Origin of the sequence: Fibrella musci (assembly GCF_041321105.1) — a bacterium.
In the GTDB taxonomy this organism is placed as follows: Bacteria; Bacteroidota; Bacteroidia; order Cytophagales; family Spirosomataceae; genus Fibrella; species Fibrella musci.
This window is the reverse complement of the sequence record NZ_JBGGWD010000007.1, coordinates 288,358-345,824: the sequence shown is the minus strand read 5'-3', so window position 1 is coordinate 345,824 and position 57,467 is coordinate 288,358. Positions and strand designations below refer to the sequence as shown.

At 55.4% G+C, this 57,467-nt stretch carries 52 protein-coding genes, 1 other RNA gene and 1 riboswitch; of the genes, 20 read left to right on the top strand and 33 right to left on the bottom strand.

The window, feature by feature from the left end; translation table 11 throughout:
- Positions 1–32 precede the first annotated feature (32 nt).
- Positions 33–797, bottom strand: coding sequence for an NIPSNAP family protein (locus ACAW74_RS23460; protein ID WP_370700685.1), 765 nt, complete (start codon positions 795–797; stop codon positions 33–35).
- A 326-nt stretch (positions 798–1,123) separates the two neighbouring features.
- On the opposite strand from ACAW74_RS23460, the gene ACAW74_RS23455 reads away from it, so the two are divergent.
- Positions 1,124–2,092: an alpha-E domain-containing protein gene (locus ACAW74_RS23455; RefSeq protein WP_370700684.1), complete on the top strand. Its 969-nt coding sequence runs from the start codon at positions 1,124–1,126 to the stop codon at positions 2,090–2,092.
- 45 nt (positions 2,093–2,137) lie between these two features.
- Here the strand turns inward: ACAW74_RS23455 and ACAW74_RS23450 are convergent, their stop codons facing one another.
- The 6 genes from ACAW74_RS23450 to ACAW74_RS23425 form a co-directional block, all read right to left on the bottom strand.
- On the bottom strand, positions 2,138–2,857 hold the full coding sequence (locus ACAW74_RS23450; RefSeq protein WP_370700683.1) for a Dph6-related ATP pyrophosphatase: 720 nt from the start codon (positions 2,855–2,857) through the stop codon (positions 2,138–2,140).
- A gap of 38 nt (positions 2,858–2,895) precedes the next feature.
- Entirely contained in the window at positions 2,896–3,048 is a 153-nt protein-coding gene (locus tag ACAW74_RS23445) for a hotdog domain-containing protein (protein WP_370700682.1), read from the bottom strand.
- Between the two features lie 33 nt (positions 3,049–3,081).
- Positions 3,082–3,579, bottom strand: a complete 498-nt coding sequence (locus ACAW74_RS23440) for a PAS domain-containing protein (RefSeq protein ID WP_370700681.1) — start codon at positions 3,577–3,579, stop codon at positions 3,082–3,084.
- A 61-nt stretch (positions 3,580–3,640) separates the two neighbouring features.
- Positions 3,641–4,759, bottom strand: a complete 1,119-nt coding sequence (locus ACAW74_RS23435) for a DUF5074 domain-containing protein (protein ID WP_370700680.1) — start codon at positions 4,757–4,759, stop codon at positions 3,641–3,643.
- Positions 4,756–6,711, bottom strand: a complete 1,956-nt coding sequence (locus ACAW74_RS23430) for a TonB-dependent receptor plug domain-containing protein (RefSeq protein ID WP_370700679.1) — start codon at positions 6,709–6,711, stop codon at positions 4,756–4,758. Before ACAW74_RS23430 ends, ACAW74_RS23435 begins: the two co-directional genes overlap by 4 nt.
- 85 nt (positions 6,712–6,796) lie before the next feature.
- Positions 6,797–7,020, bottom strand: a riboswitch (cobalamin riboswitch).
- Positions 7,021–7,113: 93 nt separating this feature from the next.
- Positions 7,114–7,470, bottom strand: a complete 357-nt coding sequence (locus ACAW74_RS23425) for a DoxX family protein (RefSeq protein WP_370700678.1) — start codon at positions 7,468–7,470, stop codon at positions 7,114–7,116.
- A 164-nt stretch (positions 7,471–7,634) separates the two neighbouring features.
- Here ACAW74_RS23425 and ACAW74_RS23420 point away from each other — a divergent pair, with 164 nt between their 5' ends.
- The gene (locus tag ACAW74_RS23420) at positions 7,635–8,024 is read left to right on the top strand and encodes a winged helix-turn-helix transcriptional regulator (protein WP_370700677.1); all 390 of its coding nucleotides are present in this window, start codon (positions 7,635–7,637) and stop codon (positions 8,022–8,024) included.
- A 10-nt stretch (positions 8,025–8,034) separates the two neighbouring features.
- On the opposite strand, the gene ACAW74_RS23415 is transcribed toward ACAW74_RS23420, so the two are convergent.
- The 9 genes from ACAW74_RS23415 to ACAW74_RS23375 form a co-directional block, all read right to left on the bottom strand.
- A complete protein-coding gene (locus ACAW74_RS23415; RefSeq protein ID WP_370700676.1) occupies positions 8,035–8,799 on the bottom strand; it encodes an EcsC family protein in 765 nt (254 codons plus the stop codon).
- 221 nt (positions 8,800–9,020) lie between these two features.
- Positions 9,021–10,073 carry a serine hydrolase domain-containing protein gene (locus tag ACAW74_RS23410; protein ID WP_370700675.1) on the bottom strand — a complete coding sequence of 351 codons (1,053 nt, stop codon included), beginning with the start codon at positions 10,071–10,073 and terminating at the stop codon, positions 9,021–9,023.
- 210 nt (positions 10,074–10,283) lie between these two features.
- Positions 10,284–11,255, bottom strand: a complete 972-nt coding sequence (locus ACAW74_RS23405; protein WP_370700674.1) for a TssN family type VI secretion system protein — start codon at positions 11,253–11,255, stop codon at positions 10,284–10,286.
- An 85-nt stretch (positions 11,256–11,340) separates the two neighbouring features.
- Entirely contained in the window at positions 11,341–13,857 is a 2,517-nt protein-coding gene (locus ACAW74_RS23400; RefSeq protein WP_370700673.1) for an ATP-dependent Clp protease ATP-binding subunit, read from the bottom strand.
- Positions 13,858–13,913: 56 nt separating this feature from the next.
- Complete coding sequence (locus ACAW74_RS23395) at positions 13,914–16,127, bottom strand: serine/threonine-protein kinase (protein WP_370700672.1); 2,214 nt, start codon at positions 16,125–16,127, stop codon at positions 13,914–13,916.
- Positions 16,128–16,237: 110 nt separating this feature from the next.
- Positions 16,238–17,158, bottom strand: a complete 921-nt coding sequence (locus ACAW74_RS23390) for a PP2C family protein-serine/threonine phosphatase (RefSeq protein WP_370700671.1) — start codon at positions 17,156–17,158, stop codon at positions 16,238–16,240.
- A 115-nt stretch (positions 17,159–17,273) separates the two neighbouring features.
- A complete protein-coding gene (locus ACAW74_RS23385; protein ID WP_370700670.1) occupies positions 17,274–17,999 on the bottom strand; it encodes an FHA domain-containing protein in 726 nt (241 codons plus the stop codon).
- 16 nt (positions 18,000–18,015) lie between these two features.
- Positions 18,016–18,639 (bottom strand): FHA domain-containing protein, encoded by a 624-nt coding sequence (locus ACAW74_RS23380; RefSeq protein ID WP_370700669.1) that lies wholly within the window; start codon positions 18,637–18,639, stop codon positions 18,016–18,018.
- 98 nt (positions 18,640–18,737) lie between these two features.
- On the bottom strand, positions 18,738–19,577 hold the full coding sequence (locus ACAW74_RS23375) for a hypothetical protein (RefSeq protein WP_370700668.1): 840 nt from the start codon (positions 19,575–19,577) through the stop codon (positions 18,738–18,740).
- 236 nt (positions 19,578–19,813) lie between these two features.
- Here ACAW74_RS23375 and ACAW74_RS23370 point away from each other — a divergent pair, with 236 nt between their 5' ends.
- Complete coding sequence (locus tag ACAW74_RS23370; protein ID WP_370700667.1) at positions 19,814–21,076, top strand: hypothetical protein; 1,263 nt, start codon at positions 19,814–19,816, stop codon at positions 21,074–21,076.
- Positions 21,077–21,127: 51 nt separating this feature from the next.
- Positions 21,128–21,973, top strand: coding sequence for a hypothetical protein (locus ACAW74_RS23365; RefSeq protein WP_370700666.1), 846 nt, complete (start codon positions 21,128–21,130; stop codon positions 21,971–21,973).
- Between the two features lie 23 nt (positions 21,974–21,996).
- On the opposite strand, the gene ACAW74_RS23360 is transcribed toward ACAW74_RS23365, so the two are convergent.
- The 5 genes from ACAW74_RS23360 to ACAW74_RS23340 form a co-directional block, all read right to left on the bottom strand.
- Complete coding sequence (locus tag ACAW74_RS23360) at positions 21,997–23,085, bottom strand: hypothetical protein (protein WP_370700665.1); 1,089 nt, start codon at positions 23,083–23,085, stop codon at positions 21,997–21,999.
- Positions 23,082–24,986 (bottom strand): hypothetical protein, encoded by a 1,905-nt coding sequence (locus ACAW74_RS23355; RefSeq protein ID WP_370700664.1) that lies wholly within the window; start codon positions 24,984–24,986, stop codon positions 23,082–23,084. The genes ACAW74_RS23360 and ACAW74_RS23355 overlap by 4 nt, the downstream gene beginning before the upstream one ends.
- Before the next feature lie 64 nt (positions 24,987–25,050).
- The gene (locus tag ACAW74_RS23350) at positions 25,051–25,509 is read right to left on the bottom strand and encodes a GPW/gp25 family protein (RefSeq protein WP_370700663.1); all 459 of its coding nucleotides are present in this window, start codon (positions 25,507–25,509) and stop codon (positions 25,051–25,053) included.
- A gap of 134 nt (positions 25,510–25,643) precedes the next feature.
- Positions 25,644–26,705: a DNA topoisomerase IB gene (locus ACAW74_RS23345; RefSeq protein WP_370700662.1), complete on the bottom strand. Its 1,062-nt coding sequence runs from the start codon at positions 26,703–26,705 to the stop codon at positions 25,644–25,646.
- Positions 26,706–26,786: 81 nt separating this feature from the next.
- A complete protein-coding gene (locus tag ACAW74_RS23340; protein WP_370700661.1) occupies positions 26,787–27,368 on the bottom strand; it encodes a DUF6962 family protein in 582 nt (193 codons plus the stop codon).
- 94 nt (positions 27,369–27,462) lie between these two features.
- Here ACAW74_RS23340 and sucD point away from each other — a divergent pair, with 94 nt between their 5' ends.
- The 8 genes from sucD (at position 27,463) to porN (ending at position 36,676) form a co-directional block, all read left to right on the top strand.
- Positions 27,463–28,338, top strand: a complete 876-nt coding sequence (sucD, locus tag ACAW74_RS23335) for a succinate--CoA ligase subunit alpha (RefSeq protein WP_370700660.1) — start codon at positions 27,463–27,465, stop codon at positions 28,336–28,338.
- 55 nt (positions 28,339–28,393) lie between these two features.
- A complete protein-coding gene (locus ACAW74_RS23330; protein ID WP_370700659.1) occupies positions 28,394–29,593 on the top strand; it encodes a DUF4271 domain-containing protein in 1,200 nt (399 codons plus the stop codon).
- 73 nt (positions 29,594–29,666) lie between these two features.
- Positions 29,667–30,452, top strand: coding sequence for a uroporphyrinogen-III synthase (locus ACAW74_RS23325; RefSeq protein ID WP_370700658.1), 786 nt, complete (start codon positions 29,667–29,669; stop codon positions 30,450–30,452).
- 144 nt (positions 30,453–30,596) lie between these two features.
- The gene (locus ACAW74_RS23320; RefSeq protein ID WP_370700657.1) at positions 30,597–31,559 is read left to right on the top strand and encodes a PorP/SprF family type IX secretion system membrane protein; all 963 of its coding nucleotides are present in this window, start codon (positions 30,597–30,599) and stop codon (positions 31,557–31,559) included.
- A gap of 245 nt (positions 31,560–31,804) precedes the next feature.
- Entirely contained in the window at positions 31,805–32,941 is a 1,137-nt protein-coding gene (porK, locus tag ACAW74_RS23315) for a T9SS ring complex lipoprotein PorK/GldK (protein WP_370700656.1), read from the top strand.
- 46 nt (positions 32,942–32,987) lie between these two features.
- Entirely contained in the window at positions 32,988–33,806 is an 819-nt protein-coding gene (porL, locus tag ACAW74_RS23310; RefSeq protein ID WP_370700655.1) for a type IX secretion system motor protein PorL/GldL, read from the top strand.
- 142 nt (positions 33,807–33,948) lie between these two features.
- Positions 33,949–35,544 (top strand): type IX secretion system motor protein PorM/GldM, encoded by a 1,596-nt coding sequence (porM, locus tag ACAW74_RS23305; RefSeq protein WP_370700654.1) that lies wholly within the window; start codon positions 33,949–33,951, stop codon positions 35,542–35,544.
- 43 nt (positions 35,545–35,587) lie between these two features.
- Positions 35,588–36,676 carry a type IX secretion system ring subunit PorN/GldN gene (porN, locus tag ACAW74_RS23300; protein WP_370700653.1) on the top strand — a complete coding sequence of 363 codons (1,089 nt, stop codon included), beginning with the start codon at positions 35,588–35,590 and terminating at the stop codon, positions 36,674–36,676.
- Positions 36,677–36,778: 102 nt separating this feature from the next.
- Here porN and uvrC read toward each other — a convergent pair whose 3' ends face one another.
- Positions 36,779–38,587 (bottom strand): excinuclease ABC subunit UvrC, encoded by a 1,809-nt coding sequence (gene uvrC, locus ACAW74_RS23295; RefSeq protein WP_370700652.1) that lies wholly within the window; start codon positions 38,585–38,587, stop codon positions 36,779–36,781.
- A gap of 214 nt (positions 38,588–38,801) precedes the next feature.
- Positions 38,802–39,635: a fumarylacetoacetate hydrolase family protein gene (locus ACAW74_RS23290; protein WP_370700651.1), complete on the bottom strand. Its 834-nt coding sequence runs from the start codon at positions 39,633–39,635 to the stop codon at positions 38,802–38,804.
- A gap of 168 nt (positions 39,636–39,803) precedes the next feature.
- Between ACAW74_RS23290 and mnmA the strand changes: the two genes are divergently transcribed.
- Both mnmA and ACAW74_RS23280 read left to right on the top strand, forming a co-directional pair.
- Positions 39,804–40,931 (top strand): tRNA 2-thiouridine(34) synthase MnmA, encoded by a 1,128-nt coding sequence (gene mnmA, locus ACAW74_RS23285; protein WP_370700650.1) that lies wholly within the window; start codon positions 39,804–39,806, stop codon positions 40,929–40,931.
- A 53-nt stretch (positions 40,932–40,984) separates the two neighbouring features.
- On the top strand, positions 40,985–41,830 hold the full coding sequence (locus ACAW74_RS23280; RefSeq protein ID WP_370700648.1) for a hydroxymethylglutaryl-CoA lyase: 846 nt from the start codon (positions 40,985–40,987) through the stop codon (positions 41,828–41,830).
- Here the strand turns inward: ACAW74_RS23280 and ACAW74_RS23275 are convergent, their stop codons facing one another.
- Genes ACAW74_RS23275 through ACAW74_RS23265 form a run of 3 tightly spaced genes read right to left on the bottom strand, consistent with a single transcriptional unit; the run spans position 41,831 to position 43,236 of the window.
- Positions 41,831–42,256: a hypothetical protein gene (locus ACAW74_RS23275; RefSeq protein WP_370700647.1), complete on the bottom strand. Its 426-nt coding sequence runs from the start codon at positions 42,254–42,256 to the stop codon at positions 41,831–41,833.
- A gap of 5 nt (positions 42,257–42,261) precedes the next feature.
- Complete coding sequence (locus ACAW74_RS23270) at positions 42,262–42,654, bottom strand: hypothetical protein (RefSeq protein ID WP_370700646.1); 393 nt, start codon at positions 42,652–42,654, stop codon at positions 42,262–42,264.
- Positions 42,655–42,711: 57 nt separating this feature from the next.
- Positions 42,712–43,236, bottom strand: coding sequence for a DUF7935 family protein (locus tag ACAW74_RS23265; protein ID WP_370700644.1), 525 nt, complete (start codon positions 43,234–43,236; stop codon positions 42,712–42,714).
- 109 nt (positions 43,237–43,345) lie between these two features.
- Between ACAW74_RS23265 and ACAW74_RS23260 the strand changes: the two genes are divergently transcribed.
- Complete coding sequence (locus ACAW74_RS23260) at positions 43,346–43,642, top strand: HesB/IscA family protein (protein ID WP_370700643.1); 297 nt, start codon at positions 43,346–43,348, stop codon at positions 43,640–43,642.
- Between the two features lie 128 nt (positions 43,643–43,770).
- On the top strand, positions 43,771–47,538 hold the full coding sequence (locus ACAW74_RS23255; protein ID WP_370700642.1) for a sensor histidine kinase: 3,768 nt from the start codon (positions 43,771–43,773) through the stop codon (positions 47,536–47,538).
- A gap of 6 nt (positions 47,539–47,544) precedes the next feature.
- Here ACAW74_RS23255 and ACAW74_RS23250 read toward each other — a convergent pair whose 3' ends face one another.
- Positions 47,545–48,144 carry an HNH endonuclease gene (locus tag ACAW74_RS23250; protein WP_370700641.1) on the bottom strand — a complete coding sequence of 200 codons (600 nt, stop codon included), beginning with the start codon at positions 48,142–48,144 and terminating at the stop codon, positions 47,545–47,547.
- Positions 48,145–48,432: 288 nt separating this feature from the next.
- Between ACAW74_RS23250 and ACAW74_RS23245 the strand changes: the two genes are divergently transcribed.
- Positions 48,433–48,795, top strand: coding sequence for a CoA-binding protein (locus ACAW74_RS23245; RefSeq protein WP_370700640.1), 363 nt, complete (start codon positions 48,433–48,435; stop codon positions 48,793–48,795).
- 122 nt (positions 48,796–48,917) lie between these two features.
- Here ACAW74_RS23245 and ACAW74_RS23240 read toward each other — a convergent pair whose 3' ends face one another.
- The 4 genes from ACAW74_RS23240 to ACAW74_RS23225 form a co-directional block, all read right to left on the bottom strand.
- Complete coding sequence (locus tag ACAW74_RS23240) at positions 48,918–49,820, bottom strand: SAM-dependent methyltransferase (RefSeq protein WP_370700639.1); 903 nt, start codon at positions 49,818–49,820, stop codon at positions 48,918–48,920.
- A gap of 76 nt (positions 49,821–49,896) precedes the next feature.
- Positions 49,897–50,532, bottom strand: coding sequence for a ribonuclease H1 domain-containing protein (locus tag ACAW74_RS23235; RefSeq protein WP_370700638.1), 636 nt, complete (start codon positions 50,530–50,532; stop codon positions 49,897–49,899).
- A 99-nt stretch (positions 50,533–50,631) separates the two neighbouring features.
- The gene (locus tag ACAW74_RS23230; RefSeq protein ID WP_370700637.1) at positions 50,632–52,839 is read right to left on the bottom strand and encodes a xanthine dehydrogenase family protein molybdopterin-binding subunit; all 2,208 of its coding nucleotides are present in this window, start codon (positions 52,837–52,839) and stop codon (positions 50,632–50,634) included.
- Positions 52,836–53,342: a (2Fe-2S)-binding protein gene (locus ACAW74_RS23225; protein ID WP_370700636.1), complete on the bottom strand. Its 507-nt coding sequence runs from the start codon at positions 53,340–53,342 to the stop codon at positions 52,836–52,838. The genes ACAW74_RS23230 and ACAW74_RS23225 overlap by 4 nt, the downstream gene beginning before the upstream one ends.
- A 166-nt stretch (positions 53,343–53,508) precedes the next feature.
- Here ACAW74_RS23225 and ACAW74_RS23220 point away from each other — a divergent pair, with 166 nt between their 5' ends.
- The gene (locus ACAW74_RS23220) at positions 53,509–54,372 is read left to right on the top strand and encodes an SDR family oxidoreductase (protein ID WP_370700635.1); all 864 of its coding nucleotides are present in this window, start codon (positions 53,509–53,511) and stop codon (positions 54,370–54,372) included.
- Between the two features lie 199 nt (positions 54,373–54,571).
- On the top strand, positions 54,572–55,486 hold the full coding sequence (locus ACAW74_RS23215; protein ID WP_370700634.1) for a helix-turn-helix domain-containing protein: 915 nt from the start codon (positions 54,572–54,574) through the stop codon (positions 55,484–55,486).
- A 138-nt stretch (positions 55,487–55,624) separates the two neighbouring features.
- Here ACAW74_RS23215 and ACAW74_RS23210 read toward each other — a convergent pair whose 3' ends face one another.
- Positions 55,625–56,011 (bottom strand): hypothetical protein, encoded by a 387-nt coding sequence (locus ACAW74_RS23210; RefSeq protein WP_370700633.1) that lies wholly within the window; start codon positions 56,009–56,011, stop codon positions 55,625–55,627.
- A gap of 222 nt (positions 56,012–56,233) precedes the next feature.
- Positions 56,234–56,606: a transfer-messenger RNA gene (ssrA, locus tag ACAW74_RS23205) on the bottom strand.
- A gap of 208 nt (positions 56,607–56,814) precedes the next feature.
- On the opposite strand from ssrA, the gene ACAW74_RS23200 reads away from it, so the two are divergent.
- Complete coding sequence (locus ACAW74_RS23200) at positions 56,815–57,456, top strand: hypothetical protein (protein ID WP_370700632.1); 642 nt, start codon at positions 56,815–56,817, stop codon at positions 57,454–57,456.
- Positions 57,457–57,467: the final 11 nt, after the last annotated feature.

Sequence of the window (57,467 nt, the reverse complement as noted above, 5' to 3'; positions counted from 1 at the left end):
TTGTGCATTGTACATTATAAATCGTGCATTCTTTACTGTATCGGCGAGTAGTCGGTGGGTTTAAGGTAGAGCGACTCGACTTTGGTCGTCAGGGAGCCGTTCACCTCCGAGTCTGCTTTGACTTTGACCCAGCGTTTGTCTTTGCGGAATTCGTCGAAATGCTGCTTGCCCTCGGCTTCGCTGGGGTGCGCCAGAATGTACATCAGCTTGGGCTGTTCGTCGGTTTTGGTTTCGGTCAGCCAGTAGGCGATGTTTTCCATATCGTGCTTACGGAACAGCTTCCGGGTGTGGTTACGAAACCGCGCCAGCAGGTTGGGCAGTTTGTCGGGCGAGGCGGTGTAGGTACGTAGCTCGAACGTACGCGGCGTTTTGGCCTGATGCGGTTCAATCTTGGGCGACAGATCCGATTCCATCATGAAAATCGACTCTACACGCTGCACCAGATTGCCGTTTGCCTCGGTTTTGGCCACGACAGCCTTCCATTCGGGATCGCTGCCAAAGGCTTTCCACGATGAGTCGCGGGCGGCGCGGCTGGGGTAGGCCAAAATGTAAATCAACTCTTCTTTGGCGGGGTCGGTGGGCACCCAGTAGCCTATGTTCTGCATGCCGTGTTTCTCGAAAATCTTCGTGGTATACTGCCGAAACCGGTCGACGATGGCGTCGTATTTACCGGGCATCGGGTAGTAGATCCGCATTTCGTAATAGCGCGATGGGGCAGGGGCGGTTTTGGGTGGGGTAGCAAAGGCCGACAGAACGCCAGCGAACAGGCAGTACGTGAGGAGGTAAGCGGTTTTCATGGGACGATGAACGATAGTAAAGCTGATGAATTCGCCGGGGCTGGGAGACCAGCCTTAATGAGCCGGTGCCAGGGGCGAATACCAAGGAATAAAGGGAATAGTCGGTTTGTCTACCGGTTTACAGCGACGGAAAGTGATAAACTCAGATTGACCAGAACAGCCAGTAGCAACAACCTGTAGAAACCCGGATAGCCAACCGAGACGAGGCCGGGCACAAACCGTTTCTGGCATGGAAAGCGACTTACCAGACAGGGCGTTGAAAAATTGGGTATACTTGTCAGGTTAGCCACTATTTTTGACGAATACACCTGAACGACACCCACTTTATGCTGAGCCGCGTTGCCAACTCGATTTACTGGATGAATCGCTACATCGAACGGGCCGAAAATTACGCCCGATTCATGAGCGTCAATTTCAACCTCGCCCTCGACCTGCCGCCCAACGTACCGCCGCAGTGGGAGCCGCTGCTGATCGCGACGGCAGATAATTATGGGTTCTACGAGCATTACAAAGAGGCCACGCGCGAAAACGTCATCGAGTACATGACGTTCGACAAACGCAATCCGAATTCGATCGTGACGAGCCTCAATTACGCCCGCGAAAATGCCCGCACCGTGCGCGAGACGATCTCAAAGGAAATGTGGGAAAACCTGAATCAGCTTTACCATAAGGTGCAGAATTCGGCCGGTAACCATACCGACTGGAGCCTGGCACGTACCCAGTCATTTTTTACCGACATCAGCCACGGCGCGCAACTCTTCTACGGTATCATCGACGCGACCATCACCCGCAACGAGGCCTGGCATTTTGCCCGCGTGGGGCGTTTCACCGAACGCGCCGACAAGACTACCCGCTTTCTGGACGTGAAATATTTCACGCTGCTGACCCCCGCCGGGGGAGCCGCCTCGTCGACGCTCGATCTGGTGATCTGGACCGCGGTGTTGAAATCGGTGTCGGCCTACAACATGTTCCGGCAGCAGTACCGTAACCTCAGCCCGGCCAATATTGTCGAGTTCTTGATTCTCGACAAACTGTTTCCGCGTTCGGTGGCGCACTGCATTCGGCAGGCCGAGCTGTCGCTCTACGAAATATCGGGGGTGCCGGTGTCGCAGGGCTTCAGCAACGGGGCCGAGCGGGCCATCAGCAAGTTGCGCAGCGATCTGGAGTTCACGATCGTCGACGACATATTCAAAGCGGGCCTGCACCAGTTTCTCGATCATTTCCAGACCGAAACCAACGTCATCGGCGATGCGATCTACAAAACCTATTTCGACCGAAAATCCGTAGAAGCTTAACCAAAAAGGGCGATGCTGACAGGCATCGCCCTTTTTGGTTACTGGCTATCCCGCCAGGTCGCAGAAGTAGTAAGTCGTTGTTCGATTGATGCCGTCGGCGTCGGTGAAGGTGTAGGTACGTTCGATCGGCTCGCCGGGCCGGACGGCGATGGGTGAGGTGAAGTAGGGCGCGTCGAACACAAAGGTGTGAAACTCACCGTTTTCACCGCAGGGGTCGACGCCCGCTGGCAAGTCGGCCACAAACTGCCGGTCGAGCACGCGCCCGCAAAACGAGCGGTCGAGCACCTGCCCGTTGACGGCGACCACAATGGTCTGGAAACCGGCCGCCCAAAACTCGTCGAGCAGGGCCATGGAGTCGGCCTGCCAGAGCGGAAACACGCCCGACAAACCGACCGGACTCAGTTGGGTTTCGCGCCAGGTACGTAGGTCTTCCAGAAAAATATCGCCAAAGGCGGCGTGCGTGACTCCGTCGGCTACGAACGGGCGCAACGTATCGGCCATCTGCTGAGCGTAGTCCGTCATCGACGTGGTTTCGGGCAGGGCCAACGTGTGGAGGGGAAGCCCGATCCGGTCGGCCTGCGCCTGAATAAGTTCTTGCCGGACGCCATGCATCGACACGCGGCCATACGCGCCATTCATGGTGGTCAGCAAGGCCGTGACCGCATGCCGCCCCTCTTGCTGAAGGCGATGCAGCGCCAGGGCCGAGTCTTTACCTCCCGACCAGTTCAGTAAGGTTTTAAATGGGGGTTGGACGGCGGTTGTCATTGACGGCAACAAAAGTGAATGAACCATGAATAGACCGCTCACGACTGGCCTGATACATCTTCGACGAAAATAGACACGGTGATTTTTAGGCTGGTACGACCAATTTGCTCTATCCGACTGATCAGCTCGACCAGCGTACCGGCTGGTATCGGCATGGTGAAATTAAGGGAGTCGGACGAAATCGTTACCATGCGTTTCCGCCTCCTGAATGCGTTGGGCCATTGTCATGATGAAGCGGGTGAACTGATTTCATATTCGATGGCAAAAAAATGCGTGCATTGGCCCGTCGCGTTCAGCAAGGGCTGGATATCGATCTGGCACCAGTAGGTCGACCGGTTTTTGCGGTAGTTCAGCAGGCACGCCGTGACGGCTTCCGCGCGAGCCAGTTTTTCACGTACCAGTTGCCGGGTGCTTAGACTGGTTTTCGCCCCCTGCAACAACGACGCTTTCTGTCCCAGCACCTCCGCAAACGGGTAGCCCGTCAACTGGCTGAACCGATGGCTGACCCAGATAATGCGGGCCGATCGGTCGGTGACGACGAGGGTAGCGTTGTTGGTCAATAACGGATGCAGATTGGTGTTGAATTGCCAGTCATGCTGTTTTTTTAACCCTTCGAAAGCCTGTAAATCGGTGGCCATATGCTGCCGTTTTGCGAGCAGCGGATTGGCGATGTCCCAGCAGAGCAATGGGACAGGGTGCGACAGCGACGAAGAATCTTTCATGACAAGCCAGGCAGGGGTAACAAAAAGGCCATCGGCATAAAACCGATGGCCGTGAAAGCAATTACTTGACGTAAAAGGCCGTAGGGGCAATTTCAACCCGTACGGAATCGATCAACTGACCTGTTGCCTGATAGCGATATACGTACCCAGCCTGCTTGTAGCTAGGGGTGACACCCGCATAGACCACGTTTGCTTTTGTATCGAAGCCCAAGCCCGTCAGGCCTGTGAAGGTGCGGTTGACAACCGGGGTCGTCGGGGTAATAGTAGCGTCGGTGATGCTAAAGCGATAGACCTGCCCCACCGGGTTGAAGTTCGCGTCGTATGATGTGTACTTATAATACATCGACCGGCGATCAGCGCTGGCGACCAAGCCACTGGGTGAGCTGGCACTGGCGTTAGCACCGTTCGTGACCCCAACGGGAATCGTAGCTTCGATAGCTTTAGTGGCTGGGTCAATGCGTACTACGTTTTTCCCCTGCGTTCCCCACAGTTTGCCGTTGGCATCTACCACCAACGGGCTAATCGAGCCCGTCACGGCGATGCTGGTTTTTACCGCATCCGTCTGCGTGTCGATCACCTGGATGATGCGTTCGCCGCCCTGGCCTGTAACGTACGCTTCGTTGCCTACGACCGTTACGCCCTCAGCCCCTTTTTGCAGCGTAATCCGCTTCGTGACGGTGTTCGTCGTCAAATCAACAACGGCGATATAACCCGGATTGACGTAGAAAGGCGATGAGCCGGTTGTTCCCCAGCAGGTAACATACACTTTCGTGTCGCTGACCCGAGCGGCAGCGCGTGGGTTTTCGATGTCGGGTGCGGCCAGCGTTTTCACCGAACGCAACGAATCGGCCGATACGATTTCCACTTTATCCAGGCCAGCCGCCATGTTATCGACCAGAATCAGCCCCCGGTTGCCAGCTTCTACGTACCCGGAGACACCGCCTGTGAGGGGCCGGCCGTTACGTACCTGAAACAGGTTAGTCTGAGCCGTGCTGCCTGTGCGTGGTAGCCACGACAGCGTACCGTTGTTATCAGAGAAATTACCCGCGTTCAGAATAAAAACGCCATCGGTATAGAGGCTGGTGGCGGGTTGGGGGTCGGTGTTGCGGTTACAGGCCAGCAGCAGCGATGTCAGCGTGGCGGCGCTCAACAGGCGCGCCGAAAAAGAAGTCAGTTTCATTGTGTTGGGGAATTGGTGTCTACCAGCAGCACGAGCGTGAGGGCTACCGTGCGACCCGGCATGACGTTACGTTTGACATTCAGGTAAAATTCGTTGAAGAGGTTATCGACCTGTACGGTAGCCTGCCCGCGGTAATGGCCCAGGCGCACGCCCGTCTGCGCCAGAAAATTGACCAGCGTGTAAGGCGGCAGGTAGCTGCTGTTATCGAACGTGTTCGGGCGGCGATCGACGCCCTGCCAGGTCAGCGTAAACCGGTGCGGCCCACGCTGGACGAAGGCCGTTGCCGAAGCCGTATGCAGGGGCAGATAGATGAGTTGCTTGCCGATCACATCACCAGCATAGGGGTCATACACCGCCAGCTGACTCGACCGGGTATAGGCATATTGGCCGAAACCACCCAGCCGCCAGACCCCCGCCGTGGTGGCCAGTTGCAGTTGGGCTTCCAGCCCCCGCGCCAGTACTTCCTGTAGGTTCTCGACCCGGTAACCCCGGCTCGGGTTCCAGTAAGTCCAATCGTACATATGGTTACGGAAGGCGCTAAGGCTGAGCGAACTGCTGAAGCTACCGGCGGTACGGCCCAGCGTGAGGCCCACATCCTGCGTAAAACCACGTTCAGGCCGAATGTTGGGGTTGCCCAGATCGCGCCAGTATCGTTCGTTCAGCGTGGGAACACGGTAGCTACGCGCTACATTGGCTCGTCCGTCGAGTCGCCAGCCGCGCCGGTCCAGCAGCCGGTATTCCAATCCAGCCGACGGGGTAAAAGGTGGGTCGAAGCGGGTGACGAAAGCCTGTCGTAGGTTGATGGCCGTTACCAGGCGCGCCACTGGCTGATACCGGATCAGGGCATAGAGGTCAGACCGGTATTCGTGCAACGTACCCGACACGTACCCATCCACCTGCGCCTCGTACCGGACGCCTTCAGCCCCCAGCCGGATCGAAAGGTGCTGATGACCCCAGGTCTGATCGAGTTCGTGCTCGGCTCGTAGCAGCAACCGATCGGTGCGCGACCGGCTAGGATTGGTCTCGAAGGAAGCCCCCCGCCCGTAATCAAGCAGATCGCGGATGTAACCCAGCCGGAGCAGCGTGTGCCCCGACAGGAGCCGGCCTGCTTTAGCTTCCCCGAATTCGTAGTTGACCAGCGCCCGGTAGGCACCGCTTTGGGTGGTTTCGCGCCCAACCGGGTCGGCGGGTGAAACAGTTAGTTTAGTATCGGTAAACCACAGGTTCATCGACCACTGCCGGTTTCGGTTGTCGCGCAGGAAGATGTCCTGAATCAACCCCCGCTGACTCGTTTGTGACGGCTCGACTGAATAGCCGTTTCGTTCGGTATAGGCGGGTTTATAGGCCAGGAAGCCATTGTATAGGTGCGTTTTGCCGCTTAGCTGCCAGCCGTTGGCCCATCGGTTGGCGTAACGCGCCCCGGCCTGTGTCTGGTAGCTACCCCAGGCGCTTTGCCGGTGTCCCAGGCTCGCCGTCAGGCCGCGTTGCTGCCAGGCCGGCGTGGTATTTAGCAGGATACTCCCACCCACGGCATCGGATCCGACGCAGGAAGCCGCCGACCCATATTGGATGCTGAGTTGATCGAACCCCGCTACAGGGATGGTCGAAAAATCGGTTTGCCCGAGGCTGGGTACGTTAATGTTGATACCGTTCCAGAGCACTGCCGTGTGGTTGGCCGACGTACCCCGCAGTCCGACCGTGGTGAGCTGCCCCGGCCCGTAGTTCTTGAACTGCACCGGCGCTTGCAGGGCGAGCAGTTCCGCCAGCGACTGATACCGGTAGGCATCGACCAGGGCCGAATCGGCCCGCTGCACTTTCAGCCCGGCCATGAAACGCTCGGGGGCCACACCCCGCACCATCACGGGCCGAAGTTGCCGTACCGATGCCGTATCCTGAGCCGTAGCAGCCAGCGAAACGACCAACCACACCCAGGTGGTTAACCAGCGAAACATAAGCGTTACAACAGAACGGTTGGCCCCTCCAGCGAACGGAGCCAGGGTGTTCGGGCTATGGGCGGGACATCCTCCGTATCATCCCCAGAGCGGCGAATTGCAGGCAGGTCTCCTGACTTTGCTCACCGGTTCGCGCCTTCCCGATCGGGTCGATCAGTGGCGATGTAGAAAGAACCGGCTCGTTACGCGAGCAGTACAGTTGCGGGGACAGTCCCGGTTTCGGCCCGAAAAATGGGCGTCCGGTGTTCCCTATTAAGCCGTCGGGCCAGCGCTGAGGCTGGCATTGGGCACCCGAATTCGCGGGCAAAGGTAAGGGCGAATCCGGGAAATGATACTGTGTTTGTGTAAAACAGAGCCTACGGGCGAAGTCGACAACGGCTTACCAACTTCGCCCATAAGCAGTTACTCCCACGACAGAAACACCGATCGGTCGCGCAGAAACGCGCTGATCCAGATCAGAACCATGGGCATCACCGCATTGAACGGCGTGCCGTGCGACAGTTCAGTAGCAATGGCCCCGGCAAAGTAGCAGGAGAGTAGAATGAAGCCCAGCTTCATGGTTTTGGGGTATAGGAATAGCAGGGCGAAGCCGATTTCCATGCATCCCAGCAGGATGGCGTATTGCCCAACGCCCACTTTGTTGAGCGTTTCGAGCACCTGCGCCGATTGAGTCAGCTTCAAAATACCGCTCATAATCACCATACCCGCAGCCAGCACCGTAACGATGATGGTTAGAATTCGTTTGCTTTTAGCGTTCACAACTCGTTTTGTTTAGAGATCAAGTCAGAGCCAGTGCCCCAGTGGCAACCAGCCATGGCAAACGTACAGCAGTATGGTTTCTTTTTGTTAGCAGTATCCCAAAGGATACCACTATCCTTTGGGATACCGGCCTGAAACTAGCGCTTGGCTGTTATCTTTAACCTATGAGCACATCAGTCGAAGCTACCGTGGCCGGGCGGGCCATACCGCATTCTGAGCAGGCCTGTAACCAAAGTCTGCAAGCCGTACAGGATGCCCTGTATGTGCTGAATGGCAAATGGAAACTGCCGATCATTATTGCCCTGCGTTCGGGGCCCATCCGCTTTCGGGAGTTGCAGCGCGCCGTAACCGGCATTACGGCCAAAATACTCAGCAAGGAATTGAAAGAGCTGGAAATGAATGAGTTCCTGACTCGAAACGTCTATCCCACCACGCCGGTAACGATTGAATACGAGTTGACGCCCTACAGCGATTCACTCGACACGGTAATCGAAGCGTTGCGGGCCTGGGGCTTGCAGCATCGGACCCGAATCCTGAAAAAAGAGGCGCAGTAACGTACCTGACTTACTGTACGCTGGGTAGCCGGCGGGTCGTGGTGGCCAAGCCTAAACGGCGCATGCGGTAGGCCATGACCGCCGTTTGGCCCAGTTCGTCGATGAGCCGCCAGTTGGCTACGACGCCGACGACGGCTCCAATGCCGGGCACCAGTTGCAGCATTTTGGCCAAGTCGATGTAGTCGCGGTACTCCTGCTGAAAAGTGCGCCAGTCAAACTGATTGATGTCGTCGGGCAAGGTGTGGGCATGTTCGTCCCACCGTTCCATCTGGGCGAAAAGAGCCTGCCGTCGGCTTTGGCTCGAAAAGGCCAGTTGAAACACATGCAGCGCATACAGCCGTTCGCGGTAGTCTTTTACGTCGTAGCCATAGAGCGCGGCGATGTCGTACAACAACTTCATTTTCAGACTGAGTAGCAACGGGAAGTCGGCCAGCCCCACTAGCAGGCCGCCCGCTCCTGTGAGGCCACCCTCGGCGGCTCCTACTCGTTTGTACCAGGCAATGCGGTTCGCTACGTTGCTTTCCCGCTCCGGCAGCGACTGGTCAAACACCGGCGTCGGGGCGGTGTATTCCGAACCCATCAGCACGGCCCGGGTCATGTGCTTAATGGCACCGGTAATGACAGCATGGACCTTTTCGGGGATGATCCGGTTCATGCGCGTTTGCAGCGACTTCGCCAGCCGGTTCATCACCGAGGGGCGCCGACGCATTTGCTCAGCCCAGGTTTGCATTTCGCGGCGGGCGGCTTCTTCGTAAGGGGTTGTAGGTACGTTCATGGCAGGTTGTCGACGGCTGGTTTGCCCGACGTCTGTTGAGTAAACAAAACGGCCCGGCGAATTGATTGATTGACTATCTGTTTGGCTGCTGTCGGGTACGTTCTGCCAGGCCATACTTGCCTGTTGCCGTGTGTCGGGCGGGCCCAATCTGACCTATATCTGTCCAACTCAAAGCTGACTATCCGAATAGTCAGCAGCGGCCACATAATAGCCGTAACTTGTTACTTTCTGTTTGGCTTCTCAATGGCAGGGATAATATATTTCAGCAACATTTCGAAAGGAAGCTTACCGCGCCAGTTGCCATAGTTACTACCTGTGAATACCGCTGTTAAGTTGTACTCAGGAATCAATAGCATATACTGCCCGCCATTGCCGGACGCAAATAAGACTTCCGTACGGATATTTTTGTACGTTAAATTTTCTTTATACCAGAAAAAACCGTAACGCGCACTCTCGTATTTGGCATTGGGGATTCTGGAATATCGCGTAAATGAAAAATCGATAGGGATGTGGCAGTTTGTGGATGTAGTTATCCAGTTTGCACTCACAAGTTGGCGGCCTTTCCAATTACCCTTATTCCTGACTAAATCAATTATTTTGAGCATGTCAACTGGTTTCATGTAGAATGAACCCGCGGTCATGCCCTGGCCCTTCGGCGAGACCGTCCATTTGTAATCGGTAATGTCCAGGGGGGAGAATAGATTTTCTTTAGCAAATGCCATCACGGTCTTTCCACTCGCCCTGGCTATGATTTCCCCTATGAGCATGGGTTCGTTTGAATTGTAAGACCAGTTTAATCCCGGTTTTCTGATCAGGTCAACTGACAAACAGAAGGCTACCCAATCTTGAGTCTTAACCATGTCGCTTTCACATTCGGGCCCTATTTCATACACTTCCTCGCAGTTTAACCCCGACCTCATTTCTAGTAAATTCTGGACGCTGATGTTACGCTTCTCTTCGTCCTTGAGTTCAGGAAAGAAAAGGCCGAGTTTATCATCAAGCCTAATCAGCTTTTTGTCAATAGCAATTCCTGCTAAAAGGCTTGTTATCGATTTGAAAGCCGAACGCGTGTCATGCTGACTGTCTCTGGTAAAACCATTAAAATAGTTTTCTACAATGAGTTTGTCGTTGTGCTTTACCAGAATGGCGTCAATTTTAGGGTACGTTTTATTGATGATTTTTTCATTTAATTCTTTAATATGTGTTGCGTCTACTTGCTGTGCTTGGCAGTTTGTAATAAATAATAGTGATATAATAAAAAAGGTCTTCTTCATTTAGATTGTGATTTTATACTAAGCAGTACGTATGCTTCTGAACGTACCTACTCATTTACAGGAGTGCAGTCGAGGAAGTGCGATCGGTGTGATCAGCAATTAGCGTGTTGTCTGCCATCACAAACAAGAAGCCTACCGCTCTATTGAAAAAAGGGCCTGGTGATTTGATTAATCAAATCACCAGGCCCTTTTTTCATGTCTGGGTACGTTCTACCGGCCTGTGTAACCACCGCCATAAGCACCCCCACCGTTGGGTTGACCTGGGTTGCCGAGAGCGCTGGGTGCTACGCGGCGGGCAGGCTGGCGGCGCGTGGCGATGATGCGGTCACCATCGCGCAGGTGGTTTTCTTCGACGGTTTTGTAGGGATCGATAAACTTCATGGGTTTCCACCACGCACGGCGCATGTAGAAATACCACTCGTAAAATTCGGCGCGGGCATTGGCGATCTCGATCTGCCGGTTGGGGTGTTTGCGGTTGTCTTCATCGAGCGTCAGTTTGAAGCCGTCGCCCACCAGCATCACATCGGGAATCTTCGACCGCATGTCATACGGATTGGGTTCGCCAAACTTCACGTCGAGTACAAACGTCACCACTTTGGTGTTGTTGCGGTCGCGTTCGGTCAGGTTGGGGAGCCGGATCAGCGGGTTGTACCGCCACAGTTTGTAAATCTTCGGTGGAATCTGCTCGTACAGTTCAAACGCCCAGCGGATGAAGTAGGGGAGCGGAAACGCCATAATCGTGCTTGTGAGTGGGCGTACGTTGGCTTTGAACTCCTGTGCAGCCAGCGATTCGAACAACCGACCCCAACTGCCCATGAAAAACATGGTCAGCCCACCCACGATAGCCACGCCGATGGTAAAGATTGAGCCAAGCATGTAGTCGTCGCGCCGAATCCAGCTGAGGCTTCCCCGCATCACGACCACGTGCAGCATACCCAACAGGAATACGATGCCCAGCAGAATGGCGTAAGTCCACAGAACGACGTTGGCGGTGCTGGGTAACAACTCATTGATGATGATGGCATGACCCAGGAAGGCCAGCCCGCCAAACACCAGAATCGTACACAGCATGTAGAGAATAATGCCCCGTACCTCAGGTCGGCGGATAAACCGCCCCTTCGCCTGAGAGACGGTGGTGGTAACTAACGAACGGGCTTCATTGCCAAAGTTGGGGGTGTACATAGAAATGAGTTCAAGGTTCGAAGTTCAATGTCCAATGTGTCGGCAAATAAACTTTGACCACTGGACATTGGACGTAGAACGTTTACTAATTTACCACTTCCGCTTCTGATTCGACTGTCCAAGTGAGCGCCGACTGATCGTCCAGATTGATATGGAGCGTTGAACCAGGGGTTAACTCGCCGCTGATAATCATGCGCGAAATGGGCCGACGTAGCTGACTGCGAATAACGCCTTTGAGCGGCCGGGCGCCGTAACGCGGCGTGAAACCACTGAGCGCCAGTTGCTGCCGTGCCTCGGGGCTGATGGCCAGCGTAATGCCCTGCTTGCGCAGCGGCTCGGTGAGGCCGCGCAGGTGAATGTCGAAAATCTTGACCACGTTGGCTTCCGAAATAGGGGCAAACGGCACAATCTCGGTGAGACGAGCCAGGAATTCGGGCCGGAAGTGGCGGCTCATAATTTCCATCAGGTCGGCGGCGGCAGGGATGGTGCCTTCACCAAACTGTTTCACCACAAATTCGCTGCCGATGTTCGATGTAAACAAGACAACGGCGTTGCTGAAATCGCCCTCTTTACCAAGTCGGTCGTGCAGTTTGCCTTCGTCCAGAATTTGCAGGAAGATGTCGAATACTGACGGGTGAGCCTTTTCGATTTCGTCGAACAGCACCACCGAATACGGCTTCTCGCGGATTTTGTTCACCAACAAACCACCCTGCTCGTAACCAACGTACCCAGGAGGGGCCCCATACAGCAAGGCGGCCGAATGCTCTTCCTTAAACTCCGACATATCGAACCTAATCAGGAACGACTCATCGTTGAACAGGAAGTCGGCCAGGGCTTTAGCCAACTCGGTTTTGCCGGTGCCCGTAGGACCGAGCAGGAAAAAGGCCCCCGTTGGCTGCTTGCCGGTGCTGAGACCCGCCCGCGCTTCCAGAATGGCCGCGGCCAAGGTTTCGACGGCATGATCCTGCCCCACCACACGCTGCCGCAACACCTCGTCCATACGCAACAGCCGGTCGCGCTCGTTGGTTTGTAGTTTACCCATCGGGATACCCGTTTTGGCGGCTACCAGGGCAGCAACATCCTGCTTGCGTACCTGCTCGTGCGGGATACTTGTCAGGGGTAATAGTTGGGCGAGGCGGTCGCGGAGGTAATCGGCCAGCACGTCGGGTAGCTCAATCGTATCGGGCTGCGTCTCGTCAGGGAGTTGCTGTTGCAGAATAGGGCTGATCTTGTTCTGCATTTGCTGCAACAGCCAGCGGTATTCAGCCAGTTGCTCGGCGGGTTCCAGATCAGCTACGCGCTCACTCACGCTATCCAACTCGACCTGCAACGCCTTGATATCTGACTCAGCTGTTTGGCCCATCGTACGAATGGCGGCCATTGTGCGGTCGAGCAGGTCAACGGCAGCGTCGGGCAGGCGGCGATCTTTCACGTACCGCTGTGCCAGCCGAACGGCTTCTTCGGCCACGCCCGGCTCAGTGGCTAGCTGGTGGTGTTCTTCGTAGCGCGGAATCAACGTACCTACCATGCGGGCGGCCGCTACGGTCGTGGGTTCGTGCACGGGTAGCTGCTCGAACCGGCGACTGAACGCCTCGTCTTTCTCCACATACTGCCGGTATTCATCGAGCGTGGTAGCGCCCACGACGGTGAGCTCACCCCGCGCCAGTTCGGGCTTGAGCAATTGGGAAACGCCCGCGCCCACCGACCCCTGCGGGTTGAGCAGCATGTGAATTTCGTCGATAAACAGAATCGGTTTGTCGAGTTGCTTCAGCTCGCGGATGATGTTTTTGATGCGGTCTTCGACTTCGCCTTTGTAAGAGGCCCCCGCCACCAGCGAGCCCAGATCAAGCTCGTAGAGTTCAGAGGCTTTAAGCGATTCGGGCACGGTGCCCGCCACAATCGCCTGCGCGAAACCTTCCACGAGCGCCGTTTTGCCAACGCCCGGTTCGCCCAGCAACATCACGTTGGGTTTGGTGCGGCGCAGCAGAATCTCCAGCATCAGCCGCAGTTCGCGATCGCGGCCCAGAATGGGGTCTAGCTTGCCTTCGCGGGCTACGTCAGTTTTGTTCACGCAGAACCGGCTTAAGGCCGATTGGCCCGTTTGGTCGGGCTGCCCCGCTGCCCCGCCCGTCGGAGCCGTTCCATTCGCCTGACCCGGTTGCAAGCCGTTGAGCACGATACGCTCGTCCTGAATGGCGTCGAGCACTTCTTTCTGGGCCATCGGCAGCGACTTGAGCTGATCTTCCGAGAAAGCCACTTTGGGTTTGAGCAGGGCCGCCAGCACATGTACTGGCTCCACTTCCATCGTTTCAAACTGCGTGGCAATCAGATCGGCCAGTTGAAAGGCGGCCTGTGTCTGTAAATCGCTGGGTGGATTCTCGACGACTTTACCACTGCGAGGCAGCAGTTCGATGCGATAATCGGCCCAATCGCGTAAAAAATGAACGTCTTTACCCAGCGCGGCGACCCAGCTAGCCAGACCCACGTCGTTGTGGAGCAGGCCTTTCAGCAGGTGGGGCGGCGAGACGGCGGCATGCTGCGTTTCTTTAACCAGCGCTTGGGCAATCTGAACGGCTCGTTTGGTGGAAGCAGATAAGGTCATGGGTGGAAGGAGATGAACGGAGGGTGTGAGCCGACACAAGCTACACAAACCGCTCGTTATTTTTTCTGTTCATTTTCAATGAGTTGACCGGGGGCGCAGTTGGGATCGTGGGGTAGTTGCTCCCAGCCAATTTTGCTCACCAGCATGTGTTTCATTTCCTGTCGTTTAAAGCCGGTCAGGTTGGCTTCGTGTTCGGGAAACAGGCTTTGTGTGTAGTTCACCATTGCTTTGGCCCGGATCACGGCCGAATTGACCAGACTATCGTCATAGTCGGGGTTGCAATGTACAAACGACCACAGATAGGGGTTCAGCTCGCCCGTTTTTTCGTAAACGATCTGGTACTCTTTAAACAGCTTCAGCGCCTTGCGGTAGTCTTCGCTCACCACCGGCGATGTCTGGCGGGCGGGGGCGTTGTTTTCCGTTGGTCCTGACGAGTAAATCAGCACCGACGCCAGAATCAGAGCCAACCCGGCAAGGCTGATGAGTCGGGTACTGCGCTGCGTTTTTAGCCGGGTGTAAAGACCCCGCGACTGATCGCGTAAGTCGCCAACCCATTCCCGAACTGGCCAGGGTTCGCGAGGCGGAACCGGCGGTTTGACGGGCGGCGGTGGCGTTTGGAAGGCGGGATCGGCAATCCGTTCCTGCGCAGGTACGTCGTCAGCCGAAACGCCCTGTTGTACATCTACAGGCTGAGCCGTGTCCGGCTGGTCGGCCTGCGCATCGACGGCGGGCGTTTCGACCTCTTCTAACGGTTCGGTTAAAGTCTGCGGGCGCTCGTCGGCCACGATGGCTTCAGAAGCGGGCTCTTCGTCAACAAAAAAGTCGGCCGGTCGGTCGGTGGTGGGTACGTCCAGATCGGCGAAGGGCTCTTCTGGCGTAGGCGTAGCGACTTCGGCAACCACGGGCATCGCCTCGGCGGGTTGGCTGGCTTTTTTGGTGCCGTTTTTCTTAGGTTGGGTCTCCGGTTCTGGCGTTACCCGGGTAGGCTCGGGCTTGTGAAAAGCAGCCAGTGGGGACGCTGGAACTTTCTCGGCGGGGTCGGGCCAGATCGGGTCCAGTTGCTCGGTGAACTGCTGGGTACGTTGGTCGTCATCATCCGCTGGGAACGGCGGCCGGGGCTGGTTCACCGGAACAGGTTCCACAGGCGGCAACACCACCGAGTCGAGCACATCATCGTCGAAGTCGACCGGGCGGTCGGCGATGGGTACGTCGGGTTCGATGGGCTCAACGGGTTTGGCTAGAGCCAACTGCAACCGAAGCTCATTCAGTTTCTGGCTCACCGACAGCAACGTGGCCCGGCTCTCGATGGCTTCTAGCAGCTCGACGGCCTCGGCCAATTGTCCGGCTTTAATCAGCTTATCGGCTTCGATGAGCTGGGGTTGCACCGACAGCAACGTCAGAAGTTCTTCGGTCGACTGAACGCGCTCAGTGGGGTCGGCCAGGAGGCAACGGCGGATGATCTGCTGATAGGGTTCCGGAATCGTCTCCATATCGGGCGGATACCGCTGCTCATCGGCATTGCGCCAGAAGGTGTACGCTTCTTCGCGTTGCAGATCAGGGAACGACCGCCGGGCAATCATGAATTTACCGGTGATGATTTCGTATAGGATAATCCCGAACGCCCACAGATCGGCATTGTAGCTGAGACTCTGGGAGCGCAGTTGCTCGGGAGCCATGTAGGTTACCGTGCCGACGCGCATCGAGTTCTGCATCAGCGTGTGCGCTTCCGGGTTTTCGCTCAGCAATTTGCTGATTCCGAAATCGGCAATGACGGGCCGGTACGCAGCGCCATCGGCATCAATGTATTTCACCAGCAGAATATTCTCCGGCTTAATGTCGCGGTGAATGACTTGGTGGCGGTGCAGGTGGGCCAGCCCTTTCAAAAACTCTTCAGTAAAACGCCGCTGCTGGGCTTCCGTGAGCTGATGCCAGGGTAAGGCATTGTGCGTCAGGTTGCCGTCGCGGTAGAATTTCATCACCAGAAACTCAAACGTACCGAAGGGTGTGGCGTAGCGGCCATAATACACATAGCGCACCACAAACCGGTTGGGGGGCAGCGCCTGCGTGTGCGTAAACTCTTTTTCTAAGGTAATGAGATCACTGTCAGGGCTATATAGCCGTCGTTTGATGGCTACCTCTTCGTTGGTTTCCAGATCAACACCCCGATAAATTTCCCCATGCCCGCCCCGTGCCAGCGGCTGGCTGTAGTCGCAGGAGAATTGCTGGGTAAATGCCTCGTAGGTTTCAAACTGTTGCTTACGGTATTCCACAACGTAGTGTGTTAAGCTGACATTCGATGAATGAGTGCAGGTAGCCAACGTGTTGTCGTTCACGTTGGCGGTTGATTTTCAACCCCTGTTCTTTTTTACCACCAGTTAAATTACGAAAAAAGCCGTTGTAACCAACCTCTTTCGCGGGGTTGTGGGTCGTCGAGTAATAACGAGAAGTCGTTGGATGTTTCGGGGGGGGGCGCAGCGGCTGGCTCGGCCAAACGGGCCGGTTGGGGATAGTCCGGGTCGGGCAGCGGAGTCAGTGGCGCCACTTCGGCCACCCGGATCAGGTAACCCGAAAAATTGTCGCGGGAGCCGTCGGAACAGGCGCGCAGAATATGACTTACTTTCTGAGAATCGGAGAGAGTCGTTGTGCTCAGGATCCGTAGCAGGTCTTCGTTGCTCAGGCATTCCAATACACCATCGGTGCAGAGAAAGAAGTAGTCGTCGGCGGCGATGTCCTGCGTGATGTAAACCGTGATCGACGACGGACGCCCGCTCCCCTGAATAGCCCGGGTAATGACGTTGCGGCGCGGATGATTCAGGGCTTCTTCGGGGGTGATCTGCTTGGCCCGAACCAGTTCGTTCACCAGCGAATGGTCGGTGGTCTGATGCAGGATTGAGTCGCCTCGCACGTGATACACCCGACTGTCGCCCACGTGCCCGATGGTAACGCCCTGCTCGTGCAAACTCAAGAGCGTCAGGGTAGTCGACATACCCGTCAGGTTGGCTTCCGGCTCTTCGGCAATCGCCTGATCGAAGGCTTCTTCGACAGCCTGCAAAGCCGACCGCACAAAGGGAGCCGTTACGGCCGCGCCGGGGTTATTCTTGAAGTAGCGGAACATGGCCTCGCCAGCCAGCAAGCTGGCCAACTCGCCTCGCTGGGCGCCACCGACACCATCGCAGACGACAAACAGCCGGTCGTTGATAACCGCTCTGCCGGGCAGGGGCAGCACATAATCTTCGTTGTTGTCCCGACGGCCCCGTTCTGAGAAGCCAATAGGGGGGTAGATGGCCGTAACGCTATACATGGAGAAAAGGTCATTAGGCGTTGCCGTCACTCGCTTCGCTGTCAGTTTGTGGAGCAATACGCAACAGTAAACGACAGTGAATGACTATACAAGACTACTTACCGACCGCTTTGTTTTAAAAGACAGTCGTTTTGTTCGGATCATACAGGCCATCCTGGGTGTCGTTGGAACTGGACACCGAACCATCAGAGGCCTGATCGATTCCAAATCGAAGAATGGTGACACCCGCGGTGATGAAATCGTTGGGTTCGAGACAAACGCCGTCCTGCTGCTCCTTCACCTGCTTATTGGCGTATAGTTGCAACACGTGTGTTTGCTCTTCGGTCTGTCGCGTGATGCGCGTACCGTGCACACTCCCGCAGTCAGACAGAATGTAAGAGGGGCGCCGGTTGTGCACCCGGCAGTCGATTTGGAAGTGCAGACGGCTCATCTTTTTATCTTCCGACGGGATGGGGTAATCACACACGTCGAAATCCGATTTTCGGCCGTAGGTCTGGACACTGCCTTCCTCAATTGGCAGCCGATGAATACCGCCGTCGGTGCTTTGAACTTCCAGATAGGCAATCTGCCGGCCGCTGGGCTCGTCGGCAAGGGCAATGGTGGGTGTACCCGACGAAGCGGGAGGCGTTGCCCCGCTGCTCATGGCGGCAGCCCCCTGCACTGCGGCGGCGGCTACGGGCGGTGGTGCAGGTTCGGCTTCGCCGGCGCAGTAGACCAGGCATTTGGTGGGTTTGCCCGCCTGGCAGACCACCATCGCCGTCTGGTCAACGACCCACGGAAGAGCACTTTCGGTGTTGAAATGCTTTTTGCATTCCGGGCAGTTGAATCGGTAGAGTCCCATAAAGGCGTCGTCGTGGCTAGACCGTCCAAATCGCTCCGCATCCCGCCAGACAGCGGCCCTGCTTCTGATTGACTGAACGTTGAAGGAGCATCTGAAAACTCGAATCGCGGGTTAGCGGAAAGGGCGTGCCGCATTTGGGGCACGCATACAAGGTGGTCATTTTTGCGTCGATTTCAGCCAGGGTGCGGCGTTTTTGCGCCATCCGTTCGGCACCCATCAAACGCCCCAGCGCCATACCCACCACGGGTACGCCCATCAACAGATCGGCTCCCTGATCGAGCAGACTGCGGCTTTCCAGCCCTTCTTTCAGCGACTCGTACTCATTCCAGATGTGCTCCAGTTCGGCAAACTCCTTCGTATAATCGTCGGGATTGCGGGTGAAGGCTTTCGTGAGGCGGCGGTACGTAATCAACTGGTTGCCCATCCGAATCTGATCGTCGGGTTGCAGGCGACGGCGCGTGATCCGAAACTCGTTAACAAACGTGCCGTTGGAGCTGTTGTTGTCTTCCAGCCAGAACTCATCGCCCAGCCGCATCACCTGAGCATGCTGCTCTGATACCGACAGCGTCGGGATGACAATATGGTTGCTTTTGCTCCGGCCAACCGTAACAACGGGCGGCTTCACGTTTGGTGCGGTCATAGAAGGGAAGGAGGAGAGGCGTTCAATGCCCAAGGTTCAACGACGACCGGAAAGCCTGACTGCTGCCGACGTTGAACCTTGAACCTTGGACAAATTTACTACTCAGCCATGTGCAGGCCTACGTCGTGCCCGCTGATCTGGTCATGCACCTGATCGTAGTGGTCGGCAACGTCGTCGTGCCCAACAATCCGGTGGCCCATGTACTCGTCTTCCGAGTCGATATGGGGTCCCATGCCGGTATGTTCGGCGGTGGCCAGTTCGGTGTGTTCGGCAGCAACCGGGGTGATTTCGGGGTAGGCAGCGGCTGTACCAACGGCGGCCGCCATCGGAACTGATACCGGGGTGATTTCAGGTACGTCGTGCTCACTCGCCGGAGCGGGCTCAACCTCCGTATGGCTGGCCAGCATGGGTGCTGCCTGATGGTGGGCCTGTGGCTCGTGGTGCTGGGCCGGCACTGGTGTTACCTCGGGTTGAGCCCCATCGAGCGAGGCCACAAAAGCCTGCCGCTCAGCTGGCGAGAGGGCGTCCAGTTCTTCGGTATAATAGGTATTGTACGTATTGCCGTGCCAGGTAAAGTAATGTCCTGGGCCAACTAGGTGGCGGGCAGCGGCAAACGCTTTATCGAACGTGTCGAGATTGTCCAGGTCGTTCATCGACGACACGCCGCTCGTATTCGAGATCGGTACAATCAGGGGTGGCTCGGTGGGGGTAACGCTGCTATCGTAGCGGTTGGCATCCGACAGGTCCTCTTCGCTAACGCTGTTGTTGTCGCTGTCGTCGAGCATGCCTAATCCAATGGCCGAGGCAGCCAACAGGGTAGTTCCCCCAGCTGCTACAGCCACGTTTTTCTTCTGATCGGGCGAGGTCACCCGGTTTGCTTCTACATACTCGGGCTCCTGGCCGTTGGTATATTCCTGCGCGTTATCGTAAGGATTCATACGTGCTGATGTGTTTACTGAGAAGAATAAAACCGTTGAACGACTAAAGTACGTTTTGTTGAAAACTAAACCTATATATTAACGCTCCAAAGGTAGGCTTAGTCTACTTTTCGGTCAATTACGTCCCGAGCGGCCGAAGTTGCCTTACGCTTACTAAAGCGGTTTTACGTTTATATAATAAGCGCTTCTTTTGTCATACTACTAATTGGGCCATACCGTAAAAATCGTTTCCTGTTATGTTGCCAAAAGTTGAACACCTACCCGTGAACTGGGTTGACGGCATGAAAATAGCCCGCCGTCACTTCTCCGACTTTGAACACTTCGTGACGGATCACGTGCGCGATGCGTCGGCGGTAAACCTGCTGTCATCGACCTACGGGCTGCTGTTGTCCGACGCCCCGCCGTTCAACCTGCAAGTGATCATCGATCAGAACGAAAATATTCAGGTTCGGTTGAGCAACTGCCGGGCGATCACGGGCTCAGGCGGGCGGGTCGAACTGATTGACAGACCTGTTGAGCTATCGACGAGCTTGCAGGCTGTGCTCGATAAATACAACATGCCGCGCTCCGACGATCTGAAACTGCTGATCGTGCTGACCGTCGATCCTTTCCGGCGCACACCCGAGGGGCAGCCGGCCAACAACGAGCCCTTTCCGCGGCCGCCGTTCACGCTGCCGACCTACCAACTGACGATCGTGCCGAACTACCAGACCGATACCACGGCCGTTGACCCCAACGCCGTCCGGCCATCGGTTGGGTACGTCTCGCCCGATTTTGAGTCGTACCATCTGGTCGTGGGACAGCTCAACGGTAAATTCGGTGTACTGACCAACGACGAATCGTACATACCCGCCTGTTCGGCGCTGGGGGCGCACTCGGGCCTGCTGGCCTGGGCTGACCGGTCGCAGAAGCTGTTTGCCGAGGTGCAACGTGATGCGGTTCAGATTGTGGCGAAAGTGATTCGGAAACGCCGGACCGACCAGGCCTTCCGGGCGGGCGCGCTGGCCGAGATGATCCGGGTGCTGGCCGAAGAAGTGGCGCAATCGCTCGACGATGTGTTGAATCACCTGCACTTCGGCGGGCGTGAGCAGGCGCCGATCACGTACCTGCGCTACATTGTGCGGGCGACTCGTCAGCTCAAAACGACGCTCGACTGCCTCTGCGAACCCGATAAGAACTCGGCTTCGTCGGGCCGGGAACAGGTGTTGCCTTACTTCCAGAGCTGGACCAATCTGGAACCGGCGCTGGTTGAAAAGGCACTGGTCGAGGTAATCACGAAACCGTATCAGCATGCGCAGTTGCAGCCTTATACCGTGGCGATTGACCGCTGCTGGGGAATGATTCAGCAGATCTTCCGGAAAATGACCGAGCTGGAGTACATTGGTCAGGAAAACACCGACTACAATTTCGACACCCAACGCCGGTCGACGCACGTCAGCGAAGCGCCCAATCAACAACGCGTATTGGATCCGTTCAATAACGGCTACAGCTTTCAATAGACGACAGACAACCACTCATCTTTTTGATTAAACATCCCAATTACCTTACGAATGGAAGCCATAAACAGTGCAGAGCGTAGTGCCTCTATCTTCAACTTCGCTTTGGTTTATCTGCTCATCACAGCGGTGCCGGTGGGTATCACCTACATTATGACCAAAAAGGCGGGCAGCACCAGTGCCAACGCCAAAGCTGTGGTTGAGCAGCGCGATCTGGCCGAGGAAATGAAAGCCTGCCAGACGTTTGTGAAGAAAATGGAAGAAATTGACAAGACCCGTCCTGAAGAAACGGCTTCGTCGGAAACCTGGAATGCCTGGATCAACGACGCCGACCGGCAGAACAATCAGTTCAAAAACCGGGTCGATCAATTCCAGAAGAACGCCCGATTCTCGGGCGCTCGGTTGGCCATGCGCGATATGGCCTGTTCGTACCTGTACCGGGTTTTCAACGAGCGCCGGAACTACCTCGCCAAACGTACCCAGCTGCTCAATTTCAAGGATGATACGGCCGAGATTCAGGACTTGAAGGGGAAAGTGCAGGGGCTTGAAGGCGAAAAAACGAACCTGAACACGCAGAACGCTATGCTCCAGGCCCAATTAGCCCAGATGGCGGCTACCGTGGGCAAGAGTGGTGGCAGTGGCGGGAGCGGCGGCGGTGGAGGCGGGGGCGGCGAGCTCGACGCCCTCAAAGCCGAACTGGAATACTGCGAGGCGTCGAGCGCCAAAGACAAAGCTGATCTGCTCGAAAAGTATAACGACAAAACCAAGCGCCGCGAGCTCTACACCGAAGCCCGGCAGGACATGATGCGGATTCGGCAGAATCCCAAAGCCAGCTTTGCCATTCGTAAGCAGATTCGGCAGGATCTGGACGAAATCGACCGGGCGATGGCACGCTTGTAACTGAACCCAGGCCCTTAGTAGGGTCAAATATACGTGGTGCTACCCAGTACACTCAGGGTGCTATCCAGCTCGCTCTGCGGCGTTTTCACGGTGAACGTTCGTTTCACCTGCGGGTTTTTCGACAGCCGACCCGCCTGCGTTGGTACACTAAACGGCGTCGAGAGTTCGTCCCTGATTTTCAGGTTGACCACCACATCCGTCTCATACGGCATAAAGTACTCGATCAGCAGATTGACGATCTTCCGGCTATCGCCGACGAAGATGACTCTCCCGTCGAAATGAATTTCCAGAAACTCGTTCAGGCGAGTGGGATGCAACGGCCCAATGCTGATTTCGTAGGCCGGCATCGTATCCTGATAGACCCCTTCCAGCGCAAAACTGCCTAATTCTGCCTTCGATAGTTCGCTGGGGGCGGGCGTCTCGTTCTCGCTCAGGGTAATCAGGTGCAACAGGGGCGGTATAGTACGAATCGCCACTGGTACGCCCAGAATGAGCGTGAACACCTGCGATACCAGTTCGGTGTTGTGTACCAGCCGATGGGCAATAGGCAGCAGATGAAGCAGGTTGTTAAGTTGCCGCAGGTCGAGCAGATCGGGTGGCAAGCCCCAGAACTGGCGCAATACCGCTCCCTGGTCGTTTTGCCGTAGCGTTTGCTCATTAATGAGGTACTTGCGCTCCTCCAGTTCCATGGCCAGCCCCTGCAAGTAAAACTCCTGCTCGATGGGCTGGAAAAACTGCCGCATACCCCGTTGCCGCCGGGCCTGCTCGTCGATATCGTCGAAGATTTCGGCCTGATCGCGCCCCAGGTTACTCGGTTGGTGAAAGAGGCCTTCGGGCAGGTAATCGTAGATGCCATCGCGGTGCACCTCGATGTTGATGTACTGCGGCCGCGCCGGATCGATCGACGCCGGGCCGGTTCCCCACACATCAGGGTTACCTACAGCCGCCCGGCCGATGTCGTGCCGGTAGCTTCGCTCAAACAGCCCGGCCGGGTGAATGAGCAGTTCGCGCATGGGGTTGACGCCGTCGTAGAAGAGTTCGGCCAAGACGACTTCCAGCCGCACGTCGCTGCGCAGCCGCCCAATTTGTTCGGCAATGATGTCGGGCCTCATAGCGTGCGGATGGGAGCGAAGGTAGCCTGCATACGTACCCGGTAGGGCAGGTTCATGGCCGAGCGGGCAGCAAGGTGTTGCTGGCAGCGGTCGCACTCGGCGTCCCATTCGGTGGGAGTGAGGTTGGTGCGGCTCCGCGGCACAATTACGACGTCGAGACAGCGAACGTACCCAGCCCCTTCGATGAGGTTTTCGGCAAACGCTTTCTGCACCTGTACATCGACCGGAATCCCCCCCAGTCGGCCAAAGAAATAGGCCTTGCACTCGGCTTCGATATCGGCGATCGTGACAAGACGCTGCCGGGTCAATAGGGTCTGGCGCAGGTGATATTCTTTCTCATCGACAGTGGGTTTGTTTTGTCCGCCTACCGTACTGGTTACCAGAAAAAGGTCTTCGGGGCCGGTGCGGATGGAATCGTAGCCGCCGTAATAGCTCAGGTACGTTCCTGCCGGAATGTAGTTGGCCGACTTGCCGTTGGTGCTCCAGAATTCGACAAATACATTGCTGTCGTTGCGGCGCGGCTTAATGAAAATGTAAGGGTGCCCCATTTTGAACCCTTCGGTCGGCATAGCCTGCAACTGTTGCCCGAGGTCGTCCAGGTTCCGTTTCAGTTCGTCCAGCGTTTTCACGAACCAGCCCGACCCCAGCGCCCGGAAGGCCCGGTTTTCATCGAGCAAGAGTTGCTGTACCTGCTGAAGCAGATCGTGGGCGTTGCGTTCATCGAACCGGCCCACGTCGTGCGGGCGCCACATGAACGAGTCTTCCTCCAACTCGTCGAAGTCGCGTAGGGGCGACGATCGGAACAAATCTTTGCTATCGGCATCGTAGACGCGCCGGATAAACAGAAACTCGATGTCGGATTTGAGCGGATAGACGTTCAGCGCCAGCGAAAGGCGTTGCTGCATGCGGTTGAGCTGCCGGTTCATGACCGGGAAACAGTTCATCCGAACATCCATGTTGGCGATGGCGAGAGGCGGAAAATCGCGGCTGAGGCGCAGTTCGAGCCAGAGCAGGGGGCGGTTGCCAAAGAGCCGCGTCTGTTGTTCGTTGAACTGGTAGCCGGGTGGCGTGAGGCTGCGGGCCAGTCCCCATTCATCGCGCGTATGTACGTTACCGAGCGTCATGAAGCTCCGGCTGTAGAGGTTCAGTACATCCTGTTCGAGCAGGTGCAGTACGTCGAGTTGTGGGCCCAGATGCGCCGCGTGCGTATCGGGACTGATAAACCCCGGATACACGGGAATGGGTTGCCCGTTGAGGTGCCAGGTCGACTGATAGCCATCGTGCAGCTTACGGTAGTACACCGCTTTTTGCTGCGGTGATTCCGATTCCCAGTCGAAGTGCAGCGGCAGCCCACCGATCGACGGTACGTAGTCGTCGAGTTCGAGCCCGACCCAGACCGACTGGTAGGGGGTGGTGAAGGTAGGCTGCGCCTGCTTTTCCCACTGCATGCGGTCGAAACCGCGAAACTCGGTAATTCCCTGCTCGCTCACCAGAAACCGCACCTCGCCGTTGGCCAGACGACTTTTTACGACGGGCGAAAAAAAGACGTCGCGCTGAACGCCTTCCCGCACGGGCGGCCGGTGGTAAAACTGAACCGACGGATCGAGGTCGAGCAGGAAATCGTCGGGGCGGGCGTGAAAAATGGCGTGGGCAGGGCGGGGCAGGTCGATGACCTCTGGACACATCACGCTCGCCAGCCGGTTGACAATGTGGCCCCGCGTTTGCTCGATGGATTTGGCGGTATTTTCCAACTCGAACGCACAGGCCTCCATCAGGTAGCTAACCAGCGGATCGGTGGCTTCGACGTCTTTGCCGCGCATCTGCCAGATGGCCGAGGCGTAGCGAATCATGCGCTTCCGAATCTCGTCGCGCGTAAAATCTTTAGCAGTAAGTTGGTTCATAAACGAGGTGAGGATCGAGAAGTAAGGCGGCCGATACCGTTAAAACGCCGATTGGCAGGTCGCCCTACCGGACCTTTGTAGTAAACGGCGCCACAGCAATCTCGCGCTGGTATTCGAAGGGGCGGCGGTTCGACGCGGCAATTTCGGCCCGCACGCGAATGACCACCAGTTTATGGGCATCGGGCGTGCCTTCCCGGTTGATGCTGACCTCTACTTTCACGCGTTCCAAGCGGGATTCATATCGATAAATGGCCTCGCGCAACGACTTCTCGATCCGGTCGGTCCAGAGTACCGATACGGAGTCGTTGGTGGTGCTGAAATCATCGTCCCAGATGGTGCAGCCAAAACGGCCATCGTAGCGGGCTTCGTTAAACTGCGTAGTCGTGATTAAAAACAGGTTCTGCTGGATCGACGCTTCCATCGAGCAGTAAACCTGTTTATTGGAGGCAGCCGTCTGCCGGGCGCCGGGTGGCTTGATCAGCAGATCCAGACGCAACGGCAGTTTGTAATATTCGTCGGCCATGGGAAGGAAGGAAATAGTTTAGAGTTGACCGTTTAAGGTTTGGCGTTTGCTGACGCTCGAGTACGCCTGCGTTAGCCCACTCTAAACGTCAAACTCTACACCATAAACTCTTTCCCAAGATACGTGTCAAACGATTACGGTTTCACCTGTTCTTTTAGAAAGGTCAGTAACATTTTCTCGGCGCCATCCAGACCCGCCGGGCTGCTTTGTTTGAAACGGTTTCGGCGCTTGATATACGGGTTCAGGTCCTGGCATTCGTAGGCTTCCAGCAACTGCGGATGCACGTAATGTTTTCGACAAACGGTGCGGGTGTTGCCCAGTCGATGCGCCACTTCATCGAGCACGGTGTTGACGTTCTTCTTCGCTTCGTTGTCCGACGCGCACGGTTCCAGCTCAATCAGCAGGCGCAGGGCGTTGGTGGTACCCGCCCAGGTGCGGAAATCTTTGGCCGAAAACTCGTCGCCCATTGTGTCCTGTAGGTACGTGTTGACCATACCCGAGTCGATGCTGTGGCGATCGCCAGCTTCGTCGAGGTACTGAAACAGCTCTTTGCCGGGAAGTTCGCGGCATGCTTTCACCAGTCGAGTCAGGCGGCGGTCGCGCAGGGTGATGTCGTGGTAAATGCCCTTTTTGCCTTTGAAACTAAAGCGCAGTGCATCGCCCTGCGCTTTTACGTGCCGGTTTTTAAGGGTCGTCAGCCCATAGGAGCCATATTCTTTTTCATAAGCAGCGTTGCCGACCCGAATCAGGGTTTGTTCCATCACGCTCAGCGCAATAGCGATCACTTTTTCCTTGGTCAGGGCTCGCTGCTTGATGTCCTGCTGCAAGCGTTTCCGCAGCAGAGGCAGCTTTTCCCCGAAGGCGATCATCCGGTGGAACTTCGTTTCGCTCCGGGCAGCATTCCAGTTGGCATGGTAGCGGTACTGTTTCCGGCCTTTGGCGTCGATTCCGGTGGCTTGCAAATGGCCATTCGGCTTGGGGCAAATCCAGACGTGCTGATAGGCCGGTGGTAAAGCCAGTCGGCGAATTCGATCCAGCGTGGCGTCGTCGTCGATGGGCGTGCCTTTCGGATCGACATATTCATACCGATCACCTTTTTGTCGCCGTGCAATGCCCGGCATGGTATCGTTTACATAAGTCAGCTTAGCCGCTCGGGCTAGCTGTACGGCATCGGATTGGCCTGTTGAGGGGTTCATTAGGTTGTTGAGTAACTACAGTGTAGCAACAACCACCAGAGCAGGAGCGGGGTTTTGGTAAGTAACGAACCAACCGGTTTTTTATAGTTTCTTCCCCGCCTTACCAAAGCAGAGCAACGCCAGCGCGATCAGGTAATGGTACGTATCGGTGGGGTGAATGGGTAGGCTAAAACTCGTCACTTTGGTCGCCAGTGCCATCAGCATAACGGCCACAATGAGCCAGCCCATACCCGGTAGCCGCTGCCGCAGGCCAAATACCGACAGGACCATCACCAGCAGCATGCCCAACGACGAGATGACGGGCGCGAAAACGCCAAACCGGGGCGAGACCAGCAACGCGATAAAGATGGCCATTCCGATCAGAGCCGTTACGCCAGACGAGGTTGGCGAGGCGGGCCGTTTCAAGACGGCGGAGTAAACAGCCACCACCACGCATACCACGCCCATACTACCGGCCAACAGGGTCAATGATTCGTGCAAAGGTTCCAGATCGGAGAGACCGCCGAAGGTGAAAACACCCGTGAGGGCGGCTAGTGAGATGGTGGAAAAGAAGAAACCCCAAAGCAAACGGCTGTAAAAAGGAACACGTTGAAAGCAGGTAACAAAGACCCAGAAACCCACGCCAGCCAGCACCGCGTCGGAGATCATGTGCGAAAGAATCATATCGGAAGATAACGTTTTTCGGTCTACTTTTGCCCCACTTTAAGCAAAATAAGGCGTCCACGCGACGGGCATTGACCACGATTCAAAAAAAGCAATGAGCGTATTAGTCAACAAGAACTCAAAAGTTATCGTACAGGGCTTCACCGGCTCGGAAGGCAGTTTCCACGCCCAGCAGATGATTGAATACGGCACCAATGTGGTGGGCGGCGTAACGCCTGGCAAAGGCGGCCAGACGCACCTCGACAAACCCGTTTTCAACACGGTTCGCGAAGCGGTGGAAAAAGCCGGTGCCGACACGTCGATCATCTTCGTACCGCCAGCGTTTGCTGCCGATGCGATCATGGAAGCCGCTGACGCGGGTATCAAGGTCATCATCTGTATTACAGAAGGTATCCCGACCGAAGACATGGTAGCCGTAAAAGCTTACCTGCGCGACCGCGACGTACGCCTGATTGGTCCGAACTGCCCCGGCGTGATGACGGCCGACGAATGCAAAGTGGGGATTATGCCCGGCTTTATTTTCAAAAAGGGCAAAGTAGGTATCGTATCAAAGTCAGGTACGTTGACCTACGAAGCCGTTGACCAGCTGACCAAAGCCGGTCTGGGCCAAACGACGGCCATCGGTATTGGTGGTGACCCCATCATCGGCACAACTACCAAAGAAGCCGTTGAACTGCTGATGAACGATCCCGAAACTGAAGCCATCGTGATGATCGGTGAAATCGGTGGGGGTATGGAAGCCGAAGCCGCCCGCTGGATCAAAGCCGATGGTAACCGCAAACCCGTGGTTGGCTTCATTGCCGGCCAAACGGCGCCTAAGGGTCGCCGTATGGGCCACGCTGGCGCAATCGTGGGCGGTGCCGACGATACCGCGGCTGCCAAAATGGCTATCATGCGCGAGTGTGGTATTCACGTGGTGGAGTCGCCTGCGCTCATCGGTGATACCATGCTGAAAGCCCTGGGGCAATAAATAAAGCGTGACAGAAAGAGTGAAAGAGCGAATTCGGCAAATGGTCATAAGGGAAATGCATGGCCTGTTAGCAGGCAGGTACGTTCGCCTTATCGTTGCCTTACTCGTTCTTTCACTCATTCACGCATCCACGCATTCACTGCTGGCGCAGGGTCGGCAGGAGGGGATCGGGCCTAACAACGGCTTCTTTCCGGTCCATGATTTTCAGAATGACTTCGTCGTGTATGATGAAGCGTTCAAAACCTATGTGCCGTTTATCGTTGAGCAACACGCCGACGAACAGGCTGTCAGCGCGTTCGTCGATCTGGAAAGTAATCGACGCTATAAACTGCTGATCCAAAGCAAAAAAGACGGTTTTCTGTTTGTCGATGCGGCCCTGCGCCGGAAGTGCCCGGCGGGACAATGGCTGGTGCTCGACATCGACAGCCTGCACCGGCTCTACCGAAAACCGCAGGTGTTTATCACGCTTTATGGTCCGGCTGTGGTTAACAACTGGCAGTTGCTGACAGGCCACGCACGAGCCATGTCGCAGCAGACCATTCGCCTCAACGACGACCTGTTGAGTGTTCGTCCCCGCCCGTTATCAGGTTTCATTAATTTCTTCAGTGTTGGCCTGTTGTTTCTGCTGGCCAGCCACGCGTTTCTCTACACCTTTTTCCGGCGCGGTTTCCTGACGTATTACAGCCCACTGAACCTAATTAGGCTAGATCCCCCCGACGAATCGTCCCTGATTAGCAGGCCATTGAGTGGAGCGTCGATGGCGTTTACGCTGAACCTGAGTCTGGGGCTTGCCTTCCTGTTTCTGTACGTGCAGAGCCAGCATATCAGCCTGTTTGGAGCCGGGGCTTTTCTACCCCAGGGGCAAACGTTTGGTCAGTTGCTGATCAGCTATCTGGCCGTAACTGCGGTCATTTTTGGGCTGATGCTGGGCAAGTATGCCCTGATTGCCACCGTTGGCAGTCTGTATAAGTTCGATAGCATCGTCAGCCTGCATTATTTTCGGGTTGTCGAGGCATCGTTGGTCTTCACTACGACACTGCTGCTGCTGACGGCGGCCATCAGTCCATACATCAGCAACTTCGAGCCATCGCCGAGCCTGGTGGTGCTACCTTTCATCGTTTACTACTTAGGGCGTTTAGGCTGGCTTTACCTGACGCTTGTACGTCAGATGCCGGTCAAGAATCTCTATTTATTTTCGTACCTTTGCATCGTGGAATTGATACCGCTCGTCATCGGCATCCGGTTTGCCGTCTGATGGGTTTTACTTCCCCGGAAGTCAGGTTCCACACCCTGTTTGCACCGGAACGATTTTAATGAGGTAGATTCTAATGAGCCAAACCAGCACTCAGACCACAGAAGAGCGCCAGACCAAAGTCAGCCAAGTATTAGTAACCCAATCTAAGCCCGCCGACGACAAATCGCCTTATTTCGAATTAGCCTCCAAGTATAACATTACGATCGACTTTCGCCCGTTTATTCAGATTCAGGGCGTATCCTTCAAAGATTTTCGTCGGAACAAGGTCAACATTCTCGACCATACGGCGATCATCTTTACCAGCCGTAATGCCATCGATCATTTCTTTCGTATCTGCCAGGAGGGCCGTATCGAGGTGCCTGCCGATATGAAGTACTTCTGTATCTCGGAGCAGACGGCCAATTACCTCCAGAAATACATCGTCATTCGGAAACGGAAAATCTTTTCAGGCACGAAAACCGCTAAAGAACTTTTCGACCTGATTCGCAAGCACAAGACCGAGAAGTTCCTGTTCCCCTGCTCGAATATCCGTAGCAACGATATTCCTGATTTCATGGACACGAGCGGGCTGCACCTCACGGAAGCCGTGATGTATGAAACCGTGGCAACGGACCTATCGGACTTGAACATCAATCAGTATGATCTGATTGCGTTCTTCAGTCCGTCGGGGGTAGCGTCGCTGAAAAGTAACTTTCCTGATTATCAGCAGAATGGTACCCGTCTGGCGGCGTTTGGCCCAACCACGGCAAAAGCCATTGTGGAAGCTGGCCTGACGCTCGATATTGAAGCACCCCTGCCCAATGCACCCTCGATGACCGGTGCCTTGGACCTCTACATTCGAAAAGCCAACAATCCGTAACAACACCGGGTTGTTAAGAGGCCGGAACCAGTAGTTAGCCCAAATGAACTACCGGTTTCGGCCTTTTTCTTGACCAATATTTTGTGTTTACGGGCGTTAATGAATTACTTGGTCAAAACGCTATCGGTTTGGATCCCTTGCTCTATGCTTCGCAAACTCTACGTGCTTATTGGTGGGTGTTTACTGGCCGCTTCGGCCTATGGTCAGCAAGACCCGCAGTTTAGCTTATTTCCGTTTACACCTACGGTCGTAAATCCGGCAGCGGTTGGGTCAGAAGATGTGACCCGCATTCAGTTTATTCATCGTACACAGTGGGCCGGTTACCAGACGTCGTCGGGCGCCGGTGGGTCGCCTACCACGCAGTTGCTGACAGCGAGCCTACCCCTGACCCGTTTCAACAGCGGTGTGGGCATTTATGCATTTAACGATCAGTTGGGCCCGATCAGTAATCAGTCGTTTCAGTTGGCCTACGCCTATCGCCTGCCGCTGAAGTCAGGTACGTTGGCAGTAGGCGTACAGGCGGGGCTGTTCAACAAACGAATCGATTACACGGGCGTTATCGTCAACGACCCGAATGATCCACTGGTGCCGTCGGGCATTTATTCGCAAATGCAGCCTGATATCAGCGCCGGTTTGTATTACAATACTGTCGATTACTGGATCGGGGCAAGTTTGTTTCACATCAATGCACCGGCCTATAGGTTGGGCTCCGACCGGGCAATCAACCCCCTGTCACGCACCGCTTATCTGTCGGCAGGCTACCGACTGGGGCTGACTTACGAAATTGACCTGCAACCATCAATCCTGTATAAGTACAGCACCGAACCTGGTACACAGGGCTCGTCGCTCGACGCTAACCTATTGGCCACTTATAACGGCCGGTATTTTGCAGGGGTGAGCTACCGGGCGCAGGAGTCGATCACGGTCATGGCTGGCCTGAATATGCTGGCTAATAATGCTCTGCGGTTTGGGCTGGCCTATGATGCGGTGGCGTTTGGTACGCAGGCGAAGAATCCGGCTTCTTACGAGCTGATGCTGAGTTATGCGCTCCCTGCGCCAAGCACCAACAAGAAGCCCATTATCCGGACGCCGCGCTTCCGGTATTGAGTCCATGACGTACCAAAAAATCGCTTCACGCTACATCTGGATAGACAAATTGGCTTTATTCTTGTTAGGCACTTTGCATCCATCCCCTTAATTTTGACCTTCTCTCGTTTAATTCGCTGCTTTTGAAGCCTCAAATAAGCTTTTTTCGGAAAAAAAGGAGGGTATACAATAACAGAACGGATTTTCGTTCTATCGCTGAGTCTTGCACAAGTTTTATGCTTTATACAAATATGGAATCGAACCGAATGCCTGCACTAACACTCCGGGGTGCGTTGGTTGTGGCAACAGTGTTGATTTTACAGAGCTGTGGCTTTTTAAAATCAAAAATGGGAGGTGGGAAAGGTAGTGATGTTGGGGTAGCGAACGGCGAAGTCGTTGCTAAATCGCGCCCTGGTTATCGGCAGACAACCCCATACGGCATGGTGCTGGTGCCTTCAGGCTCCTTCATCATGGGTCAGGCTGATGAAGATGTAGCGGCTACGCAGATCAACATGAACCGCCGCGTAACAATCAGCTCGTTTTACATGGATGATACCGAGGTGACCAACCACGAGTATCGTCAGTATGTCAACGCCCTGTTGGCCGACTCAGTGGCGACACTGGGTGAAGAAGAAATCATGGCGCGTTTTTACCCGGATACCACTGTCTGGAAAAATGACTTTACCTACCACAACGGTGACCCCATGCTGGAATACTACTACGGGCACCCGGCATTTGATACGTACCCGGTTGTGGGTGTTAGCTGGAAAGCAGCGCAGCACTTCTGTCAGTGGCGTACCAACTTGTACAACGACTACCGCACGAAAGAAGGCATGGTTAACTCGCCCCGGTTCCGGCTACCGTCGGAAGCTGAATGGGAGTGGGCCGCTCGTGGTGGCAAGCAAGGCGCCAAATACCCGTGGGGTAACCCATACGTGGCCAATGGCAAAGGTTGCTACCTGGCCAACTTCAAGCCGCAGCGTGGTAACTTCGATGCCGACGGCTATCCCTACACCGCCCCGGCCAACTCGTACAATGCCAACGAATATGGTTTGTATAACATGGCTGGTAACGTATCGGAGTGGTGCCGCGACGCCTACGCCGACAACTCAAACGCCATCGTTTGGGATATGAACCCCGATAACCAGAATGCCGACGAACCCCGCAAGGTCATCCGTGGCGGTTCGTGGAAAGACATTGCGTATTACCTCGAATCAGGTACGCGTGCTTATGAAGACGAAAACGCGCGGCGCTCGTACATTGGCTTCCGTTGCGTGATGGATAACCTTGAAGGTCGCACGGCGGCAGCTCGTGGTGGCCGGGCTTCGGCTTCATCGAAATCGAAGTCATCGAAAAGCAGCAGCAATAGCAGCAAAGGCATGCGTAACAGCAAAAAGGCTTAATCCTTTCTAATCCACTTCTTATAATTTTCTACAGTAAAACTGACTCATGGCAGCAGGTAAAGTAAATTTCTTCTGGGATCGTCTCGTTCCTACTATCTATAGCGCTGGGGCCGCCGTTGTTATCATGGGAGCCTGGGCGAAAATCACCCACAACGAACAATTTGGCTGGATGCTGACAGCCGGTCTGCTGACCGAGGTTGTCATCTTTGCCCTGTATGCCGTTCAGAGTTTTACGATGCCTGCCACGGCTGCATCGGACTACGAATGGGAGCGTGTGTACCCCGAATTAGCCCCTGACTACAAAGGAGAAACGCGCAAGGCGGTTGCTACCCCACAAGCCAATGGCCTGACCGCCAACATGGATCAGATGCTGGCACAGGCGAAAATTACGCCCGATGTGTTCGAGAAACTGGGCTCTGGTTTCCAGAACCTGAACAGCACGGTGTCGAAACTGACTGACCTGACGGATGCGACCGTAGCAACCAATGACTACGCCCGCAACGTGAAGTCGGCTTCAGGAGCGATCTCTGAAATGAACAAATCGTACGGTACCGCTATCACCGCCATGAATTCGATGGCCGATGCAACTACCGACGCCAAAGATTACCGCGATCAGTTCCAGAAAGTAACCAAGAACATGGGCGCGCTGAACGCCGTCTATGAACTGGAACTACAGGATACCAACAAACACCTGAAAGCCATGAATGCTTTCTACGGTAACCTGACGAGCGCGATGCAAAACATGGCCGATGCCAGCAAAGACACGCAGCAGTTCAAAAATGAGCTGTCGAAACTGACGGGCAATCTGGCTTCGCTCAACAACGTATACGGCAGCATGCTGACTGCTATGCGTGGCGGCAATTAAAATCAGTTTGGTGTTTCGAGTTTGACGTTTGGTGTGGCCGCGCTGTCCTGCCCGCAAGGTGCATGGGTAGCCGCGCAACAGCAAACGTCAGACCTTGACTGGCAAACCTTTTCTCTACACACAATATTAATCTACCCCAATAATGGCAGGTGCTAAAGAGACACCCCGTCAGAAGATGATCGGGATGATGTATCTGGTCTTGACCGCGCTACTTGCTTTGCAGGTGACGTCGGCCATTCTGGAAAAATTCGTCCTGCTTAACAACTCACTGGAACAATCCACTGGATCAACGAACCGGGTTAACCAGGAGACGTTGGACAAAATTCGCTCACAGGTTAGTAAAACAGGAAATCGCCCGGCCGACGCGGCAGTGTTGCAGCAGGCCGATCAGGTACGTAAGATGTCGTCAGACATGGTTGCCGAACTGGACCGCCTGAAGGCACAAATCGTTGAGGCGAGCGGTGGCACTGATGAGCAGGGCAATATCAAGAACCTGAGCGAAGAAGAAAAAGTAGCGCAGGTAATGGTAGGCAGCAACCGGAACGGTGAAGCTTATAAATTACAGGGTACACTGAACACGTTCGTCAACAATCTGTCGAAGCTAGCCAACGCCAAGTTTGCACCGATGGCTGTCGATGGTAAAGATGATCCCATCGCTGCCCGTTCGCCGGAGCAACGCACTAAGGATTTTGCTACGCTGAATTTTGCCCAAACGCCGGTACCTGCCGCCTTGGCCGTACTGAGCCAGAAGCAGGCCGATGTGCGCCGGATTGAAGGCGAGACGCTCGACGCTCTGGCCGCTCGCGTGGGTGCGCAGGACGTTAAGTTCGACAAGATCATGGCCATGCTAAGTATGGAGTCTAAGGTGGTTGTCGCTGGTACGAAGTTCAAGGGTGAGATGTTCCTGGCAGCCTCGTCGTCGGGCATTCAGCCGCGCATGAGTTTGAGCGGTGGCCCCGTTCGGATGGACAATGGCCGCGGCATCATCGAGTTCACGGCACAGGGCGGTGGCGCTTATGACAAAAATGGATTGGCTCGCCGTGTACTGTCGGGTTCGATCTCATACAACGCGCCCGATGGTACGGTAAAAACGGTACCGATGCAGGCCGAATACTTCGTAGCCAAACCGACGTATAACATCGAGACAGGTACGTTGCCACCGATGTATCTGGGTTGCGAAAACAAACTGAGCATTCAGAGCCCGCAGTTGGGCGCTCTGTGGAATCCTAGCATTACAGGTGCTGGCGCACAGGTTATCCCTTCTGGTGATCGGGGTAAAGTGACGGTTGTACCAAACTCTGCTTCGGTTCGGCTGACAATATCAAACCAGGGAAGCGTGTTGGGCTCAGAAGATTTCCGGGTACAACGTGTTCCTCGCCCAACCATCGAGTATCTGGTGGGTGGTCGTGCGGCTACCGACCCGCGTGGTGTGCCTGTTGCGTCAGCACGTAGTCTACAGGTACGTGCCGTTCCTGACCCAAGCTTTTTGGCTGCTGCGCCCAACGACGCTCGTTTCCGAGTAACAGGTATTACCGTAAACTTGGCACGTGGCACACGTCGAATTGCTGGACCTATCAATTTAGGACCTGGCGGTGGCTCATTAGGCGCTATGGCGGCTGAAATGGAGCCTGGCGATCGGTTGACAGTTCAAATTGAAGGCGTTCAACGGCAGAATTTCCGGGGTGATGTCAGCGACGTACCCATGGGGAACGTATTGCAAGTAATTGCGCTCTATTAATGTACTAAAGCGGGCTTTGGCCCGTTTTTAGCTTAGACAGTTAATGACCTTATATCCAGCGATGAAGCAGGCTACGATGATACGGACGATAGCGCTGTCAGCAACGGCAGTGCTGACCTTGGCGGGCAGTGCAGCCATAGCCCAGGAGCGCGACAACAGCAAATACAACTCGATGTCGGTGCGTCCGATCAACGAGAACGATATCATGATGAAGAAGACGCTCTGGCGTCGGATTGATCTGAAAGAAACGCAGAATGCAAGCATGTTTTCGAAGAATAATGAGATCACTAAGTACCTCATTGATGCGGTGAAAGCTGGCTTGCTCGATGCCTACGCGAACGATTCGTGTACCCGGAAAATCGACCCGTCGAAATTCCACGAGGCGATTCTGGTGCCGAACACAGATGGCGGTCTGTCAAAAGAAGAGATCGACGCAGGTTTTGGTCAGCAGGCGGCTGGTGGAAAAGACGATGGCTGGGGCAATCCGAAGAAGGAAGATCCCAAGGCAACGGCTAAAACCAAACCGGCCGACGATGGCTGGGGTGCACCTGCTCCTAAGAAAGCCGCTGCCGACGATGGTTGGGGCGCTCCCGTGAAGAAAACCGCCAAGGCTAGCAGCAAGAAAGGCAAGAAGGCCACGCAGCCTGTTGCTGTTGCTAAGCCCGAAGCCGTAACAACGGCGGCACCGGTCAGCTCGACGGCACCGACCTTCTCAGGCGACGAACGTTTTGCCAAAGAGTTCAACGTGCTCGAAGTGAAAGAAGACTGGATCTTCGACAAAAAGCGGTCACGGCTGTACTATGATATTCAGACGGTAACGATGCTGTTGCCTGCGGATAAAAACGCTGCCGGTTTTGAGGTGCCTGTAGCCACGTTCAAATACAAAGATCTGGATAAGCTGTTCCGCTCGGATCCGAAGAAATTCGTGTGGTATAACCCGCAAAACCAGGCTCAGCACAAGAATCTGGCCGATGCCTTTGATCTTCGCCTGTTCTACGGCCGAATCACAAAAGTGGCTAATCCGGAAGACAAAGATCTGGTAGGTATCTACGGCGACAAGGAAGGTCTCATGAAGTCATACCAAAGCGAGTATGAGCTGATGGAGATCGAACACGGCCTCTGGGAATACTAAGACGAGTTCAACGTAAAAAGTCCAAGGTCCAACCTTGACTGGCGCATGAGTAAGATGCATCAGTAAAGGTTGGACCTTGGACTTTTTACGTTGAACTACTTTCTACGCTTCCTGGGCTTCGAAGTATTGTTTTACTTTCAGCGCTTTGTCGGCGCCAATCACCTGTGCAATGGCGTCTGTGTCGGCTTCGCGAATCTTCTTTACGCCTTTGAAGTAAGAGAGCAGTTTGGTGGCCGTGACTTTGCCAATACCTTCGATCCCTTCCAGCTCGCTGATCAGGCTGTTTTTGCTGCGTTTGTCGCGGTGATGCGTAATGCCAAACCGGTGGGCTTCATCGCGGCACTGCTGAATGAGCTTGAGCGATTCCGATTTCTTATCGATGTACAGCGGGAGCGAATCCTCAGGAAAGTAGATTTCTTCGAGCCGCTTGGCAATGCTGATAATCGGGATCTTTCCGTATAGATCCAGTTTCTTCAACGCATCGCAAGCGGCACTGAGTTGCCCTTTCCCACCGTCAATAACAATTAGGTCGGGTAGGGGGGAATTCTCTTCGAGCAAGCGGCTGTAGCGGCGGGTGACCACTTCGTGCATGCTGGCAAAATCGTTTGGCCCAATTACCGTTTTGATGCTGAAGTGGCGATACTCTTTGGTAGCGGGCTTGCCGTCGATAAAACACACCATCGCCGCTACCGGGTTTGTGCCCTGGATGTTGGAGTTATCGAAACACTCGATGCGGCGGGGCAGGTTTTTAAGTTGCAAATCCTGCTTGAGTCGAATCAGCACCCGATCTTTTTTACTGGCATTGGCCGAGGCTTCGGCGGCTTGTCGCTCCTGCCGCTCGCGCCGGAAGTAAAGCACATTTTTCAGCGACATATCCATCAGCTTCCGTTTATCGCCAATTTGCGGTACGGTCACCTCGGCTTTCAGGTCGGTTTCGAGCGGAATGTTCGTAATGATCTCCTTCGCCTGACTGCCGTATTGGTCACGGAATTCCACAATCATCATCGTCAACAGATCAGCATCGGTTTCGTCGAGTTTTTTCTTGATCTCAACCGTGTGCGTCTGGATGATGGTGCCGTTGACCACCTTCATGAAATTGACGTAGGCCGCCGTTTCATCGGACGCAATCGTGAACACGTCGGCGTCGGCAATTTTCGGGTTGACGACCGTCGATTTGCTCTGAAAACGCTGTAAAACATCGAGCTTGTCTTTGTATTGCTGCGCCTGCTCAAACGCCAGGCTGTTGGCCGACTCGACCATCCGGTTCCGAAAATATTCCTGCGCGGGTTTGAGTTGTCCTTTCAGAATGGCGTGAATCTGCTCGATGTCGGCGTCGTAATCGGCTTCGGCCTGTTTTCCTTCGCAGGGACCTTTGCAGTTGCCAATGTGGTATTCCAGACAAACCTTGTATTTGCCCGCTTCAATGTTTTCAGGCGACAGGTTGTAGTTGCAGGTACGTAGCGTGAAGAGTTGGCTAAACATCTCCAGCACGGCATACATGGGCTTCAACTGCGCATAAGGGCCGTAGTGTGTCCCTTGCCCGCGCTCGATGCGCCGCGTGGTGACGACGCGCGGAAAATGCTCATTCGTAACCAGCACAAACGGGTACGTTTTGTCGTCGCGCAGCAGGATGTTATAGCGCGGCTGATACCGTTTGATGAGCTGATTTTCGAGCAACAGCGCATCGAACTCAGTATGCACGATGGTGAATTCGATCTTGCGAATCTGGCTCACCAGACGCTGCGTTTTTCGATCGTGCTGGTTCGATTTATTGAAGTAGCTGCTGACCCGGTTTTTCAGGTCTTTGGCCTTGCCCACGTAAATCACCTCGCCCGTCGCGTCGAAATATCGATAAACGCCGGGTTCATGGGGCACCTTGGCAAGCTCCTTCTTGTAATCAAAATCTGGCATAGAGACGGGTCGTTCGTTTGTCAAACCTATGAGGTTTCGGAAACCTCATAGGTTTAGTAGATAATGCCAATAAATGACTACTTGGTAAACAAGTGCAGAAAGGTAAAGGTTGCCCGACAAAAGGGAGGACAAGTCCTGATAATAGCCGTTTAGCGAGCCAAGGACGCGTTTATGATGGGAACCTAACGAGCCTGCAAACGCCGAACGAACCGGCTTACTCAATCCAGTTTTCGAGTGTGCCGATGCCGTCAATCGTGATATGGACCTGATCGCCCGACTGAAGCGTGAACGTGTTGGGCGGCACAATGCCGGTGCCCGTCATCAGGAAAACGCCGTCGGGGAAGGAGCATTCACGAAACAGGAACGACACCAGTTCGGTGTGACTCCGCTTCATCTGACTGATGGCGATGCGCTGATCGAACGCCGTTTCGCCGTCGCGCTCAATGACGAGCCGGATTTCCGATTCAGGCGAGATGGGCTGACCAGGTACGTAGAGGCAAGGGCCGATGGCGGCGCAACGGTCGTAGCTTTTGGCTTGCGGCAGGTAGAGCGGGTTTTCGCCTTCAATGCTGCGTGAACTCATGTCGTTGCCGACGGTGTAGCCCACGATCGTGCCCGAGGACGTAATAAAGAGCGTCAGTTCGGGTTCAGGTACGTCCCAGGTCGAGTCTTTCCGAATGCGGAGGGCATCGCGGGTGCCAACGGTGCGCTGAGCCGTGGCTTTGAAAAACAACTCGGGCCGTTCGGCCACGTAGACTTTATCATAGAACGTATCGCCCCCCGCTTCTTTTGACTCATCCATACGGGCATCGCGGCTCCGCAGGTACGTTACGCCTGACGCCCAGATTTCCTGCCGCTGAATGGGGGCCAGAATCGTCTGTTCGTTGAGCCAGTTGGCGTCTTTAGGCGAGGCGTTGTCGAAATCGGCCGAGGCGGCGGCATACAGATCGTCGCGGTTAATGTAAGTATCCCAGTTGGTGTCGCTCAGAAGCTTGATTTGGTCGTTTTGGGCTAAAACGATGCCGGCGGATGTACGATAGATGTGCATAGAAGCAAAAGAACAAACGTACCCGAAACTATTCGTAAGTCAGGAAAGGTTGTTTTACTGGTTTAGGATAAACGGTCAGGATTGACCGCGAAGACGGGGGATTGCCTCGTTCCTGAAACCCTGTCAACTTAGTTAATCATCGCCGGACTTTGAATCCGGTTAGATACCATGAGTAAACACGGACGCATTCTGGTCGCGATGAGCGGCGGAATTGACTCGTCGCTGGCAGCGGTGATGCTGCACGATGAAGGGTATGAGGTCATCGGGATGACCATGAAAACCTGGGACTACGCTTCGAGCGGCGGTACCAAAAAAGAAACCGGCTGTTGTAGCCTCGACAGCATCAACGACGCCCGGAACATTGCCGTCAGCCTCGGTTTTCCACATTACATTCTCGATATCCGCAACGAATTTGGCGATGCCGTTATCGATTATTTCACTGGCGAATACATCGAGGGCCGCACGCCCAACCCCTGCGTCATGTGCAACACGCACATCAAGTGGGATGCTCTGCTGCGCCGCGCCGACCGCCTCGACTGCGAATTTATCGCAACGGGACACTACGCCCACATCCGGCAGGATGATGCCCCCGGTGCTTCCAACGGCCGGTACGTGATCTCGAAAGGCGTCGATACGCTCAAAGATCAGTCGTATGTGCTGTGGGGCGTATCGCAGGAAAGTCTGGCCCGAACGAAACTGCCGCTGGGAAACCTGCGGAAAACCGAAATCCGGGAGATGGCTACCGAGCGCGGCTTTGTCGAACTGGTAACCAAGTCGGAATCATACGAAATCTGTTTCGTGCCCGACAACGATTACCGGGGTTTTCTGAAGCGCCGCGTGCCGACCCTCGAAGCCGAGGTGGCGGGTGGTAATTTCGTGATGGAATCGACAGGGAAAGTCGTGGGTAAACACGAGGGCTATCCGTTTTACACCATCGGGCAGCGGAAAGGGCTGGGCATTGCGCTGGGCCACCCGGTGTTCGTGACTGAGATCCGGAAGGAAACCAACGAGGTGGTGCTGGGCCTCGATACGTCGCTGTACCGCGATGGCATGACGGTAAGCCGACTGAACTTACAGAAATACGCGAGTCTCGATGCGCCGCTGGAAACCGTGACGAAGGTGCGCTACAAAGACGCCGGTACGCCCGCCCTGATTACCCAAACCGCCCCCGACCTGATCGACGTGCACTTCGCCGAAGGGGTGTCGGCCATTGCGCCGGGGCAGGCCGCCGTATTCTACGAAGGCAACGACGTCATCGGCGGCGGCTGGATCATGAAAAGTTATAAGCAATCGTAGAGACCGGTCCGCCGGTGCGGCAACCCCTTGCGTCTCTACAACAAAAACAGACTATGCAACTCGTTGAATGCCCTCGTGATGCGATGCAGGGGCTGGCGCGGTTTATCCCGACGGCCGATAAGATTCGCTACCTGAACGCCCTGTTGCAGGTAGGTTTCGATACGCTCGACTTTGGCTCGTTTGTATCGCCTAAAGCGGTGCCGCAGATGCAGGACACGGCCGAGGTACTGGCCGGGCTCGACTTGTCAGGTACGTCGACGAAACTGCTGGCGATCGTGGCGAATGGGCGCGGGGCGGAGCAGGCTGTGGGGTATGAAGTGATCCGGTACGTTGGCTTCCCGCTGTCGGTATCCGAAACGTTTCAGCAGCGCAACACCAACCGGTCCATTGCCGAAGCGATGACTGACGTAGCAGCGATGCAACAGCTCTGCCAACAGGCCGATAAAGAGTTGGTGGTGTACCTGTCGATGGGATTCGGGAACCCGTATGGCGATGCCTACAGCCCGGCGCTCGTGGTCGACTTTGCCCGGCAACTGGATGAACTGGGTATTCGCCATATTGTACCCTCCGATACGATCGGAACCGCTACTCCGGCTAGTATCGAGGTGCTATTCAACGAACTAACCGACGCGTTGCCGTTTCAGCGGTTTGGCGCGCACCTGCACGCCCGCCCCGACGAAACCGCCGCGAAAGTGACCGCTGCTGTGCAGGCCGGGGTACGTCGTCTCGACGGGGCTATCGGCGGGCTGGGCGGTTGCCCGATGGCGGCTGATACACTGACGGGCAACCTGCCAACCGAGGCGATTGTAGGTACGTTGCAGGCACTGAACGTACCTGTAGCCCTCGATCTGGACCGGTTGGCCGAGGCTGTACAGCTTTCGCGCGCAATACTGGGCTAATCAACGCGCTTTAAAGACAATACGCTGATCGGCGGTGCTGATGATCAGATCGGTAGCGGTCAGGGTTTCAATTGTCCAGGATACCCCTGCCGTCAGTTCCGACGAAATACAATTGATAACGGCACAGATAGGATCTGGCTTGGGATTATCGTAGGCAAACTGGAGGCTGTCAGCCGTAAAGCGATACGAGTACGGTGCACAGCATGAAGCCCGACCTTTATTTGTCCCGTACAGTAAGGTACCATCACGACCAAATTCCACGAGTAGCGGATATTTATCGTAACCGTAGTTACTGGGCCACGCCTGTCCCTGGTACGTACCTGATTGCCGTTCCCAGGTTTTGAAAAACAGGTCGTTTGGCCCTACCTCATCTGACTGACAGGCGATGCCGATGAACAGGAACAGTAGCGAAAGTGTCCTTATCATGGCGTTTATCGGGCTTTGAACGTGATCGACTGACCGTTGTTGCGAATCGTCAAGTCGCTTTCGGTCAGCGTAGTGACGGTCCAAGGTGTACTGGTAACCAGCGGCGATTGCACGCAATACACCAACGAGCAGTCTATTTTTCCGTACGAAATGATAAACACAAGCTGATCATTGGCGAGCTTGAATTGACCGGGTCGGCAACAACCAGCCTCATCCTGGTTGGTCCCGTAACGTACCTGACCATCCGCCCGGAAGGTGAGGAGTTGGTCGGTGTTGGTTGAGGACGTAACCGGCTGCCGCTCCCAGGTTTTGTAGAGAAGCCCCGTGGGGCCAACGCCGGTCGATTGACAGGCGACTAACAAGCTAACAATCAGGCCACTTAGTATCGCTGTACGCATGGGTACGTTGGTTGTTCAGAGACAAGATGCCCAGCGACCTAAAACCGTTGGAATGGACTACATAAACAACTGCTGAATCTCTTCCTTAACGGCGCGGAGGGCGTCGGCAGTGGGCTGGCGGTCGCGCTGGATGATGCGCTCGAAAATTCGTTTCGAGAGGTCGAGGGCGGGGGCATCGGGCCGAACGTCGCCACTGGCCTGATTGATGAGCGTCGCCACGTCGTTCATGGCTCCCTGAATCTGCTCCCAAACTGCCTGACTCATGTACACCTGCTGCGAGAGGTTATGGTTGAACTCATCGCGAATGTCGCGCAGCAGCAGCTGTTGCAGATCGAGGGCGGTATCAGCCTGCCCGCCCAGCCGAAGCAATAATTGGTTGGGGCTGATTCGTTCCAGAAACAAAACCATGCGCTCATAGGCTTGTAGCCGAATAGGTACCACGGTTTCGGTGTAGCGTTGCTTGACTTCGTTGTGGTGGCGGTCGGCCTCCCGTTGTAACAGAAGTTTTACGGTCAGGTACATACCATACAGCACCAACGCCGCCGGAATAAACAGTTTGAGTAAGTCACCAAGGACAGCCATTATCTTTGTAGTTTTAATAGAGTTTAGTCGATTGCCACGCGCGTTGCCATCATGGGGTTAGGAGCCACAGGATGCACCGCCGAATCAACCGACCAATGCCCCATCATCTATGACCATTCAGGCCCCTGTTCAGCTACGCCCCGAAGCCCGCGACCGGATAATTGACACGCTAACAACGCAAAAAATTCCGGCTGAGTATGGCTTGCGCGTCGGTATACGTGGGGGCGGCTGCGGCTCGTCGTGGCTGCTGGGGTTCGACCTGCCCGGACCGGCCGACGAAGTGTACCTCATCGATGAAGTCCGCGTCATCATCGATAAACGACACCTGCTCTACGTGCTCGATGCTACCATTGGTTATGAAGAATCGGAAGACGGGCGGGGGTTTGTGGTGGAAAAAGGTGTTTAGTGATAAGAGTCTGGTGTTTCATCAAGGATAGTAAATCGACAAATCGAAAACATTAACGCCCAATGCTGCGTATGTGGCACGATTTTAGGTAACCTATGGGTTGACTGCCATTTTTTATTTCTTCATCCGTGGTCTTCATCGAACGACACATATTCTTACTGCTTGCCTGTATAGCCCTGCTTTTTTCGGGTCTGTGCTATGTGTTGCTGGAACAGGATGCCCCGGGCGCTACCGATGAGCAGTATGTGGTGGCCTTGCAGGAGCGCATCCGGCAGGAGACTCGCGTGAGTGCCGCTGAACTGAAACAACTGGCTACCAAACTCGCCAGCACGCCGAGCTATGCCTTTGGTACGCTGGAGCAGAAGACGCAGTATCCCTACTACATTTTTCGGAATAAAAAGCTGCTTTACTGGTCGGATAACCGGTTCATCCCCGATTATGCGCGCATTGCCAACATTCCCTTCACCCGCCTGATCGACTTCGATCAGGGCCGGTTTATCGTTAGCCGGACCAAAACATTTCACAAGCGGGACACGCTGGAAATCTTTTCGCTCATCAACGTTTACCGGCAGTACAACAATACCAATACGTACCTGCAATCGGGCTACAATCCGGCCTTGTTCTCGGTTGATCCTCAGTCGGTGACGACGCAGAAAGGCCCATCGCATCAGAACATCTACGATGCTACGCCTGTCTTTCTGTTTTCGGTCATACCCCCTAAAGTAGATCCGTACCGCAACCACACGACTCCTGTCAACACGGTCATTCTGGCTACGTTGGGCGTGCTGCTACTGGGTATTTACGTAATTCGGCAGATCAGCCGTTCGGCGCGTCGGCGGCGCTACGAGACGGGCTTTCTGTGGCTGGCGGGCTACCTGCTCTTGCTACGGGGGCTGATGCTCTACGTCGGGGTGCCGTATCTGTTCATCGAGAACGACCTGTTCAACGCCAAGCACTACGCCTCGTCGGAACTGTCGCCGTCGCTGGGCGATCTCATGCTCAACGGGGTCGCGCTGGTGATCCTGGCTTTTTACATCGCCAACAACTATTTCCGGTCACGTACCTACCGCCGCTTACTGCATCTGAGCCCCCTTGTTCAGCGACTGCTGTCGGTAGGTTGTGTCGTGTTGAGTTATACGGTCTTCTTCTTCAGCTTCACCCAATTGAACGATTTGTACGAGAAGTCGCAGTACACACTCGATCTGTCGTTGAGCATTGAGTTTCCGCCCCTGAAGGTAGCGTGTCTGCTTTTCTTCGTTATCCTGTCGCTACTGTACTTCCTGACGCAGCACACGCTGGTTAGCCTGTTTACGCGTTTCAACGCCGACAATCGCTGGCTGGGGGTTGGGCTGTTTATGGCGGGTTCGGGTCTGGCGGTGGGTATCTGCTGGCTGCTCAACCTATCGGTCGAGTGGGTATACGCGCTCAATGGGGCTTATTTTCTGGCCTTGTACCTGAGCCGATTCCCGCGGTATCTCTACACGTTTCAGTACAAAACGTCGCTCTATCTGTTTCTGGGGGCGCTGATTTGCGCCGCTACGGCCGCCAACGTGGTCTACGAACAAAGCATTCGGAAAGACTGGCTAGCCAAAAAGACGCTGGGTAAACAGTTGCTGGCCGAAAACGACGAGTATGGCGAACTGCTGCTTTACAAAGCCCACGAAGGCATTCAGAACGACCTGAGCATCCGGCAGGTGTTACACCCTGATTCGGCCTTGCGGCGGGAAAAAATTCAGCAGCGCATCAAGAGCCGGTATCTCGACCGCTACCTCGACAAGTACGATACGGAAGTCATTTCCTTCGATGCGCAGGGCAATTCGCTGGATGTGAGCATTAACGCCACGCCGCTGAGCGACTACCTCAGCCGGTTTCAGCAAAGCCGTTACAAGACGATCTACGAAGACCTGTACTTCGTCAATGAGGTCGGTAACCATTTCAATAAAGAGTACGTCAGCTTCGTTCCCATTCGCAACAATGCAGGGGCCGTGGCTGGGTACGTGGTGCTCGACCTCAAACTAAGGCCTATCACGCCCGGCAACGTATACCGCGAACTACTGGTCGACAGCAAGACCATTCAGAGCCCCGACGTGCGGGAGTACAGCTACGCGTTTTTCGAAAAAGCGGGCCGTACGGCAACTCCCCGGCTGGTGGAGAGCACGGGCAGCTACAACTACGAACGGAAACTGCCGGTATCGCTGCTCAACAACTCCGCGCTCTACGACCGGGGCGTTACCGTTGAACGCACCAGTCACCTGGGTATACAGGGCAGCAACGGGCGTATTCTGGTGGTATCGTCGGCGGCTTATCCGCTCAGTACGGTGCTGGCCAACCTGTCGTTTCTGTACCTGATTCTGGTACTGTCGGTGATCCTGGTCATCATTCTGTACGCCGTGCAGTACGGTCTGTCGCGGTTTAGTATCAACTACTCGACCCGCATTCAGATTTTGCTCAACGTGGCGTTCTTTTTGCCGCTGGTGCTGGTCGTGGTTATTATTCTGGGGGTGATCAGTGCCAACTACGTAGCCAATCAGGAAACCAACTACATCACCAACACGAAGAACATTGCGGCCAAAGTATGGACGTACCTGGACGAAAACCTGAAAGGGATTCGTAGTAAAGAGGCGATGGAAGAAGAGTTGCAGTCGATTGCGCGCGACGCCGACATCGATATCAATCTGTTCGATACTGCCGGGCGGCTCTATACGTCCACGCAGATGCTTATTTACGAGAGTGGTAACCTCTCGAAATACATCAACCCGCAGGCGTTTATTCACATTGCCGAAGACAAGGAAAACCAGAAACTGCTGTATGAACAACTGGGCACCAAGCAGTATAGCACGGCGTATGTGGGGGTGAAATCGCCCGACGGCCGGTTGTTGGGGATCATGAGCGTTCCGTACTTCTACGCGCAACCCGAACTCGACAAACAGTTGCTCGAAGTGGTGTCATCGGCACTGAGCGTCTTCACGACCCTGTTTGTGGTGTTTCTGGTGCTGTCTTATTTTGCGGCCGGTAGCCTGACGCGCCCCCTCAAGATGCTGACGCAGCGAATTCGCCGCACCAGTCTCGATCAGCTCAACCAGCAAAAAATTGAGTGGAAATCAGACGATGAATTGGGCCTGCTGATTCAGGAGTACAACCGAATGCTGTCGAAACTGGAAGAGAGCAAAGTCTCGCTGGCGCAGAGCGAGAAGCAGTCGGCCTGGCGCGAAATGGCCAAGCAGGTGGCGCACGAGATCAAAAACCCGCTGACGCCCATGAAGCTGACCCTGCAACAACTGCAACGGACGCTGCCGGGTATGAACCCCATCACCGACCGGGCTGTGAGCCGCACCCTCGACTCGCTGCTGGAGCAGATCGACAACATCAGCGACATCGCCACTTCGTTCTCCGACTTTGCCAACATGCCGATGCCGCAGAACGAACTGGTAGAACTATCGGCGGTGCTGCACAAAGCGGCCGATCTGTTTGCCGATGATCGCCGCGTGACCATCCGTCGCCATATCGATGCCGGTCCGGTTTGGGTAATCGGCGACCGGCAATTGCTAATGCGGATCATCAATAACCTGATCATCAACGGTATACAGTCGGTAAGTCAGGATACGCAACCCGTCATCGACCTGCGTTTGTTTGCTCATGATGGCAACGCCAACATTGAAGTGCACGATAACGGCGACGGCATTCCCGAACCCATCCGGCCCAAGGTGTTTTTGCCCAACTTCAGCACCAAACAGGGCGGTACCGGTATTGGCCTGGCGCTATCGAAACGAGGCATTGAACATGCCGGCGGGAATATCTGGTTTGAAACGACGGTTGGCGTCGGCACGTCGTTCTTTATTGACATGCCCCTGGCGAGCCCAGCCCCGGTCTTGGTGGCTGTTAAGCAAAAAGGGTAGCTGACGCTACCCTTTTTGCTGCATGTTGTAGATGGAGGCCTGTTCCTGCATCGGCTGCTCATCGTCGAGCACTACGTGTTTCCAGTTTTCGCCCGATCGGATTCGGTTAAGCTGCGTGTGAGTGATGCCAAACTGCCGGGCAATCATCTTCAACCGATTTTTGTCGTTCCGAAGCAGCTTCTTGATCATCATCACCTTGCTCTCGGTCAGCTTGTAATTGCGCGTTCGTTTGGGTTGCGGCCGATTCAACACATTGGGGTTGTTTCGGTTATGCTCGATCATCGCTTCTTTCGAGGCCCAACGCAGGTTCGAGGCCCGGTTGTTGAGCTTGTCATGGTCGAGGTGAATCACGTAGGTCTGATCATCGCGGCCGGCTTCCAGAAAGTACTCGGCTACGAGCTTATGGACATACCGGTTGATGATCTTACCCTTGATGCGAACGTTGAGTGATCGGTAGCCCTGAATGACCGATCCCTTGATGATTGTGCCCTCAGCCCCTGACCGAAAGCTGCGCAATCGGCCAAAGTTTGATACCTCATAGGTTGGAGATTCGTTGACGCCCTCAAACCTGATCGGCACCCATTGTTCGTTCCAGAAGGTAGCCATCGTTGAATCATTTATGAAGTGTGAGTGCCTAATACTAACAATACGGTGAGAGCGAACTTAATGTTTAACAAAAGTTGAACACTAAAATTCCACCGAAGGTAGCAAAAGAACGCGGATACGCATTAATTATCAATAGTTTATACTGAATGGCAACGTATATAGGCTAGCGTTTTGCGGGTTATATAGCCGAAATGTAGAGTGAACAATTAACAAAAATAAGCAGCGAAAACGCATTCTGAACAACTGAGCGCCTGTTTTTGTCAATAGAGATGACTACCTCAAAAGAATATGAGTAAGAAGACATTGGTAATCGGCGCGACCGAAAATACAGCCCGCTATGCCAACCGGGCTACCCGCAGTTTATTGCAGCACGGCCACGACGTTGAACAGATTGGCCTGAAAACCGGACAGGTACAGGGCGTACCCATTCAGACGGGGCTGCCCGAACTGACGGATATCGACACGGTGACGATGTACGTGGGCGCCCGCAATCAGGCTGGGTACGTCGACTACCTGAAAAAGTTGAAGCCCCGCCGGGTCATCTTCAACCCCGGTGCCGAAAACGATGACCTCGCCCGACAGCTTCAGCAGGAAGGGATCGAACCCATCGAGGCCTGCACGCTGGTGATGCTGTCGATTGGGAATTATTGAGGGGATGGGGAGTCATTGGTTGTCATTTGGCTTCGCCGTCATTCATAGTCATTAATTGTTTTTACAACGAATGACGGCGAAGCCAAATGACCATCAATGACGGCGAAGCCTGATGCCCTCCCTTATATCCGCTCGAAGACCAGCCGGTGGTGATCCATCGTCTCGCGCTCGAAGCAGACCCGGTTGGGGCTTACGCGGAACACGGCGATAAGGTCGCGGAAGGCTGGGTTAGTGAGCAAACGCGGCAGGAGGGAAGCGTAGAGCAGGTACTTCTCCAGGTCGAAGGCCCGGAAGCGCTTGCGCCACTGACCAATGGTTTCGATGTAATCGAGGCGGCCACTGCTCTCCGATACCAGCTTGAAATGGCTACTGGCTGCCCGCTCGACCTGCTGATAGCCGTAAGGGAGCCACGAGCCCGGAAACTGCGCGATCATGAGCGCCAGCGCGTAGGCGTCTGAATCTTTGGGGGCGTCGAGGCTGATCTGCTCGTAGTCGATCATGTTCTTGCCGAACACCATCGTCTGCATGTAGAACCGTTTGCCCTTGGGCAGAAGTTGGGCTAGATTTTGGAAAAAATTGGCATAGACGGCGTCCTGCTGCCCGGCTTTCCACTGCTCGATGGAGCAGAAATGCTCCAGCCCGCCAATGCACGAAACGGCGTCGAACGTCCCGTAATCAGCGGGGGTGATCTGCCGGCAATCTTTCACCTCGACCGTCAGGCCATTTTTGGTGCAGGCCGCCGCCTGTGCCGACGACAACGTGACACCCCGGGCGTTGGCACCCCGTCCCTTAATATAGGTGAGAAACGGACCCCAGCCGCAGCCCATGTCGAGCACCTTGGTGCCCTGACCAATACCGAGGCTATCGGCAATAAACTGGTGTTTTTGGCGCTGGGCTTCTTCGAGGGTGAGCGTGAAATCGCCATTATACATCGCACCGCTGTAGTCGCCGGTTTCGCCAACGCTGCGCCGGAAAATAGTGTCGATGGTGGAGTACGTAAACTCCAGATCGGATTGAGAAGCCATAACAACGTGATTAAGGGGCAGGTACGGGTTAGCCTGTTAATCGACAAGGTAGTGTATTCTCCTGACTATCTGGTACTTATTTTCGGCCGAAGTCGGCGGGGTTTTCGCCCCACTCGGTGGTTTCCCACTTCAGAATGGCATTGGCAAAGCGGTGGGTAGTGAGCCAGGTCTCGGCGCGGTCGAGCAGCTCAAACAACTCCGCGTTGCGGGGCGTGGGGTCGAGTTTAGTGTTGGCTTTTTTCTTTTTCACCCAACTAATGGCCGTGCGCGAATCGGAGTAGATGGGCAGGTTGCTGTTGCGCTGATGCAACAGGGCCAGCGCGTGCACGATCGCCAGAAACTCGCCGATGTTGTTGGTGCCGTCGGGGTAGGGGCCGCGGTGGAAGATTTTCTCGCGGGTGGGCAGGTAGATGCCCTGGTATTCCATGTCGCCAGTGGCCGTGTTCCAGGCGGCATCCACCACCACGCTATCCTCGATGGGCGGGCGTTGCAGGCTGCTGAGTTTGAGCTGTGGCGCGGTTTTGGGCTTGTTGCCTACGTACCGGCGTGGGTCGTCGGTGTAGGCTTTCATGGCGTCGATCTTACTGTCGAACGACTTATATAGCGCCTTGTCGAACCCTTCGACCTGCTTCCGGCACACGTCCCAATCGTCGAACACGCCCGTCTGCCGTCCCTGCCACACCACGTAATATTTCTGCTTCTTCTTCGCCATGCTGTTTAAACGCGAAGTCGCAAAGGTACACGCGAAGGGCGCAAAGAATACCATTTGACATCCTTTGCGCCCTTCGCGTGTACCTTTGCGACTTCGCGTTTAAGCTATTTTCTCCAGGTTCATGGGCAGGCGGCGGAGGCGTTTACCCGTGGCGGCGAAGATCGCGTTGGCCAGCGCGGGAGCCAGCGGCGGCAGACCCGGTTCGCCCACGCCTTTGATGGTGGGGCCACCGTCGGCCAGGATATGCACCTCGATTTTGGGCATCTCGTTGATCCGCAGCATCCGGTTCGTGTCGAAGTTGGTTTGCTGCGCCTGCCCGTTGGCGAAGGTGATGCCGTCTTTGGTGGCCGCCACCAGCCCCATGCAGATAGCCCCTTCGATCTGCGCCCGCACCATGTCGGGATTGACTACCGTGCCGAGGTCGATCACGCAATACACCTTCTCGACCTTCACCGAGCCGTCGGCCAGTTTGGCGACTTCGACCACCTGACCGGCCAGCCCCGCGAAAAACTCCCACTGCGCTACCCCCCGGCCTTTACCCGCCGGTAGTGGCTTATCCCAGTTCGAGACCTCGCGCAGCTTCGTCAGCACGCGCTTCGTGTCCGACTCCTTGGTGAGCAGCGACAGGCGGTAATCCATCGGGTCTTTACCGGCTTTGTGCGCCAGTTCGTCGAGGAAACCCTCGTGGGCGAAGGCCAGCGTGGTGCTCGTCACGGCCCGCCAGGCGGCCATCGGAACGTGCGATTCGGCGTAAACGTAGCGGCTTTCCTGGTTCGGGAGCTCGTACTTCTGCTCGCCGATGCCCTCGGTCATGGTTTTGTCGACCTTCTTGCCGTCGTGGGGCTTGCCCAGCGTGGCGTCGAGCGACGGCGAAATAACCTTGTGCTGGAAGGCTAGCGGCTTGCCATCGGCCGACAGCCCCGCGCGCATTGCCGAGAAGGTCATGGGACGAAACGGGCCAAGCTGCGTGTCGTCTTCGCGTGTCCAGATGGCCTTGACCGGCTTCCCGACGGCCTTGGCGATGTGGGCTGTTTCGAGCACATAATCGGGGTAAAGCCGACGACCGAACCCGCCACCGTTGAACGTGATGTTGACCTTTACGTTATCCGGGCTGATCTTGAACTCGCCCGCAATCTGACTCTTGATGCCGCCCGGCACCTGCGACGATGTCCAGATTTCGACCGCGTCGGGGGCCGTCCAGCTCACGAGGCAGTTCATCGGCTCCATCGGCGAGTGGCTCACCACGGGTGTTTCGTAGAAGGCTTCGAGCTGTACGGGCGCTTCGGCAAGGGCTTTGGCAAAATCACCCACGCTATGATCGACGAGGCCGTCGGTTTTGGCCAGGTCGCGCAGGTGTTGTTCATATTGAATGCTGCTGAACGCGTCGTGTCCCTGATGATCCCAACGTACCTGAAGGGCTTTCCGGCCCTGCAACGCGGCCCAATACGTGTCGGCGACCACGGCTACGCCCTCGAACCGGCGGCTTTCCAGCACCCGCTCGGCTTTCAGCACCTGCCGCACGCCTTTGATCTGCTTCGTTTTGGCATCGTCGACACTCACCACCTTACTACCGAAGACCGGGCTGCGCTCGATAGAGGCGTAGACCATACCCGGCACGCTCATATCGATCCCAAACTGCGCCTTGCCCGACGATTTGCCGGGTACGTCGGGCCGTTTAGCGTCTTTGCCCAGGATGACAAAGTCCCTCGGGTCTTTCAGTTTCGGGTCGGTCGGAACGGGAAGTTTCGCCGCTGCTTCGGCCAGCTCGCCATAGCCCAGGCTCCGGTTCGTGGCCTTGTGCCACACCCGCGCGTTGGCAACGGTACACTCGCTCGCGGGTACATTCCAGGTGGTGGCGGCGGCCTGCACGAGCATCTCGCGGGCCGAGGCCCCTACCTTGCGCATGGGCAGGTAGTCGGTCCGTACCGACATGCTGCCACCCGCAAACTGCGCCCAGCCAAACGCTTTCTGACCACCTGTCTGCCGGATCGTGACCTGATCGAGTGTTACGCCCAGTTCTTCGGCAATCAGCGCCGGAATCGACTGGAACGTACCCTGCCCGATTTCGGGACGGGTGTTCATGAGGGTGATTTTTCCGGGGTGGCCCTCCACGGTACGTTCAATAATGATGTAGGGCGTCAGCTCGGCGGCGGGCAGGGCGTCGGGGGTAGCCAACGTACCCAACACGCTGGCAGCGTTGCTGCCCGACGTACCCAGCACAAAGGCCGCGCCCGTAAGGCCAAGGGTTTTCAGTACGTCTCGGCGGGCAACGTACCCAGCTCCTGAGGAAGTTGTTTTCTGGCTCATCGCTTACCGAGTTTAGAGGCTGTTTTGGGTAATTTCTGGGTCGTGTTCAACTCGGCTGATGCTGTGTGGATGGCCTGCCGAACGCGCACATAAGTACCGCAACGGCAAATGTTGCCCTGCATGGCGGCGTCGATGTCGGCGTCGGTGGGTTTGGGTACCTGTTTCAGCAGGGCCACCGCGCTCATGATCTGCCCCGACTGGCAGTAGCCGCACTGCGGTACCTGATGCTCGATCCAGGCCTTCTGCACCGGGTGGTCGGCGTTTTTCGACAAGCCTTCGATCGTCGTGATTTTCTGGCCTTTTACCGCCGAAACGGGAACGCTGCACGAACGGATGGGTGCGCCGTCGAGGTGAACGGTGCAGGCGCCGCACTGCCCGATGCCGCAGCCGAATTTGGTGCCGGTGAGGCCCACTACGTCGCGAATAGCCCATAAAAGGGGCATCTCGGGGTCGACGTCGAGGGTTTGCGGCTGGTTATTGATGGTGAGTTTGACCGTAGCCATTGTTCTGGGAATAAGGAAGATAAGGAGATGAGCGAAGGTACACAGAAAAGCCCATAGCCAGGCGGGGGAAAGCGGGCAGTTAATTCGGCTACAACAATCACAAATCTGGCTACGGCCGGGCGCTGGGCGTGGCGGACCTTTGTCATAATCAAACCAGCACAACGTCATGATTTTAGTAACCGGAGCCACCGGGCAATTGGGTACCGCCGTCATTCAGCAACTCCTGAAACACGTACCTGCGGGCCAGATCGCCGCTTTTGTGCGTGACGAAGCCAAAGCCGCTAACCTGCTCAGCCAAGGTATAGCCCTCCATGTGGGCAGCTACGACGATGTCGATTCCCTCGATGCTGCGATGCAGGGGATGGAGACCGTCCTGTTGATTGCCGGTACGGACGAAGAAAACCGCGTGCGCCAGCACCAACACGTGGTGGACGCGGCCCGGAAAGCGGGTGTCCGGCGCATCGCCTACACAAGCCGCGCGCTGAGCGACCCGGCTACGCTCGTCAATCAATTGATGAACGGCCACTTCCAGACCGAGGCGTTGATCAAGGCTAGCGGCCTGCCTTACACGATTTTTCAGAATAGCCTGTATATGGACGCCATTCCGCAGTTTCTCGGGGGCAAAGCCGTTTTTGAGCGGGGGATCAACGTACCTGCCGGGCAGGGGCGGGTGGCGCTGGCCCTGCGTAGCGAGATGGGCGAGGCCATCGCCAACGCGTTGGCAACCCCGGCGGAAGGCAACCGGACGTACCACCTGACCGGCCCCACAGCCTACTCGTTTGAGGACATCGCCGCCGCCCTGAGCAGCCTATCCGGCAAAGCCATAACTTACACGCCTGCTGACCCGGTACAGTTTAAAAGCCAGCTGATCGGCCGGGGTTTGCCCGAGGTGATGGCGCAACGCATTGTCGGGTTTATCACCGACATTGCCAACGGACAGGAGGCGGGTGTAACCCCGGATCTGGAAACCCTCCTCCGCCGGAAACCCACCACCCTCACCGACGGGTTACGGTTGTTGTATAGCTTGTAGGGTAAGGTGTGAACAGCCTTGAGTCAGTAAAGGGCCTTTTTCGTCTCCCTGACCGAAACACGTAGTCACCCGTTTTTTGTCATCCCGACGCAGGAGGGATGACAAAAAAAACTAATCAACTTGTAGCTAATAAATAAGTTAGGCTGCAAAATGCTCGTAGCTAGTATTGGTTAAAATCGCCGATAAACCCCGTTATCCTATGCCAACCGACTCGCTGCACCGAAACGACACCCTGTCGGCGTACCACAAACTGGCGGGCCTGCCTAAACCCGCCCACCCGCTCATCAGCGTGGTTCGGTTCGAGGACATCCGGCCGCAGTGGGTCGACAGGCCGAAAAGCGTGGTGAACAACTTCTATTCGATTGCGCTGAAACGAAACTTCAGCGGCCGACTGACCTACGGTCAGCAGCCCTACGATTTCGACGAAGGCGTGATGGTCTTTCTGGCCCCCGGACAGGTGCTGACCGTTTCGGAAGACGCGTCGCACGAGCACACGGGCTGGCTGTTGCTGATTCACCCCGATTTTTTGTGGCACACGTCCCTGGCCAAAACCATCCGGCAGCACGACTATTTCGACTATTCGATTCGGGAAGCCCTGTTTCTGTCGGAGAAAGAGGAGGCCATCATCATTGGTATTATGCAGCAGATTCAGCAGGAGTATCAGGCGCCCATCGACACGTTCAGTCACGGTATTATCATCGCCCAGCTTGAGGTGCTGCTCAACTACGCCGACCGTTTTTACCAGCGGCAGTTCATCACCCGCAAAATCACCAACCATAGCCTGCTCGACCGCTTCGAGGCCATTCTGGACACGTACCTGAAGAGCGACGCCCTACCGACAGGCGGGTTGCCCACGGTGGGCTACATGGCCGACCAACTCAACCTGTCGCCAACGTACCTGAGCAGCCTGCTGAAAACGCTGACCGGCCAAACCCCGCAACAGCACATCCACGAGAAGCTGATCGAGAAGGCCAAAGCGCAGCTATCGACCACCCAACTATCCGTGAGCGAGATTGCCTACAGCCTGGGCTTCGAGCACCCCCAATCGTTCAGCAAGCTGTTCAAAAGCAAGACAAGCACCTCCCCACTTGAATTCCGCCAATCGTTTAATTAAACGCATGATCGGCGTGGCGTTAGATCGCAAGCGCTAATCGAGAGGGATATCTTTCGGAGTGTCGTTTGGAGAAGATTAACGACGCGATGGTGGGATTGTGAGAGGTAAGACTAAAAGATTGTTTACTGCTAACAATGTTCAATCTTTCTTTTTGAAGCGGAAGAATATGGTCCCATCGGCATATCCTTTCATATCAACCAAGCCGTTCTTGACCCCGCATGAATAACCTGAAGCGCTGCACAAGACTGAATCTTCCGTTATTTTTGTCAGCTGCCAAGTGCCTTTCTCGATGAGGCCATCTGCAAAGCCACTGATTTTGAAGGTGGGCTTGACCGTCTTGGCGTCAAGTCTAACCAACTGGAGTGATCCTGTCAATTTAACGTACGGGTCAAAATTATTGCCGATGTACGAGTACACTAGGTCGTAGTCGCCAGCTAGCCTACTTGCCTCATCAAGGGGAGGTGCTTTCTCCGGCTCATGACAGCTTAATCCAGTCAGCAATAAGGGTAACCATGAATACTTCATCCTTGCAAATCCTTTGTTAGCTATTTATCGACTTCAACTTCATAATGTAAGTCGTGCTGCATGATGCCCCGAAATATGAATTTATGCGAGAAGCCTGAATCCGTGATCGCAGTTAGTATCAGGTCAATTCCTAATCAACAAAAAAGGGAAGAGATACATAGTCTCTTCCCTTTTGGGTAATACAATGTGTAAATCTTGTAACTAGTTGACTTACAGTGTTAATTGTGGAGACGCAGGGAGTTGAACCCTGGTCCAGTCAAGGAAAACGTCGCGCTTTCTACATGCTTAGTGGTGATTAGGATTGTCGGGCGGCAGACTGGCTCACCACTGGCCTATCTGACACCTTACGTTGTTTTGTCTCGCTTCTTGTCACAACGATTAACGAAGCCAGCGCTGCAGATCGACGCCTCCTGATCCAACCGGCAGCACGTAGGTCGGGGAGACGATGGCATTTGCTAGATCCTCCGGATTAAGCAGCCATGGCGTAGTTATACTCGCCAGTTATTGTTTTGGTGATTTGTTTGGACGGGAACTGTCACCCACTCCCGGCATGCTTACACGCGCTTTCAGCAAGCTGTCAATTCCAGTCGCCCCCAGGTTGTGTATGAGTATAACCGTGTGCGCCGGCCAAAAGTTTCACCTCCTTGTGCCAGCCTGGCCGCCCGTTGCTTCCGCAAAATCGGAAGCCGGGTGTCGATTTGCTAAATTTGTTTAAACCATATTAAACAAAAATCGTTAACTTGACTGACGTTTCCTCTTCCCCGTAACAAGCTTGCCATACGGGCTTCGGCCCACCGAAGGCCATGATCCTTACGCCTTTTGAAACCAGCCTCTACAGGCAACTGGCTCGCTTCTTTGGCGACTATGAATTCGCCTTGCTGCCCGAAAAAAAGCAGTTTCGTCGCATTACCCCCACTGGTTTCCAGAACGTTATTCTGTCACCGTCCTACTACGGCGACACCACCCTGCTCGATGTCAACTTCGGTTGCCGCAATGAGCAGGTCGAGCAGATTGCCCAGCAGTTTCTGCCCACCCTCACCGATTTCCGGTCCGACGCCAACACGCTGCTGATCTCCATCGGCAAGTATCAGCAGGTGACGCCCCCCCGCTACAGCATCCGCTCCGACTTCGAGCTGGAAAGCGTGTGTCAGCAGATCATGGATTTTTTCAAAAACGACGGCTTTCAGCAGCTCAACGAGGCGTGTTCGCTCCGCAGCCTCGACCGCATCCTGAACGACGATCCGGCGCATCCGTGCCCTTACGTATATAACCAGACGTTCCGCTGTTACAAGGGGCTTACGGTCGCCAGCCTCACGCACAATCCGCATTTTCTCGGCCTGATCGACCTGTACCGCCATCAGCTCGACCGCCAATCGCCCAACGCCTACGAACAGATCAACTTCGACCGCCTCGTCGCTTATCTACAGCATTATTCGGCGAATTAGGGGAGGGGGAA

Excerpts from the sequence above, each read along its gene's own strand:
- ACAW74_RS23460 (WP_370700685.1), bottom strand. The coding sequence starts at position 797 with ATGAAAACCGCTTACCTCCTCACGTACTGCCTGTTCGCTGGCGTTCTG.
- ACAW74_RS23455 (WP_370700684.1), top strand. The coding sequence starts at position 1,124 with ATGCTGAGCCGCGTTGCCAACTCGATTTACTGGATGAATCGCTACATC.
- ACAW74_RS23450 (WP_370700683.1), bottom strand. The coding sequence starts at position 2,857 with ATGACAACCGCCGTCCAACCCCCATTTAAAACCTTACTGAACTGGTCG.
- ACAW74_RS23445 (WP_370700682.1), bottom strand. The coding sequence starts at position 3,048 with ATGGTAACGATTTCGTCCGACTCCCTTAATTTCACCATGCCGATACCA.
- ACAW74_RS23440 (WP_370700681.1), bottom strand. The coding sequence starts at position 3,579 with ATGAAAGATTCTTCGTCGCTGTCGCACCCTGTCCCATTGCTCTGCTGG.
- ACAW74_RS23435 (WP_370700680.1), bottom strand. The coding sequence starts at position 4,759 with ATGAAACTGACTTCTTTTTCGGCGCGCCTGTTGAGCGCCGCCACGCTG.
- ACAW74_RS23430 (WP_370700679.1), bottom strand. The coding sequence starts at position 6,711 with ATGTTTCGCTGGTTAACCACCTGGGTGTGGTTGGTCGTTTCGCTGGCT.
- ACAW74_RS23420 (WP_370700677.1), top strand. The coding sequence starts at position 7,635 with ATGAGCACATCAGTCGAAGCTACCGTGGCCGGGCGGGCCATACCGCAT.
- ACAW74_RS23415 (WP_370700676.1), bottom strand. The coding sequence starts at position 8,799 with ATGAACGTACCTACAACCCCTTACGAAGAAGCCGCCCGCCGCGAAATG.
- ACAW74_RS23410 (WP_370700675.1), bottom strand. The coding sequence starts at position 10,073 with ATGAAGAAGACCTTTTTTATTATATCACTATTATTTATTACAAACTGC.
- ACAW74_RS23405 (WP_370700674.1), bottom strand. The coding sequence starts at position 11,255 with ATGTACACCCCCAACTTTGGCAATGAAGCCCGTTCGTTAGTTACCACC.
- ACAW74_RS23400 (WP_370700673.1), bottom strand. The coding sequence starts at position 13,857 with ATGACCTTATCTGCTTCCACCAAACGAGCCGTTCAGATTGCCCAAGCG.
- ACAW74_RS23390 (WP_370700671.1), bottom strand. The coding sequence starts at position 17,158 with ATGTATAGCGTTACGGCCATCTACCCCCCTATTGGCTTCTCAGAACGG.
- ACAW74_RS23385 (WP_370700670.1), bottom strand. The coding sequence starts at position 17,999 with ATGGGACTCTACCGATTCAACTGCCCGGAATGCAAAAAGCATTTCAAC.
- ACAW74_RS23380 (WP_370700669.1), bottom strand. The coding sequence starts at position 18,639 with ATGACCGCACCAAACGTGAAGCCGCCCGTTGTTACGGTTGGCCGGAGC.
- ACAW74_RS23375 (WP_370700668.1), bottom strand. The coding sequence starts at position 19,577 with ATGAATCCTTACGATAACGCGCAGGAATATACCAACGGCCAGGAGCCC.
- ACAW74_RS23370 (WP_370700667.1), top strand. The coding sequence starts at position 19,814 with ATGTTGCCAAAAGTTGAACACCTACCCGTGAACTGGGTTGACGGCATG.
- ACAW74_RS23365 (WP_370700666.1), top strand. The coding sequence starts at position 21,128 with ATGGAAGCCATAAACAGTGCAGAGCGTAGTGCCTCTATCTTCAACTTC.
- ACAW74_RS23360 (WP_370700665.1), bottom strand. The coding sequence starts at position 23,085 with ATGAGGCCCGACATCATTGCCGAACAAATTGGGCGGCTGCGCAGCGAC.
- ACAW74_RS23355 (WP_370700664.1), bottom strand. The coding sequence starts at position 24,986 with ATGAACCAACTTACTGCTAAAGATTTTACGCGCGACGAGATTCGGAAG.
- ACAW74_RS23350 (WP_370700663.1), bottom strand. The coding sequence starts at position 25,509 with ATGGCCGACGAATATTACAAACTGCCGTTGCGTCTGGATCTGCTGATC.
- ACAW74_RS23345 (WP_370700662.1), bottom strand. The coding sequence starts at position 26,705 with ATGAACCCCTCAACAGGCCAATCCGATGCCGTACAGCTAGCCCGAGCG.
- ACAW74_RS23340 (WP_370700661.1), bottom strand. The coding sequence starts at position 27,368 with ATGATTCTTTCGCACATGATCTCCGACGCGGTGCTGGCTGGCGTGGGT.
- sucD (WP_370700660.1), top strand. The coding sequence starts at position 27,463 with ATGAGCGTATTAGTCAACAAGAACTCAAAAGTTATCGTACAGGGCTTC.
- ACAW74_RS23330 (WP_370700659.1), top strand. The coding sequence starts at position 28,394 with ATGCATGGCCTGTTAGCAGGCAGGTACGTTCGCCTTATCGTTGCCTTA.
- ACAW74_RS23325 (WP_370700658.1), top strand. The coding sequence starts at position 29,667 with ATGAGCCAAACCAGCACTCAGACCACAGAAGAGCGCCAGACCAAAGTC.
- ACAW74_RS23320 (WP_370700657.1), top strand. The coding sequence starts at position 30,597 with ATGCTTCGCAAACTCTACGTGCTTATTGGTGGGTGTTTACTGGCCGCT.
- porK (WP_370700656.1), top strand. The coding sequence starts at position 31,805 with ATGCCTGCACTAACACTCCGGGGTGCGTTGGTTGTGGCAACAGTGTTG.
- porL (WP_370700655.1), top strand. The coding sequence starts at position 32,988 with ATGGCAGCAGGTAAAGTAAATTTCTTCTGGGATCGTCTCGTTCCTACT.
- porM (WP_370700654.1), top strand. The coding sequence starts at position 33,949 with ATGGCAGGTGCTAAAGAGACACCCCGTCAGAAGATGATCGGGATGATG.
- porN (WP_370700653.1), top strand. The coding sequence starts at position 35,588 with ATGACCTTATATCCAGCGATGAAGCAGGCTACGATGATACGGACGATA.
- uvrC (WP_370700652.1), bottom strand. The coding sequence starts at position 38,587 with ATGCCAGATTTTGATTACAAGAAGGAGCTTGCCAAGGTGCCCCATGAA.
- ACAW74_RS23290 (WP_370700651.1), bottom strand. The coding sequence starts at position 39,635 with ATGCACATCTATCGTACATCCGCCGGCATCGTTTTAGCCCAAAACGAC.
- mnmA (WP_370700650.1), top strand. The coding sequence starts at position 39,804 with ATGAGTAAACACGGACGCATTCTGGTCGCGATGAGCGGCGGAATTGAC.
- ACAW74_RS23280 (WP_370700648.1), top strand. The coding sequence starts at position 40,985 with ATGCAACTCGTTGAATGCCCTCGTGATGCGATGCAGGGGCTGGCGCGG.
- ACAW74_RS23275 (WP_370700647.1), bottom strand. The coding sequence starts at position 42,256 with ATGATAAGGACACTTTCGCTACTGTTCCTGTTCATCGGCATCGCCTGT.
- ACAW74_RS23270 (WP_370700646.1), bottom strand. The coding sequence starts at position 42,654 with ATGCGTACAGCGATACTAAGTGGCCTGATTGTTAGCTTGTTAGTCGCC.
- ACAW74_RS23265 (WP_370700644.1), bottom strand. The coding sequence starts at position 43,236 with ATGGCTGTCCTTGGTGACTTACTCAAACTGTTTATTCCGGCGGCGTTG.
- ACAW74_RS23260 (WP_370700643.1), top strand. The coding sequence starts at position 43,346 with ATGACCATTCAGGCCCCTGTTCAGCTACGCCCCGAAGCCCGCGACCGG.
- ACAW74_RS23250 (WP_370700641.1), bottom strand. The coding sequence starts at position 48,144 with ATGGCTACCTTCTGGAACGAACAATGGGTGCCGATCAGGTTTGAGGGC.
- ACAW74_RS23245 (WP_370700640.1), top strand. The coding sequence starts at position 48,433 with ATGAGTAAGAAGACATTGGTAATCGGCGCGACCGAAAATACAGCCCGC.
- ACAW74_RS23240 (WP_370700639.1), bottom strand. The coding sequence starts at position 49,820 with ATGGCTTCTCAATCCGATCTGGAGTTTACGTACTCCACCATCGACACT.
- ACAW74_RS23235 (WP_370700638.1), bottom strand. The coding sequence starts at position 50,532 with ATGGCGAAGAAGAAGCAGAAATATTACGTGGTGTGGCAGGGACGGCAG.
- ACAW74_RS23230 (WP_370700637.1), bottom strand. The coding sequence starts at position 52,839 with ATGAGCCAGAAAACAACTTCCTCAGGAGCTGGGTACGTTGCCCGCCGA.
- ACAW74_RS23225 (WP_370700636.1), bottom strand. The coding sequence starts at position 53,342 with ATGGCTACGGTCAAACTCACCATCAATAACCAGCCGCAAACCCTCGAC.
- ACAW74_RS23220 (WP_370700635.1), top strand. The coding sequence starts at position 53,509 with ATGATTTTAGTAACCGGAGCCACCGGGCAATTGGGTACCGCCGTCATT.
- ACAW74_RS23215 (WP_370700634.1), top strand. The coding sequence starts at position 54,572 with ATGCCAACCGACTCGCTGCACCGAAACGACACCCTGTCGGCGTACCAC.
- ACAW74_RS23210 (WP_370700633.1), bottom strand. The coding sequence starts at position 56,011 with ATGAAGTATTCATGGTTACCCTTATTGCTGACTGGATTAAGCTGTCAT.
- ACAW74_RS23200 (WP_370700632.1), top strand. The coding sequence starts at position 56,815 with ATGATCCTTACGCCTTTTGAAACCAGCCTCTACAGGCAACTGGCTCGC.